The organism is Rhizobium sp. 05L429 (assembly GCF_056397645.1).
Map to the genome: position 1 here is coordinate 1 of NZ_JBFTNV010000048.1, position 47,781 is coordinate 47,781.

The window sequence follows — 47,781 nt, forward strand, 5'->3', positions numbered from 1 at the left end:
TTGGTTCGTCGGAAGCAGAGGAGCGATCACCGCCCACTGTCGGTCATCAAGCCAGAATTCTCCTGCCATGATTCAAACTCCCATTATTACCGAAGTGAATCATACAGAGATAATTTAATCAATAGTTTGATTGGGTTTTAACCCTAGTCCTTATTCGCGGAAACGAGGCTCTTGCGCTGATAGACATGGATATAATCGACCAGCAGATAGGACGGGTTCGGCGTTTCATCGATCGGCCAGCCTGACCCGAGCGCGAGATTGACCAGCGGATAGAAGGGCATCTCGAACTCCGGCGGCGTATCGAAGCTCCAGAGAGGGTTGCGATCCAGATAAAAGGTCGATCTCTGTGGGCCGATATCGACGCCAAAAGTATGGTAGTCGCTGCTGAGCGAGCCTTCGGGCACATTCGTGAGATGGCCGTCCGTCGTGTGCTGGTTGCTCGGCCGCCAGACATGATAGCCCATGCTGAACTCGCCGGGCGCACGGCCATAGTATTCGATCACGTCGACTTCCGAGGTGAATTTGGACCGGTCGAGGCCGATGAGCCAGAAAGCCGGCCAGACGCCCTTGCCGGGCGGTAGCTTCATGCGCGCTTCAAAATAGCCGAACTTCTGGGAGAAGCCTTCGCCCTTCGGATTGGTGGAGGCGAGCAGACCGGAGCGCCACTTACCATCCGCATCCTTCCGCGCCTCGATCCGCAAGATGCCGTTATCGACGCTGAAGGGGAAACCGTCCATGGGGTCGGTAAAACGGGCATCGCCGAAATCGCCGTTCCATGGCGTATGCGCAATCCAGCGTGATCCGTTCTCGCCCCAGGCCGAAACGTCGAGCGTGTTGAAGTCTTCGGCAAAGGTCATCTGGAAATCGTCGAGGTTTAGCGGCTCTTCCGCCTGGCTCACACGGGGGCCTGGCGGGCCGAAAAGGCCGATGATCATAAGAAGCGCAAATCTTCCGGCGAATTTCGTATAGCGCATTTTCTCCCTCCCGGAGATTCCAGATCTGTTATTGGGTTTTTGAAAGCCGATCATGAAACGACGGCTCCGTTTCGCCGGGGCATGATCTTCCTGACGACGATGGCTTCCAGCCCGTCGGGCCGCCCGACGACCTGCCACAGGAGCAGGGAGGAAACCCAGAAGATTGCAAGCGCGGCACTACTGCAGAGGCCGACGCCGACAACGAGTTCGATGCCGAGCGGCATGGCAATCAGAACGGGCTGGACCAAGAGCAGGAAACCGATCATCGGCAGGCTGGCCGCGAGCGGCCGGATGAATGCATAAAGCTGCGCGCCGATCGAGACGCCGATCAGCTTCCATGTGATGGCAAGGCAGACGATATAGGCAACAACGGCAGCGATGACGCGCGCCGCCAACGCACCGTCAAGCCCGAACATGACGACGCCGAGCACGGTAACTGGCGCCCTCACTGCAAATTCAGCGAACATCCGGAGCGCCACGTAGCGGGTCTTGTCGAGAACCATGACGAGCGGCGGCATAATGGTCGTCGGCAGGCCGATCAGGCTGGCGATGCAGAGCCACTGCAGGATCGACGCCGCAAAGGCCCACTTCTCGCCGACGACGATGCGCAGGATCGGTTCGGCCAGGAAAATGATGACGAGCAGGATGGGTGCCGCCACGACCATGATCGCATTGGTCGCCTTCAGATAGGCTGTGATCTGCTTGTCCCGGTCGCTGACATTGGAAAAGGCGGCCATCAGCGGGCGCATCAGCGGACCGACGAATGTCTGATAGGGAATGCCGGCGAGATTATCCGCGACGCTGAAGGCGCCATAAGTGGAAAGGCTTGTGAAGCGCGGCAGCAGCAGCCGGTCCATCTGCCAGTTGAGCGAGTTGAGGACCTGAGAAACCGTATTCCAGCCGATCATGTCCTGGAAATGCTTCCATTCCGAGAGGCTGAGTTTCAACCGCATCGGCGCAAAGATATAGGAGACGATGGTCGCTGCCGTCGGCCCGGCGACAGCACCGATCGCCAGCCCCCAGTAACTGTCTGTCGCAAGCGCAACGCCGACACCGAAGATCAAGGTTGATCCCTTGGCAATGAGATCGAGCGCGAATTCGCGGCGGAAGTCGAAACGCTGCATGAAAACCACCATGCGCGGGCTGATCACGCCCCTCATCGCGGGCGCGATCGAAACCACGGCCACGAGCGAAAAAAGCCGCGGATCGTCGTAGATGAGAGCCATCGGCCAGGCGATGATGATCATCAGCAGGCTGATCGACGTCCCTCTGATGAGGCTCAGCGTAAAGGCAGTGGCGAACATCCGCTCGGATGGCGATGCAACGCGCACCAGCGCCTGGGTGAGTGGCAGGTCGAGGATCGCCTCGACGATGACGAGAATCGAGGTGGCAATCGCGACGATCCCGAAATCGGCCGGGCTCAGAAGTCTCGCGAGGACGAGCAGGCTCACGAAATCGAGAAGCCGTGCCAGGAATTTTCCGCTGATTGTCCAGATACTTGCTGTCGCCGTTCTATGCGATACGCTTGACACGATCTATTCCTTGGCCATGTACAACGAACCTCTTCTGGGGAGCGCCGGGGTGCCCGCCGCTCCGGGGTTTTGCCKACCTTTCGGCCGGTTGGGCGTGTCAGCTTGCTTTCTTCCTGTTGGGATTTGCTGCCTGATGGCCATGCTTGGCGAGTTGCTCGTCGATGAGTGAACCGAGGCGGTCGCGGAAAACTGATGCGGAGAATTTCAAGGAGTGGTTATGGATCGCCACCGGATCAAGCGTGTCCTCGACCGCTTCGAAGGCAGTGATCGTTTCCATCAGCGCTTCCGTACTCTGCTCGGCAAAGCGGAAGCCGACATGCGGTGCGCAGACGGTCTCGCGCGCGCCACCCGCATCGAAAGCCAGAACCGGCCGGCCGGACGCCATCGCTTCCACCGGGAGAATGCCAAAGTCCTCGATGCCGGGAAACAGCAGCGCGCGGCAGCGCGACAGGTGATCGCGCAGAACCGGGAAGGATTGATGACCGAGGAACTGCACCGTCGGTCCGGCGATTGATCTCAGATAGGCTTCCTGCTCGCCCTCACCGATCACGACGAGATTGCGGCCCATTTCGGTGCAGGCCTTCACGGCAATATCCGGCYGCTTATAGGCGGTGAGTTGGCCCGCATAGAGATAGAATTCGCCCTTGCCTTGCCCGATGGTGAAATCGTCGGTCGCAACCGGCGGATAGATAACGACGGCGTCGCGGTCATAGAAGCGGCGGATACGGCCCGCGACATAGCTGGAATTCGCTACGAACGTGTCGACGCGTGAGGCGGTCGTCACGTCCCAGGCACGCAGCATCGGTGCCGTGAGTGACATCATTGCCTTGCCGATCCAGGAAACACCGCGCCGATAGAGGTGAAACTGATCCCAGATGTAGCGCATCGGCGAATGGCAGTAGCAGATGTGAAGTGCATCCGCCCGTGTGATGATACCCTTGGCGGGACCGGATTCGCTTGAAATGACAAGGTCATAGTCCTGAAGATCGAAGTGCTCCAGCGCGAAGGGCATGAGCGGCAGCATCTTCGTGTAATGGCGCGTCGAACGCGGAATCTTCTGCAGGAAGGACGTACGGATGTTGCGGCTGTTCAGGAAGTCGCTGGTGCGATCGGGATTATACACCAGCGTGAAGATGTCTGCCTGCGGGAACATGCGGCAGAGTTCTTCCACCACCTTTTCGCCACCGCGCATCGATACCAGCCAGTAGTGGACGATAGCGACACGAAGGGGCTTCGCATCGGCCCTACTGCCTGCTTCGACGGCTCGGCTTCTTGCCACGACGGGCGCATCGCCACGAAATGCCATTGCTTCGGGCAGAGAGCTTGCTGCTTTTACGGTCACCTGAACGCTCCTTGTACGATCGCCCCGCCCCTCGGCGCGGGCACCACATGTGTCGGAATCAGACTGCGGTATTGTGCGAGAAGGGCATCGCGCCATTCTTCATGTGTCGTTGCCAGATTGGGCGACAGCCGGAAGGCACGTTCGCTCATGAGGCGGACATCCTCTTTCGGCAGGCTGCGGAAGGCCGTCAGCGTTGCGGCGAAACCTTCCTCGTCCATCGTGTTGCAGGAGATCGCCATTCCGGCCCTCTCCATTTCCTCGGCAAGAAAGGCGCCCTTGGTCATGATCACAGGAAGGCCGCTGCGCGCCGCCTCGATCGCCACAAGGCCGAACGGCTCCGGATAGCGGGACGGCATGACAAGCGCACTTGCAGTGCGGATGATCCGGCCGATCTCCGCATGCGACTGCCAGCCCATGGCCCTGACATGATCACCGGCCGCCATGACCTTCGGCATCAGCGGCCCGTCGCCAACGACGCAAAGCCTTGCTCCGGCCCTGCGCACAGCGGCAAGCGCGTCTTCGATGCCTTTTTCCTCGTCCAACCGGCCGATGAAGACGAACTCGTCATTGTCCTCGGCCGTGATACGCTCGGCCGTCAGTGGTGCAACCGGATTGCGGATGGTGACGAGCCGTTCCGGCCGATAGCCGGATTGCACCAGGAACTCGGCCATTTTTTCATGGAGCAGGATGATCCTGCCGAAGGCTGGACGGCTCCTCAGCGCACGGAAGAGATTGGCGCCGCGAACCGTCCGCCACAGCTTTTGCGCATAGCTGCGCTTGTCGCAGGAGGTGGAAATGCAGCCTGTCCCGAGCGGACGCCGCTTGCAGATCTCCTGCGCCTGATAATCGAAAAAGGCCCCATTGGGACAACCGTTGAAGAAATCATGTGCGTGAACGACGCATCGATCGGCAACAGGTGTGAGCGCGTCGAAGACAGCCGGCGACAGTATCTGATGCCAGCCATGGACATGATAGGCTGTCCTGGGCGTATCGTTGGCGCGCACCCAGGCGGAAATCATGCTGCCGGCTGCGGGATTGTGAATGCCGGTCGCGAAAGCCTTGGCACGGCTGGAACTCAGGAGGTCACGGCTATTCAGCTTGACGATTGAAACGCCGAGGGATGCGAGCTCCTGGTTCGCTCCATCGTCGCCGCAGATATAGGTCACGGCAATGCCGAGTCCGCAGAAGAGCTTTGCCGACAGTACCGCAAGGGCGGTCGCCCCACCCCTCGCCGTCGAATAGTCATCGATGATGACCACACGGTCGAGCGCCGGGYACGCAGCGATGCCGTCCCTCCATAATTTTGCATAGCGACCTGAAGCCGGCCACCGTAACGTCGAAACGGGGGACCCACTCTCATCAGGACGCAGTTGGCCGATGTCGTTCATAGAAGCTCTCCGACGACAGACACAATGGATGCTTTGACGGCTAGGCCCCTACGCCGTCCATGAGGGGTGAAGTGGTCACGGACMGGCTGCGGATGGCAGCCGGATCGTGACGAAGGCGTTATTTTGCCGACGCTGCACCGTCGGCATAGGCTTCCAGTGCCTTGCGGTTGAGGATACGGATCTTGCCCTGGGCTCCGTCGATCACCTTGCATTCGCGCAGGCGCCGCAAGCACTGGTTGACTTTTTCACGGGAAGCCGGAAGCGTCGCCGCCAGATCGTTCTGGGAGATGACCAGCACGTCCCGGTTGGCCGGCGTGTCCTTTCCGTAAACTGAAGATAACCGCAGAAGCATTGCTGCCAGCCGCGACTGCAGGCTCGATCCGGCATTCGAAATGATGCGGCGCTCCAGCTCTGAAACACGCGCAAGCGTTCTCGAAAAGACCTTCTCCTGAAACTGCGGATCGGTTGCGTACCTTTCCCGCAGCAGACGGCCTTCGAAGAAGTATAGCTCGCAATCCGAACTGGCTCTATACTCCAGATTCAGAATTTGCTTGCGCAATACTTCAAGCTCGCCGATCAAACCGCCCCTCGGAATGATCTCGACGATGAACTCCCTGCCGTCCGGCAACATCGTGCTGGCGCTAACAAGTCCGCGCTGCACGCGGGCGAACATATCCACGAAGACTCCAGCACCTGCAATAAGTTCGCCGCGACGGAAGTTGCGTATAGTCGCGCGGCAGAACGGGAAGTCGTCGTCACTTGAGATGCGGTTGTTCAAAGATGTATCCGGAACAACGCTAATAGCCGCTTTGCCCATAGCGACCCGATAGTCTCGCGTTTGTGTAGCTCCGTCCATGCGCATAACTCCCCAACAAACAGATTGGTCGTAAGCTGATGCTGCACTGCATCATTTATATTGTCCTAACTTGAGAGTCAAATAACAATCGAATATGACAAGAGCATCTCAAATAATAGTGACAACACCAGCAGTTATAGAGATTATATTTTTCTAGCATCCGTCGAATTCGGGGGGCGTATTAAGCCGAATTGCCCATTTTTGGGGCGATCCAAATTAAAATTGTCTAAAAAATAGTTACAACGCCCGGCTTTATCTATTCAAGCCGTGCGCGTGGAACGTCATATAAGTTAAATTCTCGAATAAAATTAGGATGTAGAAATCCCCTGCCGCCGAATTCGTAGAGAACTCCATAGCATCGTAGTATTAGCATAAAGAATTTGCTAATCATTATGACCGCGGTCACAGACAAGCACATTGCGCTGCACCAGACTTCATTAGGTTCTAACCGGAAACTTTTGGAGTCGGTCGATGACTTGGGAAGCACAGAGTATTGAAGTTCGTGAACCCTGGCCGAACGTTGAGCAGTCCGGGCCGAATAACGATCGCCGCATAGTAACGCGGCCTCATGTGGTCGGCAGAGCATCCAAGCGGGCGGTTGATATCGTGATGGCAGGCACCGCTCTTGTCCTGCTTTCGCCTCTGATGCTGATCGTAGCACTCATCGTAAAGTTGAGCGGCCGGGGGCCGGTCTTCTATTCGCATACGCGCATTGGATATGGGGGGGCGGCCTTCGGCTGTCTGAAGTTCCGCACTATGAAGACCGATGCCGCCGCCCAGCTCGCCGACTTGCTGCGCGCCAGTCCGGCTGCGCGGGCCGAGTGGGAAACGACGCGGAAGCTGAAGAACGATCCGCGCATCACCGCTGTCGGCGAAATTCTGAGGAAGTCCAGCATCGATGAGCTTCCGCAACTCATCAATATCCTGCGTGGCGAAATGAGCGTTGTAGGCCCGCGGCCGGTGACGGCTGAAGAACTCGCCCGCTACGGCGAGCATGTCACGAGCTACATGGCCGCAAGACCAGGCCTGACCGGACAGTGGCAGACCAGCGGCCGAAACGATGTCAGCTACGAGTATCGTGTCGCGCTCGATGTCCAATATGTCCGCGACTGGTCGCTGACGCGCGATTTCATCATCATCGCCAAGACCGTTCCCGCCCTGTTTTCGCAGCGCGGCTGCTACTAGTCCAAAACGGCGTATGGCCCGCCTGGGCCAAACGCACCTGCTGGATCTCAACAAAGAAGACCCTCTCGCCCTTGGATCAGGACACTATGAACTCAAATCACGTCTTCAGCAGCGTCTCCCCGATATCTTTGCCGGCCACCGCCAGCGGCAATTCGTCGCTGACGCTGCGGGACATGTCCTTTTTCGTCAGGATGCGTTGGCCGTGGATCGTGTTTACCACACTGGTCTTCCTGGCACTGGCCGCCGGCTACCTCTTCATTGCCAAGCCGACCTACGTGGCCAGTACCCAGCTCATGGTCTTTCCACAGGTAAACGGCTCGGACGCTCAAAGAGCCTTCGCCGAAGATGCCTTCATCGATGCGCAGCTTGAAATAGCGAAGTCCAGCGACGTTCTTGGCGGCGCCACCAGTGCGCTCAACCTCGCCAACGATCCGGTCTTCTCCAATCAGACCATTTCCCTGCAGGACAAGGTCAAGGACTGGCTGACGGGCAACCTCGCCGGCACCACCCAGTCCGAGCCTGCACCGGGCGATGCAGCCTCGGGCGGTGCCCAGTCCGTTGCTGCAAGCCAAGAAGCACGGCGGACCGACCGTGCGATCGCGCGGCTGCGCAATATTGTCGCAATGCGCCGCATTGGCCAGTCGACGATCCTCGAGATCTCCGCATCCGCTCCCAACCCGCAGAAAGCGGTCGAGATCGCCGACGCAGTCGCCCAGCAGTACATCAGCAAGAACGTCCAGATGAAGGCAGCTGCTGCCCAGCAGTACAGCGAATGGCTGGAGCAGTTCGTCGATGAGCAGCAGCGCGGCCTTGCCGAAGCCGCCAGCGCCCTTGCCACCTTCAAGGCAAATCCGCGTGACCAGTTCAAGCTTGCAGAGTTGCAGAGCGCGACCGATGCCCGCCGCACGCTCTTTGAAAACACCCTCACGCAATACACCGAGGCCAAGCAGCGCATCTCCTATCCGGTTTCAGACGCCACCATCGTTTCGCGGGCCACCTCACCGCTCGCCAAGGCACAGCCGAACAATTCGCTGATCCTCGCCTTCGCGCTGGTGGTCGGCGCCGGTTCCGGCCTCGGCCTTGCCATGATCCGCCATGTCAGCGACCGGCGCATCATGCGCACGCAGCAGCTCTCGCAGGCGGCTGGCCTGTCTTTCGTCACGCCGCTGGGACGTGCAAAGAGGACCGGTCGCGCTGCGACGCTACCTGCTGCCACCGATAATGGCACCGTCGCCTATCCGCTGATCCCCGGAATGGCCGAACTTGGGGCGACTGTCACCGGCTTCCGCCGCAGACGGCGCGTGGTGATCGGTATCGTAGCCGTCAACCCTGGCGGCGGCGCATCCACCATCGCCTGTGAGCTYGCCGTTCTCTCGGCAATATCAGGCTCGCGCACCCTGTTGATCGATGCTGCGGCGACAAAATCTTCCCTGAGCAAGTCCATTGCGCCGAACAGCTCAGCGGGCCTGATCGACGTGCTTGACAATATCGAGGCGATCCGCACCGCCACCCTGTCGCTGACGCCGACGCTGAAGTTCCTGCCGCTCGGYAAAGTCCGCGCAGTGACCCCCGCCATCCGCCTGAGCTCGCGTCGCACCCAGCTCAACTTCAATGACCTGAAGAAGGAATACGACGCCGTTTTCGTCGATATCTCCGCCTTCACCTCGTCGCCGGACGCCAATGCGATCGCTCCGGAACTGGACGGCGTCCTCGTCGTAACCTCTTACGGTCGCACGTCGATTGACGAGACCGTTCGCGTCGTCGACAGCATGCGCAATGTCGGCGCAGAAATCCTCGGCGCGATCGTCAACAACACACCATCGAGTGCTCGGATATGATGGTTGCGATTTCACAGGCATCGAAGCTGAAGATCGCCGTCGGCATTGCCTCGGCGGGCCGGCCGGCAACGCTTCTGGAGACGGTAACCTATATCGATAGCCTCAAGCCTCATCCGGAGCGCATCATCGTCTGTGTCCCCAACCTGGATGACGCCGCCGGGCTCGCCAACCGAAAGGGCGTGGAATTGATGATCGGGGGCCGCGGCCTGACCTGCCAGCGCAACCGGATCATCGAGGCCGCAAGCGCGGACATGGACGTGCTGATCTTCCTCGACGACGACTTCATTCCCGCGCCAGGCTTCATTCCGCGCATGGCAACCGTCTTCGCCGACAATCCGGATGTGGTCATCGCGACCGGCGACGTGCTTGCCGACGGCATTCTCGGCAAGGGGCTGACCCAGTCTGAAGCCATACATGTCATCAAGACTGCAGGCGAAAGAGGCGAGCAGGTGACCGAAGTCTATAACGCCTACGGGTGCAACATGGCGGTTCGGCTGGCGCCAGTCGTCGACCACGGGCTCACCTTCGATGAGAACCTGCCGCTCTACGGCTGGCTCGAAGACGTCGATTTCAGCCGGTCCATCACCCGCTACGGACGGTCGGTGCATATTTCGGGCGCCTGCGGCGTCCATCTMGGCGTCAAGTCCGGACGGCAGCCCGGCAAGAGGCTCGGCTATTCACAAGTGGCAAATCCCGTGCATCTGATGCGCAAGGGCACCATGTCCTGGACCCGTGCGCTGGCGCAGATCGGCCGCAATATCCTGGCGAACGCCCGCGGCGCCCTCTTCAATGACCGCGCAGTCGACCGCCGTGGCCGGCTGAACGGCAATTTCCTGGCTTTGTCCGATCTTCTGATGGGACGTGCATCTCCCATGCGCATTCTCGAACTCAGCCAGTCCTCAAATCGCGAGATGTCTTCGCCATCCATCGCGGCAAAACGGAGGTAACAGGCGCTATGCAGCCCATGTCTTTCCTTGATCGTCTTCCATTCGTTGGCCTTGCCGCCGTCTTCACCTGCGCGCTGGGATGGAGCGCTGCCCATGCCGACAGCTATACGCTTGTCCCCGAGGACAGGATAAAGCTGCGGGTCGTTGAATGGCGTTCCGCCGATTCCAAATATGCGAGCTGGGAAGCTCTCGATGGAGCCTACAGCGTCGATGACGCAGGCAATCTCTCGATCCCGATCGCCGGTCAGATCAGGGCATCCGGCCAGACGACCGAGCAGCTTTCGGATGCCATTTCAGACGCACTGGCCGACAAGGCCGACCTTCCCGGAAGGCCTTTCATCGCTGTCGAAATTGACCAGCATGCGCCGATCTTCGTCAACGGCAGCATCGAGCGGCCGGGGCGCTATCCCTTCGAGGCCAATATGACCGTCATCAAAGCCGTCAGCATTGCAGGCGGTTACATGCGGTCGCGCGACGACAACAGCTACTTTCAGCGAGACCGCATCCAGTCGGCCGGCGACTACCGCTCGGCCCTCCTGAATCGCCGCGATCTCCTGATGCGTGCCGCGCGCCTGCGCGCCGAGATCGCCGGTCAGTCCGATTTCGACATTCCTGCCGAGATAGTCGGTGTGCCCGATATCGACAAGCTCAAGGCGGAGGAACTGAACCTGATGCGCCTGCGGGCTGTCGAATCCAATAGCCAGATCGAGGCAGCAGACGATCTGAGCCGGCTTTATACGCAGGAAATCCAGTCGCTCGAAGCCAAGATCGTCTCCCAGAAGCGGCAGATCGATCTCGCGCAGCAGGAACTGAACAACGTCAACAACCTCGTCAGCAAGGGCCTGACCAGCAATACCCGCCAATATTCGGTCGACCGCGGCTTGGCTGAAACACAGAGCGAACTGCTGGACCTCGAAATCGCGCTGACAAAATCCCGCCAGGGTCTGAACGAGAGCCAGCGCGAAAAGGCGACCATCATCAACAAGCGAAACGCCGAAAACCAGCAGGAGCTGAATACGCTCAGCCTCGCCATCAACAAGGCGGGCATCGACATGCAGGTGGCGCAACTCCTCGGCGATCAGGCCGGATACAGCGCCGAACTCGCCCGCATGGGTGCGGAATCAACGCTCCTCGGCACGACGAAGAAGAACTTCAAGATCGTTCGCCGCAACGAGGACGGCAGCTACAGCAATATCGTCGCAGACGAAAACACCGCCCTGTTGCCGCATGACATCATCGAGATCGGCGTTCAGGCAGCTGCCGATACGTCGGCTGCCGCATCGCAGACGCAGCAGCCGGCCGCCGCCCTCATTCCCAATGTCGCCCGAACCGATGCACCCCGTCCGAACTGGGTATCGCAGGCGGGATCGAACTAGAGCAATCGGCAAAAGTGTACGGCGATTTTGCGTCGGGCATTGTGTGAAAACAAAGAGATAGAGCATTTTCGCGACTCGGAGAAAATGGAAATGCTCCAGGAGACCACGGTAGGAATATGCCTGTTAGCGTCGGGGTTGAGTTCATGTCTGCATTTGCCGTCTTTTCGTGCCGCACCCAGGGCCTGCGTGGCGTAACCGCAGAGAATCTTCGATCCGGTTCGGAGGTTGCAGCATGACAATTGAACCGATCGGCTTCCTCGTCTTCCTGCTCGGCCTGGCGCTCGTCTATTATGGATCCCGCTTTGCGATCACTGCGCTCTGCATCTCCACGCTGCTCGGTGCAGCCGCAGCCTTCCAGCTCCCCGCACTCGGCGGCAGCAGCATTCAGCCGAGCCACCTCCTACTGCTCTTCGTCACGATCGGTGTGCTATTACGTCCGCGCCAAAAACAGGCGGCCCTGACGAGCATGGCTTATCCCGGCCCTGGCTTMTGGTTTGCGGCCTATGTTTTGTTTTCCGCCATATCGGCCTTTTTCCTGCCGCGCATTTTCGCCGGCGCGACGCTGGTTTACTCCTCCGCACGCAGCAGTTCTGGCTTGATGTCGATCATGGCATCGCCGCTGGCGCCGGGTTCCTCGAATCTCACGCAGTCCGTCTACCTRCTCGGCGACCTCGTCTGCTTCGCCATCGTCTGCGGCCTTGCCCGGTTGGGGCATGGACGCTTCATCGCCCGCCAACTCATCGTCACGGCGCTCGTCTGCCTGGGTTTTGCCCTGCTCGATATTGCAACGTTCACGATAGGCCAGCCCGACCTGCTCGATTTCATGCGCAACGCCAACTATACGATGCACACAGCGGAGGTGATCGGTGGATTCAAACGCATCGTCGGCTCCTTCCCGGAAGCAAGCGCCTATGGCGCCGCGGCTTTGGTGTTTTTCAGCTTCACGCTCATCCTCTGGCTTGAGCGCTTCCCGAGCCGCTTCACCGGCTTTGCAACGGTATCGATCGGTCTGACCCTGATCCTCTGCACCTCGACGACTGCTTATGTCGCCGGCCTCTTCATGATCTGCGTCGCGATCCTGTTCAGTCTCAAGCGTCTTTTGAGCGGCCAGGCGACACGTCCCTATGCGACCTTCCTCTTGATCACTCTGCTCATGGTGCCCTGCGTGATCATGGCTGTCGCCCTGATCCCAAGCGTCTGGGACGCCGTCGGCGATTTGGCGAACATCACCCTGGCCAACAAGCTCGAATCGCAATCCGGCGAGGAGCGCACCGCCTGGAACACACTGGCGCTCATCTCTTTCGTAGAGACGGCCACCTTCGGGGCGGGCCTCGGCACTGTTCGCGCATCGAGTTTCGCAGCCGCACTTTTGTCCAACGTCGGCATCACCGGCACAATTCTCTTCGTGCTCTTCCTCTACAGCCTCCTGACGGCTGCTGCGCGCAGCAAGCTGGTGAGCCGTGAAAACCGGGCGATTGGCATGGCCGCCGTTTTCGCCTCGGTCGCGCAGATCGCCTCGGCGACGATTTCCGGAAGCAGTACCGACCTCGGCCTGCTTTTCAGTATTACGGCCGGGCTTGCAAGCGGTTGCTTGACCGTGCCCTACGCGCAACCGAACCGCATGACCCGTCTCCAGAGGACACCGGCATCTCTGATGAGTACGCCGGTATTTTCATCGCGATGAAGTGTGGGGCAGAAAAGATGCCGGTGATGTCAGCTTTGCCGCTGCTTGCTCGGCACGGGMGCCGGATCGGCGATCGCACTATCCTTGGACGGCTTGCGACTGCGGCGCCAGAACCCGGCCACGAAGACGCCCGTCACGTAGCAGACTTGCATCAGCACGAGAACGCCGAGACCATAAAGTGCTGCTTCAAGCAGCGAGGCACTTCGATGGGCCACGATACCGAAACCAAGGGCTATGACGATCGCGAAAATGGCGAAGGCCCAGGCGCGAATGGCCGCTCCGGCCGCGAGCGAAATCAGTATCACAATGATCGTGCCATTCAGCATTGCGATGTCTTATCCCTTTCTATCGTCCCACATGCGCCCCGTGCCGATCTTCACATTACAGGGACAAATCCACAACACCTACGTTTTGGTAGTGGAGCGATAGTAATGGTTAATTTTCTCACAATCCGCCGCGATCAAAACGCCGGTGAGACGCCATTGGTTCCCCGCCGGATGCGCGATTTCCTGATCGCAACAAGTACAGGACAGCACCTCGACAAAGAAAAACTTGCAACAGAATCAATAAAGACACTTCCCGGCGAAGAACTACGAGAAGGATTGTACCATGAGTAATCAGTGCGTGGCCTACGTTACGGATGTCGAATATTCCTTTCCGACTATTCTTTCAGCGCTGCAGGCTCGAAAGTTTGCAAGTCCTGAGACCGATATCTGTGTCCTCATGTCGGAGCATCTCGACAATTTCGAGGAGTTGAAGAGCCTGCTGGCGCTGAGCGGCGTCAAGCTGATGGACGCAACGGAAGCGCTACACGAATCCCTCGGCGCGCTCGATGGTTCGCATTTCATGGGCCGCATCAGCGTCAGCACCATGGCCAAGCTCGTGCTCGCCCAGATCCTGCCTGACAATTATACCCAGATCATCTATCTGGATGGCGACACGCAGATCGTCAGCAGCCTTGCCGATCTTGAAAATGCATTCGCGCCCCCTGGAAAGTTCTTCGCAGCGCGCGATTACACCTCCATCCACGGCCTGCTGCAGAACGGCAAGGACAGCAGTTACTTCAATGCCGGCGTTCTGAAATTCCACCGCGACGGCTGGATCGGACCGGAAGCGCTGCAGCTCTTTGCCACGAACCCGGACGCTTGCGACGGCAAGCACGATCAGGGCGCGTTGAATTATGTCTGCGGCTCCTCGCTCATCCTGGTATCGAACCGCTGGAACTTCCCCAAGCAGTTCCTGCATCTGGTAGACATGTCCTCGCTCGCCATCGTCCACTATATGGCGCACCCCAAACCCTGGCACGGCACGTTCTTCCCGTGGAGCGATACTGAAAGCCAGGTCTACATCGATTTGCGCAGGACGCACCCTGCCTATGACGCGCTCTACCGGGGCATCAGCTTCGACCGCAAGGTGGTCTACAAGTATCGCTCGATGCGCGAGCGCATGAGACATGCCCTGCAGAACGAGACGCCCAATCCGCGTGTTCAGACCCTGCTCGCCGGCGACTATGTCGTCTGACGAAAAGTCGGTCCGATCCCTGCAGGCAGAGCCGGTCCTTAAGGCCGGCGCGAATGTTCAGGAGCAGAAATGAGCGCTTTGACGACCAGCATCTCGCACTATGCCAAGGCTCGGCTGCGCCGTTCGCTGAAGGCCGGCCAAGTCGGCTATGGCGGGCTGCGCGACAGCTTGAAGCAGGCCCGCCATGTCCTGGTCTGCGTGATCCGCGACGAAGGACACCGGATGGAGTTCTTCCTGCAATATTATCGCGATCTCGGCGTCGAGCACTTCATCTGCATCGACAACGGTTCGGGCGACGGGACCGTCGAACGCCTGTCCGGCATGGAGGATGTTTCGCTGCTCTCGGCCACCGGTTCCTACAAGGCGGCACGCTTTGGCAATGACTGGATCAACGCGGTCATGAACCGCCATTGCCAGGAAAAATGGGTCCTCTATGTCGATGCGGATGAGTTTCTCGTCTATCCGCATTGCGACACGCGCTCGATCAGCCAGCTGACCGCCTATATGGAATCCGTCGGCGCCCGCTCGCTGCGCTCTGTCATGATCGACATGTACAGCCGCGATCCCGTCAGCGAAAATATCTGCGAGCCCGGCCGCAACCCGCTCGACGTATGCAGCCTCTTCGACTGCTCAGGCTATGAATCGCATTTCGACAAGAACAGCCGCACCATCTGGATCAAGGGCGGCGTGCGCGGCCGTGTCTATTTCCGCGGCCGCACCTGGGATGGCCCAGCACTCAACAAGATCCCGTTGATCTACGTATCCGGCGAGCGCCTTTATCTCAAATCCTCGCATCAGGTCTGGCCGCTCTCCCTCAATCTCGGCGAAATGCGCGGTGCCGTGGGCATCACCAGTGCCCTCCTGCACTTCAAGTTTCTGTCGAGCTTCCTTCACAAGGTCGCCGATCCCGCCAACCGTTCGGAGCATACTGCCGAATACACGATGTACTCTTCTCCCGAAGATGCCCGCAACTTCGTCTACACCGGCACCGGCACCTATCGCCACTGGAAGGATCTCTCCGACAACGGCCTTATACAGGGCGAAGGCTGGCAACTCTGGCACAGCGCATCCGATGCCGAGGTACAGCAGAAGAGCTCGCCCGCTCCTGAGAAAGCGTCTTCTCCGGCGCAAAGAGGGGCCATCATCTCAGGCGAAGCAACACCTTCGCGCTGATGCTTCGGAGGACAACCAATAAACGTAAGCATACCGTAAACGCCTGTATTAACATCCGCGTTTACGGTAACTTACTTCCCCATACGATCATGCGGCCTATGGTACCATTCTGGTGAAACCAGGAAGCGATTATGCCGAGACGCATTCTCCTCGCAGGGCTCTGCGTACTTGCAGGCTGCGGCCATCCTACCGGGGTAATGACCCCTGTCGCTCTCACAGCCGGCACGCCGAAGACATCGCAGGTGGACATGCTGGTGGCCACCACACGCCAGCCGTCCGGCGACGCTGCGACGCTTTTCAATGGCGAGCGCAGTCCCAAGCCCTACCTGACGGACATTGCCATTTCCATTCCGCCGAAACGTGCGGCCGGCACCGTTCAATGGCCCGAACGGCTGCCACCGAACCCGGCGACCGATTTCGCTGTCACGCGGGTCGAGCAGCTCGAGACGCGGACGGAGGGACGCGCCTGGTTCAAGCAGCATCTCGTGGACGGTCACGCGCTCGTCTTCGTGCATGGCTTCAACAATACATACGAGGATTCCGTATTCCGGCTGGCTCAGATCGTCCACGACAGCGGCATGAAGGCCACGCCGGTCCTCTTCACCTGGCCTTCGCGTGCACAGCTGACAGCCTATGAATATGACAAGGAAAGCACGAACTATTCGCGCACCGCACTCGAACAGGCCCTGCGGATCCTCGCGCAGGATCCGAGCGTCAAGGATATCACCATCCTTGCCCATTCCATGGGAACCTGGCTTGCAATGGAATCCCTGCGCCAGATGGGCATTCGCGACGGACATGTGAATCCCAAGATCCGCGACGTCATTCTTGCCTCGCCCGACATCGACATCCAGGTCTTCGCCAAGCAGTTCGTGGAAATGGGCACGCCACATCCGAAATTCACGATCTTCGTGTCGCAGGATGATCGGGCTCTGGCGGTATCGAGCTTCATCACCGGCAAAGTTTCACGGCTCGGCGCAATCGACCCATCCAAGGAGCCCTATCGCAGCAGGCTGGAAGAGGCCGGCATTACCGCCATCGACCTGACAAAGGTCGATACCGGCGATAAGCTCAACCATGGCAAGTTTGCCGAAAGCCCCGAGATCGTCCAGCTGATCGGCCAACGGTTGATGACCGGTCAGCCGCTGACGGATTCCAATATCACCCTCGGCGAAGGCGTCGCCGCCGTTGTCGGCGGCACAGTTCAAACAGTGGGCAAGGTCGCCGGTACCGCCGTCGCCGCCCCGCTGGCAATCGCCCAACGTCCGCCGGTCGCTGCAAAGCCGGTGGAGGTMGAGGATACATTGCGCGGCGATCCGCAATCCAAACCGCTGACACAGTAACGGCGTGATTTACGCAGCCGTTACATCTCGCAACAGCGGCATTTACGGTAACGTACTTCCGCAAATAGCCTCAAAGTAGAAGTCTCTCCCGGTCGAATGGCGACGATCCAGTTGTGGCAGGCTCTGCCCTGCTCAACACCAGGGAGAGCGTAATGTTGAACGACCGTGCGAAGGGGAAGATGTGATGGCCACCAGCTTCTCCAGGAGACTTCTTTCGGCAACCGCGGCAGTCGCAATGAGCCTCGCCGCAGCTCCCCTCGTTTCGATGGCCTACGCACAAGAGGCAGCCCCTACCGCACCGGCAGCGCCAGCTTCTCCCGAAACACCCGACAAGCCGAACATCCTCGTCATCTTCGGCGACGACGTCGGCCAGACCAATATCAGCGCCTATTCCTTCGGCGTCACGGGTTACCGCACGCCCAACATCGACCGTATCGCCAAGGAAGGACTGATGTTCACGGATTATTATGCCGAGAACAGCTGCACGGCGGGCCGCTCCACCTTCATCACCGGCCAGGTCTGCCTGCGCACCGGGCTTTGCAAGGTCGGGATTCCCGGCGCGACAGTCGGCCTGCAGTCGCGAGACATTACCATTGCCCAGGCTCTTAAGCCGCTCGGTTATACGACAGGCCAGTTCGGCAAGAACCATCTCGGCGACCGCGACGAATTCCTGCCAATCAAGCACGGTTTCGACGAGTTCTACGGCAACCTCTATCACCTGAATGCCGAAGAAGAGCCAGAACGTCCCTATTATCCGAAGGACGATCAGGAATTCGTGCGCGCGAATTCGCCGCGCGGCGTTTTGAAAGCGACGGCAGACGGCAAGATCGAGGATACCGGCGCACTCAACACGAAACGCATGGAAACCATCGACGACGAGACGACCGCAGCGGCGATCGATTTCATGGACAGGCAGGCCAAGGCGGGCAAACCCTTCTTCACCTGGATGAATACCACCCGCATGCATGCCTTCACGCATGTGCGTGAATCGATGCAGGGCCAGAGCGGCATGCCCGGCAACGAATATGCGGATGGCATGATCGAGCACGACGGCGATGTCGGCAAGCTCTTGAAAGCCCTCGACGATCTCGGCATCGCCGACAACACGATCGTGGTATACACGACCGACAACGGCCCCAACCAATGGTCCTGGCCCGATGCCGCCACTACGGCGTTCCGCAGCGAGAAGGATACCAACTGGGAAGGTGCGTTCCGTGTCCCCGCCCTGGTTCGCTGGCCAGGACACATCAAGCCCGGCGAAGTTTCCAACCAGATGATGTCCGGCCTGGACTGGTTCCCGACGCTGCTTGCGGCGGCCGGCAACCCCGACATCAAGGACAAGCTCGCGAAAGGCACGACGATCGGCGGCAACCAGTTCAAGGTCCATCTCGACGGCTATAACCAGTTGCCATATCTGACGGGTCAGGAACAGAAATCGGACCGCCACGATTTCTACTACTTCAACGATGAAGGACAACTCGTCGCCTATCGCTACAACGACTGGAAAATCGTCTTCTGCGAACAGCGGGAGCCAGGCGGCTTCGTAGTATGGGCCAACCCCTTCGTTTGCCTGCGCGCACCAAAGGTCTTCAATCTCAGGATGGATCCGTACGAGCGCGCGGATGTCGTCTCCGACCAGTATTACGACTGGCTGGCCAAGAACGCCTACCTCATTCAGTACGGTGTCTGGCGGGTAGCGCCGTTCCTCCAGACTTTTCGCGAATTCCCCCCGAGCCAGCGCTCAGCAAGCTTCAGCGTCGACCAGATGGTCGAGGCGCTGATGCGATCGCTCGAGCAAAGCCCAAGTGGCGCCCAATAGCGCCACCTGTCGAAAGATCACAGGCGCGGCGAATCCTATCGCGCCTGCAATTCGAACTCCGCGGAGCGCACATGACGGCACGTGACGATATTCTCGATCTCGGCAAGCGCATCGGCCAATCGATCATCGGTCAGGAGACGATGGTCGAGCGTTTGCTGCTCGGGCTCCTTGCCAATGGCCATCTGCTGGTCGAGGGCCTGCCGGGCCTCGCCAAGACGCGCGCAATCAAGAGCCTGGCGAAAAACCTCGATTCAGAGCTTTCTCGCGTCCAGTTCACCCCGGACCTGCTACCTGCCGATATCACGGGGTCGGAGGTTTACTTCTCCGAAGGCGGCAAGGGCGAGTTCAAGTTCCAGCAGGGACCGATCTTCGCCAATCTCATCCTCGCCGACGAGATCAACCGCGCGCCCGCCAAGGTGCAATCGGCCCTGCTGGAGGCAATGGAGGAACGGCAGGTCACGGTCGGCGGCAAAAGCTATCCGCTGCCTGATCTCTTCATGGTCATGGCGACGCAAAACCCGATCGAGCAGGAAGGCACTTATCCCCTGCCGGAAGCGCAGCTCGATCGTTTCCTCATGCATGTCGAGGTCGGCTATCCCGATGAGCAATCGGAAGCCGCGATCATGCGGCTCAACCGAGACGAGGAGAACGCCGCCCACAACAAGGGCTCCGCGCCAGCCATCGAGCGCCTGAACCCGCAGGCCGTCTTCGACGCCCGCACGGAAATCGGCGCGGTGACGGTCTCCGAACCGGTCGAGAAATATATCGTCGCTCTCGTCTTCGCGACGCGTTATCCGGATCGTTACGACAAGGATCTGGCGAAGCTCCTGCAGGTCGGCGTCAGCCCGCGTGGCGTCATCGGCCTCGACAAGGTCTCGCGCGCCTATGCATGGCTGAAGGGCCGCGATTATGTGACCCCTGACGACGTGAAGGCCATCGTCAACGATGTCTTCCGCCACCGCCTCATCCTCTCCTACGAGGCGCATGCGGCCGATACGAGCGCCAATCAGGTGATCGACCGCATCACCGAACTGGTTGCGGTTTCATGAGTGCGGCGGCCAAAAGCAGCGATGGTGTTCATGTCACGACGGAACAGCTCGTCGCTCTCGAGGGCCGCGCCCGCAACCTGACCTTTATCCAGAAGGCGAAAAGCCACCAGCAGCTTGCCGGCCGCATGCAATCGGCGCTGCGCGGCCGCGGGCTGATCTTCGAGGAATTGCGGGAATATCTGCCGGGTGACGATATCCGCTCCATCGATTGGCGCGTGACGGCCCGCACGAACAAACCGGTCGTGCGCATTTATGGCGAGGAGAAGGAGCGGCCGGCGATCCTCGTGGTCGACCAGCGGATCAACATGTTCTTCGGCAGCCGTCGCGCCATGAAATCCGTCACCGCCGCCGAGGCCGCCATGCTCTGCGCCTGGCGCATTCTCGGCTCGGGCGATCGGGTCGGCGGCTTCATCTTTGGCGATGGCGACATCGAAGAGGTCAAGCCATATCGCAGCCGCAACGCCGTCATCGCGCTTGCCGACAGGATCGCCTCCAAGAACCAGACCCTGAATTCGCGGTTCACCGACATACCCTCCCCCGCCTCTCTGGACACGGTACTGCAGCGCGTGGCCGCAATCGCCCATCACGATCACCTTGTCGTCGTCATCAGCGATTTTGATGGGCATGGGGAAACGACGCGCAATCTGATGCTGGCGCTCTCGACCCGCAACGACGTGATCTGCCTGCTGATCTACGACCCTTTCCTTCTGGAGCTTCCCAAAGCCGCCAATATCGTCGTCAGCGGCGGCGGATTGCAGGCGGAACTGTCCCTGAGCGAGGCAGGCGTCCGCAAATCCATCGATACTTTTGCCCGCAACCGCGGCCGCGAATTGATGGCCTGGCAGCGCGAACTCGGCCTTCCGATGCTGCCTGTCTCTACGGCAGAGGAGACTGCTCCACAGCTTCGCCGCCTGCTCGAACAATCCACCTGGCGGCAACGGAGGCGATGATGGAGCCGAAAATTCAGCTCGATCCCATCACCGAGACGGCGCTCCGCTCTTTGCATGACATCGCGGTTCCGCCGCCAGTGTCCTGGCTGCCGCAGACCTGGGGCTGGGTCGCGCTCGCCGCCTTGCTCGGCATCCTGTTGCTCTCAGCTTTCCTTGTCTGGCTGAGACGATATCGCCGCAATGCCTACCGGCGGGAAGCGCTGCGATTGCTTGACGGCATCGCGGCAGACATCCGCAACCCGATCTATCGCGAAAAGGGCGTCCACGAACTGACAGAACTGCTGAAGCGTACTGCGCTCGCGGCATCACCAAGGAGCGATGTCGCATCCCTTACCGGTCAGGCATGGGCACGGCGTCTGAACAGCCGCGGAGCGGATAATGCATTTAGCCGCCTCCTCGATGATCTCGAATATCGCGATGACGCCGCCATTGCGGCACTTCCTGATGATGTTGCCGACCAGCTCGTCCTCAAATCGAGACGGTGGATCAGGGGGCACCATGTACCAGCTTGAGCATGCATGGCTGCTTCTACTGCTTCCGCTTCCCCTGCTGGTCTGGTGGCTGCTGCCGGCGCACAGGGAAACGTCGGCATCGATCCGCCTGCCCTTTTTCGATCAAGTGGCTCATGCGGCAGGGGTTCAGCCGACGGAAGGTTCCGTAGTGCCAAAACGGACATGGCATCAGAGCCTTGCCGAAGGTCTTGCCTGGTGCTTCGTCGTTCTCGCGCTTGCCCGGCCGCAATTCGTCGAGCCGCCGCTCGAAAAGGTGGAACCGCAACGTGATATCCTGCTGGCCCTCGACCTGTCGCAATCCATGGAAACGCGTGATTTTCCATTGCCTGACGGCAGTCTGGGAGCGCGCGTCGACGCCGTGCGAACCGTGGTCGCCGATTTCGTGACGAAACGACCCAGTGACCGGCTTGGCCTGATCGCCTTCGGCGATGCGCCCTACCCGCTGGCACCTTTCACCATGGATCACGACCTCGTCCGACTGATGATCAACGGACTGCTGCCCGGCATCGCAGGTCCGCGAACATCGCTCGGAGATTCGATCGGCCTGGCGCTCAGAATGTTCGAAAAGACAACCGCCCCCGAAAAGGTGCTGATCCTGCTCACCGACGGCAACGATACGGCCAGCAAGATGCCGCCGTTGAAGGCGGCAGAGATCGCCGGAAAGAATGACATCGTCATCCATGCAATCGGCATCGGTGACCCGGCCGCCATGGGCGAGGACAAGCTGGATACAAGGACACTCCAGAAGATCGCCGCCGATACCGGCGGCCGCTATTTCTTCGGCGGTGACCAGAGCCAGCTCGCGACCATATACGACGTTCTCGACCAGATCACGCCGGAAGACCAGAAAGTGCTGTCCTGGCGTCCGCGTATCGAACTGTTCCATTGGCCGCTCGGCGCGGCGATTGTCATTCTCGCTCTCTATTATTTCCTCGCGGGCTCTCTCGGTCTGATCCGCCGGAGGGCAGCGGCATGATCACCGACCTGCACTTTCTGCGGCCATGGTGGTTACTCGCCCTGCTCGTTCCGCTCGTTATTCTCTGGTTCGCGGCCCGCTCGGACGATATTCGCGACCGCTGGAAGGGCATGATCGCGCCGCATCTGCTCGACAAGCTGATCGTCGAGGCAAACCGTCACGGCCGGATCAATCCATCATGGCTGCTCGCCGGCCTGCTGGCTTTGGGCACTATTGCCGCAGCAGGCCCGGCATGGCAGCACGAGGCACCCCCCTTTGTCGAGGATACAGCGCCCCTTGTCATCGCCATCGATCTTTCGCCGACCATGGATGCGATCGATATCAGCCCCAGCCGCATCGAACGCGCAAAACTCAAGATCCAGGATATTCTCGCTGCGCGGCCCGGAGCAAAAACCGCAATCGTCGCCTATGCCGGCACCGCCCATCTCGTCGTGCCGCTGACAGAAGATGCATCCCTTATAGAAAGCTATTCGGATGCGCTGGCGACGCGCATCATGCCAGAGCCCGGCAAGAACACGTCAGGCGCGCTTGCACTTTCGAACAGCCTCTTCAAGACGGAGGGGATGGCCGGCACGATCCTTTTCCTGACGGATGGTATCGAACCGGCCGGGCTCGACGCACTGAAGGCCACGAATGCCAACGGGGTGGTTATTCTCGGTATCGGCACCGCCGAGGGTGGGCCAGTCAAGACGGCCGACGGCAATTTCCTGACCAATGCCGGCGGCGGGCGCCTCCTGCCTAAACTCGATGTCGAGGCCCTGAAGCAGGTGAAGTCGGCAACCGGGGCCGATGTCGCCACGATCACCAATGACGATACCGACGTCCGCTGGATCATCCAGCGCATCAGCACGAATTTTGCGGATGCACAGACCTCAGAAGGCAATCGTTGGCGCGATGCCGGCTGGTGGCTGGTCGCTCCGGTCGCCTTGCTGCTTGCTCTCTCCTTCCGGCGCGGCTGGGTGGTCAAGGTCGGCGCCATGCTTCTCGCCATCCGGCTGCTGACGCCGTCCCCGGCCGAGGCGGCTGACTTCATGGATCTATGGCTGACGCCGGATCAGCAGGGGCGACTGGCTTTTGAACGGGCCGACTTCGAGGGGGCCGCCGGCCATTTCCAGGATCCTATGTGGAAGGGTGTAGCGCTTTACAGGACCGGGCATTTTGAGGATGCGCTTGATGCCTTCGCTGCCGTCGATACGGCTGAAAGCTGGTACAATCAGGGAAACACCCTCCTGCATCTCGGCAAGTTCGAGGAAGCTGTCGCGGCCTATCGGAAAGCAATCGAAAAACGGAAGGACTGGCCGGAGGCTCAAGCCGATCTCGTGATCGCCGAAAGGCTTTTGAAGAAGCAGCAGGAGAAGGAACAGGAGCAACCGCAGGAGCCGAATGAAAAGCCCGACAGCGTCCAGTTCGACGACAAGGGAAAGCAAGGCAAGGAAGGACAGATCAGCATCGCCGAGCAGACCTCGGAAATGTGGATGAAGAATATCCAGGTGAGCCCGGCCGACCTGATGGCGCGTAAATTCGCGATGGAAGCGAAAGGGGGCAAACCATGATCCGGTCAGCCCTGTTGCTTTGGCTGTTCATCTTGGGAAACGCATTGGCTGCCGAACCATTCGCCCGCGCGGCAATCGAGGGGAACGGTGACGTCGTGCCGGGGCAACAGCTGCGCCTGACGGTCGATGTCTTCGTGCCGGACTTCTTCACCTCGCCGCCGCAGTTTCCCTTATTCGCCGTTCCGAATGCCATGGTCACCCTGCCGGACGAGCGCGGCTTCAATCTGACCCAGACCATCGACGGCGTACAATATTCCGGCATCCGCCGCAGCTATGCGGTCGTGCCGGAAGCGTCTGGCCCCTATACCCTGCCGGATATCCCGATCGAACTCGGCTATTCGGTGGGAGGAAAGCCGACAAAGGCAACCGTCACCATCCCAGGCATTTCGTTCAAAGTTGGCGGCAGCTCCCTTCCCGACCAGCCAGTATTTGCCGCCGATGGCTTGACGATCGAACAATCCTTCGATCGTGACCCGTCCAAGCTGAAGGCAGGCGATGCGCTTTCCCGCATCATCGCCATCACGGCCCTGGACACACAGGCGATGATGATCCCGCCGGTTGAGCTCGGCCACACATCCGGACTGCAGCAATATGTGAAGCCGCCGAAGATCGAGGACGGCATAGACATCAACAGGGAAACGGCCAGCCGGCGCACCGAAACCATCGTCTATACCGCCGCCGCTGCCGGGACATTCGACATACCGGCGGTTTCCTATCCCTGGTTCGATGTGGACAGCAAAGCGGAAAAAACAGCAGCACTTCCTGACGTGAAAGTTTCGGTCAGTCCCGCATCCGTCAAAGAGGCAATCGCACCGCAGCTCTCGGAAGAAGCGGGCAGCTCATCGCGCCAGGGCAGCATCTGGCTCATCGCCGCAATCGCCATGGCACTTGCGATTGCCGTTTTCATTGTCCGCTGGCTCGCACCCCGGTTTGCAGCGTGGCGCTCGAAACGCCGGGATCTCTGGCACAATTCCCGTTCCTACCGGCTTCGCCAAATAACGCAGACCATCGAGGCCGGAAACGAAACCGCCGTCTATGCGGCTCTACAGGCTTGGGCATCAGAGTTCGGATACCGAACCATCGCTGATTGGCTGGCAAAGGAGGGTTCCCCCGTCCTCAAACAGCAGGCCGATCTTTTGGAACGCAAGCTCTTTGCAGCGCAGGTCGGGCTGAAAATAGATCGGGCGGCAATCGCAACAGCCCTTGCCCGACATGGCCCTGTGATCGACGAGAAAAAGCGATCAAGCCTGCCGCCCCTCAATCCGGTCGCGGCTGACGGAACAGAACCCGCCTGACAGCGCTACACCCGGCCTCTATTTCGGAAACAGGAATGTCATGCCCGCGCGAAAGGCCCAACCTTCGGCACCGTTATCGGGCGCATCGGCCCAGTAGCGAACGCCAGCGGAAAGGCTGACCGGCTGCTGTCCAAATTTCAGGAGTTTCGAAGCCTGCAGATTGATCGGCACGGACCACTGGTTGGCTTCCCAGTCATAGGTGCTTTCCGTGTTGAGCGTGAAGGTCCAGGCATCCTTCGTGGTATAGGAAAGGAACGGCTGCAGGAAGGTCGAGCTTACATCCGCTCTGTCGCTCTGGCCCGCAAAGGACCAGATGTGATTGGCAAGGATGCCATAGGTCCAGGGACCCTCCTGCTTGAGCAGCACGGCCGTCGGCCCTGCACCCCATTTGCCGCTGCCCAGCAATTCGTCCGTCGCCGTTGGAAGAAGAAGAGCCGGGCCGACACCCCAGATGAGTCCACCAGGTCCCGGCTGCTTGGGAGAGAAGAAGAAGCTCTGCGTGATATCGCCGATGCCGAACTGATGGCCGGAGGAGCCGGCGATATCATCCTGCCAGATCACCGGAAGAATCGTGCGTGATATGACGTTCCAGTCTTCATTGATCGAAAACGGAATGACGGGCTGGATATTGAGCGTCTCACGATTGCCGTCCTCGGGGCCGAAGCCACGGTCGTAGTTGAACTGGAAGGGGACGCTGATCAGCGAAGCGACCGGATTGCTGAGCTTCTTGGCAAGATCACTTTCGGAGTCCTGCGCGGTGGCATCGGCCGCGCCAAAAAGTCCCGGCAAAAGCGCCAGCAGGCAAGACGCGAACCTGAACCGGCTCATCATATCCCTCCGATACCCGTGAGACACGAGAAGACAGAGGCTCGACCTGGCAAACAAGTACGTTACGGTAAATTTACGCCCACCGTTACGCAGCACTCGAATGCGTTTACCGTAACGTACTTCCGTCTCCTTCGCTTACGCGCGAAGCTCCCAGCCGACACTCCGGAGACGACGATGGCACTGGCATTCGAAGACGCACATGCCTCGAACGCGGCCCCTGAAGGCATGATCTGGATTCCTGGCCGGACCTTTACGATGGGATCGAACGATCACTATCCGGAGGAGGCGCCTGCCCATCCCGTGAAGGTCGATGGCTTCTGGATCGATGAGACCCCGGTCACGAACCGCAGGTTCACGGAATTCGTCAAGGCGACCGGCTATGTCACCTTCGCTGAAAAGACGCCAGATCCCAAGGATTACCCCGGCGCCAAACCCGAGATGTTGCGTGCGGGATCGCTGCTCTTCTTCCAGCCGAAGACCGTCAGCGGGCCTGATATCACGCAGTGGTGGACCTTCAAATTCGGTGCGAACTGGCGCCGGCCGCTCGGCGGATTGAGCGATCTGCGCGGCAAGCTCGACCATCCCGTCGTGCACGTGTCCTGGTGCGATGCCAAGGCCTATGCGGATTGGGCGGGCCTTGAGCTGCCGACCGAAGCGGAATGGGAGCTTGCGGCCTGCGGTGGCCTCGACGATGCGGAATTTGCCTGGGGTAACGAACTGATGCCCGGCGGCGCTCCCATGGCTAACACCTGGCAGGGTACCTTCCCGGTGAAGTCCACGAAACCGAAAGGCCACGAACGGACCTCTCCCGTACGCAGCTTCCCGCCGAACGGCTACGGCCTCTACGACATGATCGGCAACGTCTGGGAATGGACCACGGACTACTGGTCCGATCGCCATCCGGAACCAGCCGCAAAAGCCTGCTGCATTCCTGATAATCCGCGCGGCGGCGGCGTGGAGGCGAGCTACGACCCGCGCCAACCCAGCATCCGCATTCCGCGCCGCGTGCTGAAGGGCGGCTCCCACCTCTGCGCACCGAATTACTGCCGGCGCTATCGCCCAGCCGCCCGGCATGCCGAACCGGAGGATACCTCGACGAGCCATCTCGGTTTGCGCTGCATCAGGAGAGCACCAGCGTTCCAAGAGCCGGCGTCCCAGGAGCCCACGTCGCAGGAGAATGTTCATGAGACGATCCACTCAAGCCATTGATGCCTGCCTCGCCTCCCTCGCCGTCGCACTCATTCTTCTGATCGCGGCCGTATGGAGCCCGGCCCTCGCGCAGGAACCCCTGCCCTCATGGAACGATACGACTGCCAAAACCCGCATCATGGATTTCGTCAAGGCAACCGTCACCGAAGGCGGAGAGGGCTATGTCGCGCCGGCCGACCGCATCGCCGTTTTCGACAATGACGGCACGCTCTGGTCCGAGCAGCCCTTCTATACCCAGCTCGGCTTTATCCTCGATCGGGTCAAGACGCTCGCGCCGCAGCATCCCGAATGGAAGACCAGGGAACCCTTCAAGAGMGTTCTCGATGGCGACCTGAAAGGCATCGCCAAGGGCGGCGAGAAGGGCATGGTGGAACTCATGATGGCAACGCATGCCGGCATGACCACCGACGAATTCAGCAAGATCGTCACCGACTGGTTCGCCTCATCAAAACATCCGAAGACCGGCAAGCCCTATACCGAGATGACCTACCTGCCGATGCGCGAACTGCTGGACTATCTGCGCGCCAACGGCTTCCGGACCTATATCGTCTCGGGCGGCGGCGTAGAGTTTATGCGTCCGGCGACGGAACAGATCTACGGCATCCCGCCCGAACAGGTCGTCGGCAGCACGATTGCAACGGAATACGATCTTGTCGGCGACGTTCCGGTTCTCAGACGGCTGCCGAAAATCGATTTCATCGACGACGGCCCCGGCAAGCCCGTCGGCATCAACAAGTTCATCGGCCTCAGGCCGATCTTCGTCGCCGGCAATTCGGATGGCGACTACGAAATGATGCGCTGGACGACAGCGGCCAAAGGTCCAGGCTTCGCGATGCTGGTCCATCATACGGATGCCGAGCGCGAATATGCCTATGATCGGGATTCGGCCTTCGGAAAGCTGGACAAGGCGCTCAACGAGGCCGAGCGCCGCAATTGGCTGGTGGTCGACATGAAAAACGACTGGAAAAAGATCTTCGCCTTCGAACAGTGAAGAAGCACTCGCGCGATTGCCGCGAGCGCCCTCACACAATCTCAGAAATGAAAGACGACGCCCAGGATCGGGCCATGCTCGACGATATCGTTGGTCAAGGTATCGTTACTATAGTTCACGCCGAGAGCACGATAGCCGGCAACGGCGGAAATGGCGTCGTTCCATTTGTAGCCGATAGCCGCCATGACATCCCAGTCGAGATCGGCACCGCCGGCGCCGATCAGACCCCACCCGGTCAGATAGACCGAAGGCGTAATAGAATACATCCCTCTGACACCGGCCATGGCATCGACCCAGGTGGCATCGTCAGTGCCCGACACGCCGCCCAGCGGGCCGCCGGAAAAGGAGATCGTCGTTTCGGTATACCAGATCTTCACGCCGCCGATCACATCGAGGCGACCCTGGGGCTCGTCGATCACCGAGTAACCCGCACCGATCATCGCCGTGAAGGTTTCCGTTTTGAGGTCGACCTCGTCGGCGAATACGCCGCGCGGCGTCGCCGAGTCCGTCGTTATGCGGGCATAGATAATATCGGTCACGATGCTGAAACGGTCATAACGGGCATCGCCCGCTGCCATGAAGCCGAAATCGATATCCGAGAGAATATCGCCGAAACTCTCGTCGACATGAACCTCCGGAAGGCCGAAAACGCCGGTGTCGCCCGTGATCCCGGCGGCCCAGAAATAGGGCGATATCGAAAAGGTCCATTTATCGGGATCTGCAGGCCTCGGCTGCGGAGCGAGAACGGGAGCAATATCCGCAGCCTGCACGACTGCGGGAGCGGCCAGAACGACCGCGGAAAGCAATAGCATGGTGGTTCGCATCCAATATCTCTCTGATGACCCACAAAGTTAAATTGCCCCTGTAACGATAGGATACATCTCCGGCTTTAGACGGAAGTACGTTACGGTAAACCGCACCGTAAATGATGCCGTAAACGGGCCCATCGTTTTCGGAATTTGCGCCGCCTTTGCCATGGAAGCCGAGAGGAGAGGCGCTTCGAATTTTCTCATCCCACCAGCCGACCGGCTTATTGACGAACTCTGCAGACAGCAGGAGCAAGCATCTAGTCCCATCTATGGGCTCACGGCTCCGGTCACGTCGTTGAATGCGAACACGGCCCCAGCCTTGGTAAGGCCATCCTGGATCTCTGCGGACAGCACCGGCTGCAAGCGTCTTGCCTCCAGCTTGCGCCTCAAGGTGCGCTCGAAATCCGGATCCCGGCCCCGCACATCGGCAAGCCGCTGTTTTGCCTGATCGGACCCAAGCTGACCGAGTGCTGCCGCCCGCAAGGCACGCACGACGAAGTCGGTGCAATTGACCTGTTCGGCAAGCAGAGAAGCCTCCGACCACTCGCCGCGACGATAGGCATCCAGGGCAAGAACAAGCATGGCGTCGCGCGGCACGATATCCACGGCCCGTCCCGCATCCTGCGCCATGGCGACGCCGGCGTCGAAGTAACCGGCTGAAAACAGCACCGAGGCAAGCTTTGCCGCCGCATCTGGATTGCTCGGATTGAGCGAGATCGCCCGATTTCCGGCCTGGAGGGCCGCATCGATGCGCCCGTCGGCGAATTGCGTCATCATCAGCGCCACATAGGCACGATCGGACATGGGGGCGATCGAAACCGCGCGATTCGCCAGCTCGAGAGCGCGGGCACGCACCACGGCATCTCCGGCCCCTGTTTCCCCCGCGATAAGGACACGCGCAAGCAGCGCTTTGGCGTCGGAATTATTCGGATCGACGACGAGCGTCCGCTCGAGGCAGGAACGCACTGCGGTCATATTATCCGATCCGCCATCATCGACCTGATATTCGGCGCGMAGCACGCAGGCGTTTCCGAGCGACTCGGTACTGCTGGCATGCGTTTCAATATTGTTGATCGCCCCACGCGCAGCGCCAAAGCGGCGAGCAAGAACATCGACGATCTCCTGGCGGATCGCTGCCGGACTCTTTCCGTCGATGGCGATCGTTTCGAGCCCCGATTTCAGGACGTCGCTGGACTGGCTGTCGACGATCTGCCACCAGACGCTCCTGATATCGCCGTCGCCGTAGTATTTCATGTCGATTTCATAGGCCCGCCCTGCAACTTTCTGGGTTCGCACGCCGGCGTAACCAGCCTTCGCCACCGTCAGCGTCTGGAACTGGGTCAGCGCCGTCAGCAGCATGTCGCGCGTCTGGCTGGCCTCTCCTTGCATCCTGGTGTCAACCGCGTCCATGGAAAGAGCGACCGAAGGGCGTACTGTCAGGGACGGCTTTGAAGCGTAGAAAACGACACCGGCAGCGATCGCCGCGCAGAGCAGCAGCGCCATTCCCGTATGGATCATCAGGAGCCAGGCAGAAGCGGAAGCGGCAGCGGGGCCCTCCGCAGCCGGGGAAACAGGAAGATCATCAGGCGTCTCGGGCAGATCGCTTTCCAGCGCCACCTCTTCCTCGTCATCCTCGTAGGGCACGTGCGAGCGAGGGAAAAGCGTCACATAAGTACCTTTGGGGATGTGGATCGTCACATCCCGCTCGGCACCGAAGGCTTCATAATAGTTCTCGACCGACGAACGCAGCCGGCTCACCTCGATGCGCACGATCGGATCGTTCGACGCATCGAAATTGCTCGCTCGCCCGAGAACATCAAGTGCGATGGAATAGGCTTTGACCCCCTCCTCACAGCCGGCGAAACGCCTTTCCGCAAGATATCTGAGAATGGCCCGTTGCCGTTCCGTGGCGTGGAATCTCGGATCGGACAGAATTCGTTCGAGTTCCGCCCTGGCCTCCGGCAACGATACTTCGCATGCCCTGGTCTCGACTACTTCAGCACCCATGATCGCCCCGTACGCGCTGATTAGGCTAAAGTATAACAGAGATGTTTATCGCCGAGACAGCAACAGGTTGCAACTGAAAATGCTAACAAAACCAGCGGACGATCGATTTTAACGTGAGTCTGCGCCTCCATCCGGCAAGCTCGGGCGGTGTTCCAGGACATATTGGATGATGTCGGATTCGATTTCGGCACAGATGGTCTCGTACTCGACGACCATCGCACAATGCTCGTCCCCGGGCTGCCGCATGAGGCGTTCCAGGGCAAGGCACGCTTCCTCATAAGCCTCGAAGAGATCGTTAAGCGAGCGGGATTTCGATGCGAGAAGCTGCAGTCTGCCGCGCATTGCAGGCAATTTCAGCATGAGCCGCCACAGCCCGTGCTGTGCGGTTTCGGTAGCGTTGCTGTTAATGCCTCCTTTCCCACCCATGGAATTTCGGCCTCCTGCTCATCCAGCCGACTATGAAGTGACAGGTGGAAGATGGAAGTACGTTACCGTAAATGCGCCGTCGTTTACGTCTCTTCCCCGGCCTTTACGCCAGAGTTTACCGTAACGTACTCCCGCAGAGGCTCCTGCTGTGCTCATCCTTGTACCGTGGAGGAAGCGGCGCATGGACAGATCGGTGACGACGTCTCCTGCGGCCGGCTATTCTGCCGGGAGACATAGCGAATGATCAGGCTGGCAGTATTTCTTCTGGCTTTCCTCGTCGTGACCTCGGCGGCGGCGCAAACCGCGCCACCACCGCCCCAGCAGAAGATTGACCAGCTGATAGGCCTGCTGCAGGATCCCGAGATCCAAACCTGGCTGGAAAGTCGGAAGAAGGAGCAGGACGCAACAGCCGCAGCAGCCCAGCCATCGGGCTTTGCGACTTGGGAAGCGCGGCTGCGCTCGCGCATCGATGGTATTCTTGCTGCAGTTCCGCGTATCCCCTCCGAAATGTCCCAAGGGGCCGCACGTGCTCGCCAGGATGCTGTCTCACACGGATATGCACCGATTTTCCTGATTTTTGCGGGCTTGGTCGCGGTAGGTGCGGCCGCCGAATGGCTCTTCAGGCGCGCCCGGTCCCCGTCGATCGGCCCGGTCGCCCGCCTTCTTCCGGTCGCGGTTTTCACCGTGGTCGTCGCAATCATATTCTTCGCCGTTGAATGGCCGCCACTCGCCCGGCTGGTTCTCCTCGCCTATCTGGTTGCCTTCATCGCCTACCGCGTCGCCGCTGTCTTGATTAACCTCGTGGAAAGCAACCGCCCCTCGCTCGCCATCCGCGCMCAGCTTTTTGTCGGCATTGCATTGTTTGCCGCGGCAACCGCGACGCTCGGCGCACCGCTAGGCGTCGATCGGGCCGTCACGGAGGCCATCTCCTACTGCTTCTCGGTTCTTCTGTTGGCGCTCGCGATCGAAACAGTCTGGTCGGCATTGGCCCAATCCATTTTCATAAAGGCAGGCCTCACCGGCTTCCTCGCCCTGTTGTGGATCCTCTGGTGCCTTGATCTGCAAGGCCTTTTCTGGCTCGGCGTCTATGCCCTTGTCCTGCCGGGTCTGTTGCGTGCCACGGGCACGGCAGCGGCAACGCTCACGACGGCGCCGTCAGAAAGCCCCAGGAGCATATTGCTCGTCCGCGGCAGCCGGGCAATCATCATTGCGCTCGCCGTCGGCTGGCTGGCTCTCGTCTGGCGCCTTAGTCCCGATTCGCTCGCAAATCAGAATGCGACGTTGGCTGCCGTCCTCTATGGATTGCTGAAAGGCGTTATCGTGCTGCTGATTGCCGATCTCCTCTGGCAGCTTGCCAAGGGCTGGATCGACCGCAGCATTGCGACCTCGGCAGACGCGACCGGTCTCGCCCCTGCCGAAGTGGCGAAACGCGCGCGATTCCGGACATTGCTGCCGATTTTCCGGAATGCACTCGCCGTCATGGTGGCGGTGATGGCCGGCCTGATCGTGCTGGCGCAGCTCGGAGTCGAAATCGGGCCGCTGATCGCCGGCGCGGGCATCTTCGGCGTGGCCATCGGCTTCGGCTCGCAGACCCTCGTCAAGGACGTCATCAGCGGCGTTTTCTACATGCTCGATGATGCCTTCCGTGTCGGCGAATATATTCAGGCGAAAAACTACAAGGGAACGGTGGAAGGCTTCAGCCTGCGCTCGGTGCGGTTGCGCCACCATCGCGGCCCCGTCTTCACCGTTCCGTTCGGGGAGCTTGGCGCTGTGGAAAACATGAGCCGCGACTGGGTGATCGACAAGTTCCGCATCTCGGTCGCCTACAACACCGACATCAACAAGGCCCGCAAGATCACCAAGACGATCGGCGCGGAGTTGAAAGAAGATGCCGAGGTCGGCCCGCTTTTCATCGAACCGCTCAAGATGAAGGGTGTCGAGGAATTCGGCGACTACGGTATCGTCCTGAGCTTCGCCATGACGACGGTGCCCGGCATGCAGACCTATATCCGCCGCAAGGCCTATGCCATGATCCGCGAAGCCTTCCAGAACAACGGCATCGAATTCGCCCAGCCGATGGTGCAGGTCGGCGGCGATGACAAGAACGGTGCCGCAGCTGCCGCAACCACGCTACGCACCGCCCAGCAGGCGAAGGCCGCCGGTAGCGCGGAGGGCTGAGAAGCGCCCGGGCGCCGAAAAGGACACCCGTATCCACATTGTGCACGGCGACCCAGGCAACGCATTTGTCTCTACGCCCGGCTCGGCCCGATCACAAAACCGCTGCGGTTTTTGTGACAGCAGCGCGCAATTCTAATCCGCCTCGAGAAGATACCGCGTCAGTTCAGCTGCAGACATTTCGCGCGCGAGGCTTGCCGCCTGGCCGGCCCACATATTGCTGAAATCAGATCTGCTTTCCTTCTCGGTCACCGCCCTCAGCGGCGCAAGCGCCCCGCCTGCGGTCGGGAATGCCGGCGCAGCTTTGGCCAGCGGCCCGATCTCCCGCATGATGCGGTTGACGATTCCCCGTGCCGGGCGACCGGTGAAGATGTTGGTGACGGCCGTATTGTCATCCCGCGCCGACTTCAACGCTTCACGATGAAACGCGGTAACCTTGGCTTCCGGCGTAAACAGATAGGCAGTGCCTACCTGAACGGCGGATGCACCGAGCACGAAGGCGGCACGAACCCCGCGCCGATCGCTGATACCACCCGCAGCAATGACCGGCACCGAAACGGCATCGACAATCTGCGGCACAAGGGCCATCGTGCCGACCTGTGTCGCCATGTCGTCGCTTAGGAAATTGCCGCGGTGCCCGCCGGCTTCCAGCCCCATGGCGATGATGGCATCGACGCCACGTTCGGCAAGCCAGCGTGCCTCTGCGACCGTCGTTGCCGAAGCTGTGATCTTTGCACCGGTCTGTCGCACGCGCTCCAGCAGTTCCGGCCCCGGCAGGCCGAAATGGAAGCTGACGACTTCCGGCCGATAGCTTTCGACGAGGCCACAATAATTGTCGTCGAAGGGTGCCCTTCCTGCCGCCGGAACTGGTGCTGCAGGATCGAGCCCAAGCTCGACATAATAGGGCGCAAGAGCGGTGCGCCACGCCATCTGGGCAACGGGATCTGCCGCTGGATTGGCGTGTGCGAAGAAATTCATGTTGATCGGCTTCGAAGTCGCCGAGCGGATCTGATCGAGCGACGCTTTCGTCTGTTCGATCGTCAGCAGCGCGGCGGGAAGCGAACCGAGGCCGCCAGCTTCACTGGCCGCGATTACCATTTCAGGCGTAGTCGCACCCGCCATCGGTGCCTGAATAATAGGAAGCTCGATCCCGAAGAGGTCGACGATACGATTGTCCTKCCAGTTGCCCATCACACGATACTCCATGCGTTCCGCTTGATCATAAAGCGAGTGGCGGCCCTTGTCGCACCCGGAGCCGTGCCTTCACGCGTCACTTTGATATTCACATAAGGCATTGTCGTTCTCCTTGAGGACGGGCGCTATCGAGCGCCCCGCCCATTGCCTCCTGTTGCAGCAATTACCAACGGCCGGCGTGCTGGCCGCCATCGACATTCAACGTCTCGCCGGTGACAAAGCCGGCACGCTCCAGATAGAGCACGGCATCGACGACTTCGCTCACCTCGCCCAACCGGCCGACCGGATGCAGGGCGCTGAGGAAAGCGTGCGTTTCCGGCGCATGCATCGGCGTCCTGATGATGCCGGGCGCCACCGCATTTACGCGAATGCCGCCCTTGGCATATTCGATGGCAAGCCCGCGGGTGACGGCGTCGAGACCGCCCTTGGTCAGCGTCGCCAGACCCGAGGGAACATCGGCGATGGGCTGATCCACAAGGGCCGTCGTGATCTGAACGATGTGACCATGGCCCTGCTTCAGCATCTGGGCAATGGCAAATTGCGTGATGTGGAAGAAGCCGGCAACGTTGACATTGATGACGTTGTTGAAGTCTTCGACTGTGTAGTCGGTGAACGGCTTGCCGATGAAGATACCGGCATTGTTGATCAGCGTATCGACGCGACCGAAACGCTCGATGGCCGTCTTAACGACCTGTTCGGCCACGCCACGCTCGCCAATGCTGCCGGGTACTGCGACAATGCCGGCATCGGACGAAGGCTGAATGTTGCGGGAGTTGGCAACGACAACATAGCCTTCCTTGCGATAGGCTTCGACGATCCCTGCGCCGATGCCCTGCGAGGCACCGGTAACGATTGCGACTTTCTGTTCATTGCTCATGATATGTCTCCTTGGAAGATGGCGCTTTGCGCCGTGTTTGAGAGGTGATCAGGCCGTGAGGTCGACGGCGAGCGGTTTGCCTTTTTCGAAGAGCTTCAGGCGCTCCTCGAGGTTGAAGACCGAGAAGGTATGTGCGAGCTGGTCCTGCGTTTCGCGGAAATGCACCCAGCCTTCGTTATGCGCGGATACGAGGAGCGCGTTCRGGAAGGCATGCGCCGCCTCCAGAGCATCCTCGCTGCCCATCGTCACATGGAAGCGCCCACGGGGCTCGGCAGCGCCCGTAAACAGCAGCACGACTTTGGGAGAAAAGAGCCGGGCGACCTCGGCCGTGCCCTCGTACCAGACCGTGTCACCGGTCACGTACAGCAGGTCGCCCGGCTTTTCACGGCCGAGGGCAAAGCCGACGACATCGCCGGAAATCGGCTCGATACCGACGGGGCCGTGGCGGGCGGGCGTTGCAGTGACCAGCAACTTCTCACCGTCGGCGCCTTCCAGCGTGACGGTTTCGAAGGGAGCAAGGCCAAGGGCATTGCCGCCCAGGCGCTCTGCTCCAGCCCTCGTCGTGAAGGTGGTGCCAACGGCAGGAAGCATCGCCCGGCCTGCACTGTCGAGATTGTCGAAGTGCTGGTCGTGGCTCAAAAGAACCGCGTCCAGCCGGCCGATGTCTTCGACCGACAAGGCAGGACCGGAAGTCTTTTCGAAGCGGACGGGCGTTTCCTTGTAGAGGCCCGGCGGGTCGAAGGTCGGATCGGTGAGAAGCCGGAGCGTGCCATATTCGATAAGCACGGTCGGCCCGCCGATAAGCGTGAGATTAAGATGGGAAGAGGTCATGTCGGCAACCTTTCTGTTTCGAGGTCGCCTTCTGTTTAGTTCCGTTCCTTTCTGCGAAAAATTCGCTATTCTTTGCCAATGGCTGATAAAAAACGCACAGAGCCAGACTGGCAGGATATCAGGGTCTTCCTCGCACTAGGACGGCACGGCAGCCTGTCAGCCGCGGCCCGCACATTGCGCGTCAACCATGCAACGATCGCTCGACGGCTTCATTCACTGGAGGAAACGCTCGGCGAAAAACTGGTCGAGCGTCGCCCGGACGGCTATGTGCTGACCCCCGCCGGAACCCGTGCGCTCACCGCGGCAAGCGACATGGAAGCCTCAGTCCAGACGCTCGGGCGTGGCTGGAAGGATGACACGCCGAAAGGCCTGGTACGCGTCAACGCGTCGCCCGCGCTCTCGCAAGGCTTCCTGATCCCCCGTCTGGCGGAAATCACCAAACAATATCCGGGCCTCGATATCGACCTTGCGACCGACCTGCGCACCATAAGCCTCGAACGCCACGAGGCCGACATCGCCATACGCCTGACAAAGCCGCAGGACGGCGATCTCATTGCCAAACAGCTTGCGACGATCGGATACGGATTTTACGGAACGCAGGAGGTCTGCCGGCAGGTCGAAATCGGAGCGGAACCCGTCTTTGTCGGATTTGACGAGGTGAACGGGTATGTGCCCGAGGCAATCTGGCTGGCACGCCAGTTCCCGCAGGCCCGCGTGTCTTTCCGTGCCAACAATCAGGTTTCCCAAGCGATGGCTGCCAAGTCAGGCGCCGGTCTGGCGCTGCTACCAAATTATATCGGCCGCACGGAAAGAGGCCTCTACCCTTGCCCGCTCGAGCCCGTCCCGCCACCGCGGGAAGTCTGGCTTCTCACCCGACGCCAGCACCGCAAGGATCTGCCGATCCGGACCGTTGCTGAATACCTGACGAAGATATTCGCGACGGAACGTGCCTTGTTCGAGGCATAAAACCCCAAGTTTACATCCGGAACAGGCTTTCTCAGAAGGACAGGTCGAGAACGCGACCCTCGAACAGACGGTCCCGTGAGCCCTCGAGATGCGCCCGCATCAGGTCACGAGCATGCTCTGCCTTGCCCTCGGCGATCGCTTTATAGATTTCGTTATGCTCCTGGAACACCTGCTCCAGGCCCGGCCGTGGACCAAGCAGCGAAAGCCCGTGCAGATGCATGCCGACGGCGATATGTGCTTTCAGCGCATCCATGGAGGCCGTGTAATAGTGATTGTTGGCCGCCTCGGTGACGGCGCGGTGGAAGACGAAATCGGCATCCACCCGGTGCAATTGATGGCTGGTTGCTTCGCGCAGATCCGCAAGGGCTGCGGCGATCTTCTGGATCGCAGCATCGTCGCGGCGCTTGGCGGCAAAATAGGCGGCAGCCGGCTCGATCGTCAGGCGAAATTCGTAGCAGCGCTGGATATCGGCAATCGTCTTGACCGGCGAATAGGCAAGCTGCGCTGTCGGCGAGCCATGCGCGCTGACGAAAGTACCGGCCCCCTGCCTTGCATAGACAATCCCCTGCTCTCTGAGACGCGCCAACGCATCGCGCACGATGGGCCGCGAAACGCCGAGCAGAGAGGCAAGTTCATGTTCACCCGGAAGCCGTGAATCCGGCGGATAATTGCCGGCGCGGATGCGCTCCATCAACTGATCGAAGACACGGTCGACCAGCTTCACAGCCTTGCCGCGCTCCGGCCGGGCTGCAGGCGTCGCCTCCGGATTCACCGATCCGCCATTCGCTTCATCCACTCTCATTCTCCCTGCTGGCATACGTTACGCCGCCTGATTCCGAACGATCAGTCTTAGCAAACTATCGGAATTGCCGAAGCCCCCCGACTTGACGGCGCACCGGAATTGCCGCCCGTTGATATCCTTAACGTCGAACCAGGGAACGCCGGCCTCGATTTCACCCTTCGGCAACAAAACTGTGACACCCAGTTCCCGGAAAACGGCAAGTGCAGTATCACCGCCACCAACCATGATCATGTCAGGTTTCGTATCATCTATGACCGATTTGACGCCCTTCGCGAAGCGAGAGGCGACAAGCGCGGCATCATTCTTCATCTCGCCCGTGCAGCGCAGCATCGCTGGCAGTGCCAGCCCCTCGCCGCTCTCGACCGCGCCCATTGGCGCATCAACGACGATGCGAAGCGCATGGGAAGCTTCGAGACGATCCATTTGCACGACCGTGATCGGATCGCGAGAGCCGAAGGCAAAGAGCGTCTTCCGCGTCGCGAGAAACTCCGGCGTGAGCCGTGCGGCCTCGCCGAGCCGGCGCGCCAGTGCGGAACCCAGACCGCGAGCGCCGACGGCAAGCGTCGAAAGCCAGTCATTCTCGGCAACCACTAAGTCGAGATCGGCATCGTCCTCGGCATCGGCGACCGATACTTCGCGGGCAAATCCGGCAAAGAGGTCGGCGATCGGTAACGGATGCTCAACGCCGCGCCCGACCACGCAACCGCGATAGGTGATGCGCTCCTGATCAGGAATGGCAGGCGCCACGAGGATAGTCTTGAGACCCAGCACGCCGGCGAGCGCAATGCTTTCGSCCGCAACATTGCCCTTCAGCCGGGAGTCGATTTTCTTCATGAAAATGGCGGACCCGGCAGCGCGCAGGGTCTCGGCGACAGCCCGCACGCGCGCGGCCGCTTCCTCCTCCGGCAGGCCGCGCGAGGCGGTATTGACCACCACGACTTCGGCACCGGTTTCAAGCGCCTTGCCGGCCGCTTCGACATCGATCGCCACAGCGACTGACAGCCCTGCCTCTACAAAGGGCGTACCCGTATCGAGAGAGCCGGTCAGATCGTCGGCAATGATGGCGACTTTCAATGTCATGAGGCCTGCCCCGGATTGACGGCATGGCAGGCGACGAGATGGCCGGGTTTTGCTTCCTTCCATTCGGGAATGACCTTGCCGCAAACCTCCATGGCGATCGGGCAGCGCGTATGGAAACGGCAGCCCGTCGGCGGGTTTAGCGGACTCGGCACATCGCCTTGCAGGATCTGGCGCTTTCGGGTGCGCTCTAGCTCCGGATCGGTCTCGGGAACAGCCGAAAGCAGCGCTTGCGTATAGGGATGCAACGGGTTGTCGAAGAGTTCTTCGCGCGTTGCCAACTCGGCCAGACGGCCGAGATACATGACGCCGACGCGGGTGCTGATATGGCGAACGACCGCCAGGTCATGGGCGATGAACAGGTAGGTCAGGCCATATTTTTCCTGTAGGTCGAGCAACAGGTTGATGATCTGCGCCTGGATCGACACGTCGAGTGCCGAGATCGCCTCGTCGCAAACGATGAATTTCGGCTGGCAGGCAAGCGCACGGGCAATGACGACACGCTGCCGCTGGCCGCCCGAGAGCTCGTGAGGGTAGCGCTGGKCAAAACGCGTCGGCAGGCCGACATCGGTCAACAAAGCTGCGACCTTGTCCTTGAGCTGAGCCTTGGTGGCAAGCTTGTGGAAGAGGATCGGCTCGCCAATCGCCTCGCCCACCGTCATGCGCGGGTTCAGTGTCGAATAGGGATCCTGAAAGACGATCTGCAGGTCGCGGCGGAAGGGCCGCATCTGCTTTTCGTCCAGCGTCGCAAGGTCCTGGCCCTTATAGACCACCTTGCCGCTCGTCGCCTTGTAGAGATTGAGAATGGTGAAACCGGTCGTCGACTTGCCGCAGCCGGATTCGCCGACGAGGCTCAGCGTCTCGCCTTCCATGATCTCGAGATTGACGTTGTCGAGTGCATAGACGGTCGCCGAGCGTTCGCCGAAGGCACCGAGCTTGACGTGGAAATGCTTGACGAGGTTTTCGACCTTCAAGAGCGGTTGAGCACCCATCACGCGGCCTCCTGCATTCTCTGGACGACGAAACAAGCTGCACGATGGGCGCTGTTGCCGGAAATCGGCTCCAGCCGCGGCACGCGCTCATGACAGACGGCTTCGGCCAGCGGGCAGCGCGGCGCAAAGGGGCAAMCCTTCGGACGGCGGCCGGGCTCCGGCGGCGTGCCGCCGATCGAGGACAACCGGCTCGTCGGCGCATCCGAAAGCTTCGGGATCGAGGAGAGCAGACCGCGTGTATAGGGATGGCTCGGACGCGCATAAAGCTCGTCCACCGGCGCATCTTCCACGACCGTGCCGGCATAGAGCACGGCGACGCGATCGACGAGACCGGCGATCAGCGCGAGGTCATGGGTGATCCAGACGACGGACATGCCGAGCTTGGAACGCAGATCCTTCACGAGGTCGACGATCTGCGCCTGGATCGTCACGTCGAGCGCGGTGGTCGGCTCATCGGCGATCAAAAGCTTCGGATTGCAGGCAAGGCCGATCGCGATCATCACGCGCTGGCGCATGCCGCCCGACAGCTCGTGCGGATAGGCCATCAGCCGCTCTTCCGGCCCCGGAATGCCCACGAGACGCAAAAGCTCGACGGCGCGAACCCGTGCCTCTTTCCTGGACATGTTGCGGTGATAGATCAGTGGCTCGCAGATCTGGTCGCCAATCCGCATGACCGGATTGAGCGAGGTCATCGGATCCTGGAAGACGAAGCCGACATCGCCTCCGCGCACCTTGCGCAGTTCGCTATTCGACATCTTCTGCAGGTCGCGGCCGTCGAATTTGGCCGTGCCCTTCGTCACCTTGATCTTGTTTGGCAAGAGCCGCATCAGGCTCAACATCGTCAGGCTCTTGCCACAGCCGGATTCACCGACGACGCCGAGCGTTTCGCCCTTGTTGACGTAGAGGTCGATGCCATCGACGACGACGGCGGGGCCGCGGCGCGTGTCGATCTCGATGGTGAGATCCTTTACGTCCAGCAGGCGTTCACTGGTGGTTGCGTTCATCATTTGCTGCCCCGCGGATTGAGTGCGTCGTTGAGGCCATCGCCTAGGAAGCTGAAGGCCACCGAGGCAAGACCGAGCACGGCCGCCGGAGCGGCGAGGAGATGCGGATAATGCTGCCAGACGCGCAGGCCGTCCGAGATCATGTTGCCCCAACTCGGCGTGGGCGGATTGACGCCGACGCCGAGAAAGCTGAAGGCGCTTTCCAGCACCATCGTCGTACCAAGGCCGGCGCTGACGGAAACGATCAGCGGTCCGAGTGCATTCGGCACGATATAGCGCATGATAACGATCCAGTTGGAAAGACCGAGCGCCTGCGCCGCCATGACATAGGGACGATTGCGGATCGACAGCACCTGGGCGCGAACGAGGCGCGCATAAGGCGGCCAGGAGATCAATGCCATCGAGCCGAAGACCAGGAGGAAGTCCACCCAGACCGTCTGTCGGTAAAAGGGATTGAGGGTTGCGAGATACTGCGCCTCCATCCATTTGGTGATCGGCGTCTTCAGCGATGCATTGATGACGACGACGAGCAGCAGGTTCGGCACCGACATCGTCACATCGGTCAACCACATGATGGCCCGGTCGTACGGATTGCCGAAGAAGCCGGCGACCGCGCCGAGCAGAAGCCCGATCGTAACAGCGATGACGGTGACGATAACGGAAACGAGGAAGGCCGTGCGCGTCCCGAATACGATACGGCTGAAGACGTCGCGACCGAGATCATCGGTACCGAAGAAATGCGCCAACGACGGCGGCGCATTGCGCGAGGCGAGATCCTGGCTGAGATAGTCATACGGCGTCAGAGCGGGGCCGAAGATTGCCGTGAAGGCAAGGATCACGATCACGATCAGACCGAAGATCGCAAGCTTGTTGCGCTTCAGGCGATGCCAAGCGTCGCGCCACAGATTGACGGGCGGTTCCTCGGCCGTGTCGATCGTCGAGAGAGGAATAGCGGACACGATCAGCGGCTCCTTCTTGAATCATTGGCTCGCGGATCGAGCAGCGGATAGAGCACATCGACCAGCAGGTTCGATGCCATGACCAGGAAGGATCCGATCAGGGTGATCGCCAGAATGACGGGATAATCGGAATTGATGAGCGCCTGCACGGTCAATCGGCCAWGACCCGGCAGGCCGAAGACGAGCTCGACGAAGATGGCGCCGTTGACGATCGTGATCATGATGAGGCCGAGCTGCGTGACGACAGGCGTCAGCACCGGGCGCAGGATATGCTTCAGGGCGACCACGATCTCCGGCACGCCCTTGGCACGCGCGGTGCGGACGAAATCTTCAGACAGCACCTCGATGACGGCGGCGCGCGTCTGGCGCACGATCAGTGCGATCGGCTGGAAAGACAGGACGATGAGCGGCAGGATGATGCGCATGTCGAAGACGCCGCCCCATCCATATGGCACCTTGATCATCGGCAGAAGCACGATCAGCGCCACCATCAGCAGGGGGCCCGCGACATAGGCCGGGATCGCCCAGAGGAAAAGGGCCGTACCAAGGATCGTGTAGTCCACGCGATTGTTCTGGTTGAGGGCCGCGATCATCCCGAGCGGAATCGCGACGACAGCCGTCAGGATGATGGAACAGAGCGCAAGCTGAAAGGAAACCGGCGCGGCCGCCGAAACCATCGCCCAGACGGAGCGGCCCGATGTCAGCGAATTGCCGAACTGCCCATGCAGCAGGTTCCAGACGTAGAGGCCGAACTGCTCGATAAAGGGCTTGTTGAGACCCGCACTTTCACGGATCGCTTCGATACGCTGCGGATTATAGGCGACGTCACCAGGCGCGCGAAGGAAGATCAGCTTGATCGGATCGCCGGCACCATAGAAAGCCATCGCGTAGACGGCCATCATCACGACCAGGACCGACGGAATCCAGATGGCGAACCGCGTGAGCACATAGCGTAGCAAGGCCACCTCCCATTCTTTCCCGGCGCATTCCCGCGGGAGGCCGCAGCCGCCGGTTCTTCTTGAAATAGTGTGCGAAGGCCTTTCGGCCTTCGCACCGCTGCTTTAGCCGCATCATGCGGCCCTGCTGTCGGCGTTAGCCGATGGAAACATCCCAAGGAGCCACAACCTGCCAGTCGAGGTTCTTTTCCATGGCCTTGACGTCCTTGGTGGCCCAGCGCGACATCGCCTGAGAATACCACGGAAGGAAGGCCCAGTCGTCGCGGAAGGCCTTCTGGGCTTCCTGCGCGAGCTTCACGCGATCCGGATCATCGACAGCCTTGGTCGCGGCTTCCGCAAGCAGGCTGTCCACCTTGTCGTTCTTGTATCCGCCAAGCTTGTTCTGGGCGTTCGACGAAGTGGAGGCGATGGAGCCGGCGAGATAGGAGACCGCATCGGGAACACGCGTGCCGACGTCATCGCGGAAGATCTGCACCGCGTTCTGGTCCGGACCGGCATAGGCGTCCTGCTGCGGCTTCATATCGACGGCGGTGATGCCGAGGTTCTGGCGCCACTGCTCGGCGATGAACTGGGCAGCCGCCTGGATCGCCGGGCCAGAAATGCCGACGAACAGCAGCTTTGGAAGACGCTCGGGACCGCCATAGCTCGATTCAGCCAGCAGCTTCTTGGCCGCTGCGGGATCATACGGATAGGGTTCGAAGCCGGAATTATCTGCACCCGGAACAGAGTTCAGGATCTGGTCAGCCTTCTTGTGAGGACCATCCGGATAGGAAGCCTTGAACAAACCGTCGCGATCGACCGCCATGATCAGCGCCTGACGAACCTTCGGGTCATCCATCGGTGCGCGCGACGTGTTGAACCAGAAATGCTGGCTGGTCGGGATCAGCGGACCGGCAGAAAATTCCGGGCCGAGGTCCTGGATGATCGTCGAGGTGACGAGCTCGGTGTGAGCATTGTACTCACCGGACTTGATCAGCGAGGTCGCAGTCACGTTGTCTTCGATCGAGCTGATCTCGATGCGAGCGAGCTTCGGCTTCGGTCCGAAAAACTTCTCGTTCGGCTCGAAGGTCAGCGTGCCGGCGTCGATATCGAGGGCCGTCAGCTTGAAGGGGCCGGAATAGACGGCGTTGCTGTCAGGCTTGTACCAATCGGCCACTTCCTCACCATCGCTGCCGCGCGACTGGGCGGCTTTGGTGATCGGTACGATGTGGTTGGCAAGGCGCATGAAGAAGATCGGATCTGCTTCCGCCAGCGTGCAGACAACCGTCGATTCATCAGGCGTTGTTACGCCGGTCAGCTCGTTCGCCGAGCCGGCAGAGATTTCCTTGTAGCCCTGCACCTTGCTCAGCAACTGGTCGACGCGCTGGTTCTTCGTATTGGGCATGGAAGAAACTTCCCAGGAGCCCTTGATATCGGCCGCGGTGATCTTGCTGCCATCGGAGAAGACTGCCTTCGGATCGATCTTGAACGTCCAGACCTTCTTGTCCGGCGAATCCCAGCTCGTGAAGACGTAAGGCTGGATCTTGCCGTCGGCGTCGAAATACATCGGCGACGCCCACCAGAATGAATTCCAGCGGAAGGTTCGACCGCCGCCGCGTAGCGGCKACCAGTCCTGGTCGAAGGCGGGATTGATGGCCTTGAGGACCTGGCCATCCTGCGCCAGGACGATGCGTGCGCTCGCGCCGAAGAGCGAGAAGCCGACGCCGGCCGCGAGCCCCAGCTTCAGGGCGCTGCGGCGGGAAATCTGCGAAGAGTTTTGGTCGTTGCGAATTGTCATTTGCTCCTCCGTGGCAAATAGCGCGCCTTTCGAAAGACCTCCCCGAACCTGCGCGATATGCCGCCGACATTTGCGCGATAATGTAAATCTGTCAATGGAAAATAACGGGAGAAGCATCAAAGCGGAAAGGGGAAATTATTTAATACATAAAATCAATATGTTAAAAAACGACGCCTCGGRTTTTCAAATTTGTAAGATTGACAACTGCGATGCGTTGCGATGAATACGACAGTGTAGGAACGTGCCGGGAAGGCCCGGTCTGACGAGGAGGATACCTTGAGCAATCACAAGATTACAGGCGTCTACAGCGCCGCAACCACCCCTCTCAATACCGACGGCAGCCCCGATCTCGGCCTCTTCACAGAACATTGCCAGAGGCTGATCGAAGAAGGCTGTCACGGCGTTGCGCTGCTTGGAACGACGGGCGAAGCCAACTCCTTCTCCTCCACCGAACGCCGTATGATCCTCGAAGCCGCATTGAAAGCCGGTATTCCGGCCGACAAATTGCTGCCTGGCACCGGTGTCGTCGCTATTCCCGAGACGGTCGAACTGACGAAGCATGCGCTCTCGCTCGGCGTCACCAAGGTGGTCATGCTGCCGCCCTTCTATTACAAGGGGGTGTCCGATGAGGGCCTGTTCGCAGCCTACGCACAGGTTCTGGAGAAGATCGGCGACAGCAGCCTGCAGGTGATCCTCTATCACATCCCGCAGGTTTCGGGCGTTCCGCTCTCCATTCCGTTGATCAGTCGGCTGGTCGAAGCCTTCCCCGAAGCCGTGGTCGGCATCAAGGAATCTGCCGGCGATTTCAATAATATGCAGGCGATCATCGCAGCCTGCCCGGGCTTCTCGGTGCTTTGCGGCGCCGACCCGTTGCTGCTGCCCCTCCTGAAAGCCGGCGGCGCCGGCTGCATCACCGCCACCTCGAACCTCGTCGCAAATTCACTGCGCACGGTTTACGACCATGTCCATGACGAGACGAAGAGCACCGAAGTCGACGCTGCACAGGTCCGCATCAATGCCTTCCGCACGCTGTCGAATTCCTATGTCCAGATCCCGACGATCAAGGCGATGGTCGGCCTGAAGACCGGCAACGCCGGCTGGCGGCGCACGCGCGCGCCGTTGGTGCCGCTCCATGATGCTGAATATGCAGCACTCGCCGAAGGCTACGCAAAGCTGCCGTAACGGAGGAAACCATGCAATCGACAGGTTTGAAACCCGAGGAAGTTCCCGCACTGATGGACGGCATGCTCAGGGCAAACACTGCCCAGACTGGCCGCTTTGACGCCTATCTGCCCTCCCCCTGCATCCAGAACCATGCTGCCAATCTCGCGTTTCTGGCGGACGGCACGCTCACCTGCGTCTGGTTCGGCGGCACGATGGAAGGCATGGGCGACATCTCCGTTTACATGTCGCGGCTGACACCCGGAGCGGACCGCTGGTCCGAACCGGAAAAAATGTCGGACGATCCGGCGAAATCCGAACAAAACCCGTTAGTTTTCAACGCACCGGACGGCCGCGTCTGGCTGCTCTACACCTCGCAGACATCAGGTGATCAAGACGGTGCAGTTGTCAAATGTCGGATTTCCGAAGATGGCGGCAAGAGCTTTGCGGCGCCTACCATCCTCTGCGATCTGCCCGGCACTTTCGTGCGCCAGCCCGTTATCGTCAACGGCAAAGGTGACTGGCTGCTTCCGGTCTTCCGCTGCATCAGCCTGCCTGGCCAGCGCTGGAGCGGCGATGCCGACACGGCAGGCGTATTGATCTCTCGTGATGCCGGGAGAAGCTGGCAAATGAGGGAGATAGAAGGCAGCCTCGGCGCCGTGCACATGAATATCGTGCCCCTCGATGACGACAGGATGATCGCCTTCTTTCGGGATCGTTTCTCGGAGAATATCCGTGCCTCACTATCCGCCGATCAGGGTGAGAGTTGGAGCGTGCCGGAGCAGACCAATCTACCCAACAACAATTCCTCAATCCAGGCCATAGGCTTGAAAGATCGAAGAATTGCAATGGTTTACAATCATAGCAGTGCTGCTACATCGGATGCGCGGCGTCAGTCGCTCTATGACGAGATCGACAGCGACAAGGCGCCCGTCGCTGAAACGCCCGACACGACGGCGAGAAAAGCCGTCTGGGGTGTCCCGCGCGCGCCACTCAGCCTCGCCATTTCCGTTGATGAAAACGGCAGTTTTGAGCGCAAAATCGATCTCGACACCGGCGACGGCTACTGCCTGAGCAACAATTCGAAGGATATGATCAACCGTGAGTTCTCCTATCCCTCGATAATAGAGGGACCGGACGGCGCCCTTCACGTGGCCTACACTTACTATCGGCGCGCCATCAAATATGTGCGCCTTCCACTGGAATCAATTGTTTAGCGGCCAGCACGATAGCGGCAGCGCAAGGAACGGCCGAATGCGCAAAATCAGTCGGCCGTTCCTTGCGCTCATATTTTACAAATGTGCGATAGTTGATTGACAAGTTCAGTCGCCCGGACAGATGGATTGCGCAAATGAAATTTATTTATTTTATTCAATAAGATATGAGTTTTTTTGATCGCCAAGGATTAATGCAGAATTCCCCTAACG

General features: G+C 60.1%; 42 protein-coding genes. 22 read left to right on the forward strand and 20 right to left on the reverse strand.

Annotated elements, in window-relative coordinates; all coding sequences use genetic code 11:
* Nucleotides 1-143 precede the first annotated feature (143 nt).
* The 5 genes from AC1DNW_RS33010 to AC1DNW_RS33030 all read right to left on the reverse strand — a co-directional run bounded on the left by AC1DNW_RS33010 (nucleotide 144) and on the right by AC1DNW_RS33030 (nucleotide 6,092).
* Nucleotides 144-974 (reverse strand): glycoside hydrolase family 16 protein, encoded by an 831-nt coding sequence (locus AC1DNW_RS33010; RefSeq protein WP_113311934.1) that lies wholly within the window; start codon nucleotides 972-974, stop codon nucleotides 144-146.
* A 50-nt stretch (nucleotides 975-1,024) separates the two neighbouring features.
* A complete protein-coding gene (locus AC1DNW_RS33015) occupies nucleotides 1,025-2,506 on the reverse strand; it encodes a lipopolysaccharide biosynthesis protein (protein ID WP_113311933.1) in 1,482 nt (493 codons plus the stop codon).
* Nucleotides 2,507-2,603: 97 nt separating this feature from the next.
* Nucleotides 2,604-3,848 carry a glycosyltransferase gene (locus AC1DNW_RS33020; protein ID WP_477855510.1) on the reverse strand — a complete coding sequence of 415 codons (1,245 nt, stop codon included), beginning with the start codon at nucleotides 3,846-3,848 and terminating at the stop codon, nucleotides 2,604-2,606.
* Complete coding sequence (locus AC1DNW_RS33025) at nucleotides 3,845-5,236, reverse strand: glycosyltransferase family 4 protein (RefSeq protein WP_477855511.1); 1,392 nt, start codon at nucleotides 5,234-5,236, stop codon at nucleotides 3,845-3,847. The genes AC1DNW_RS33020 and AC1DNW_RS33025 overlap by 4 nt, the downstream gene beginning before the upstream one ends.
* A gap of 118 nt (nucleotides 5,237-5,354) precedes the next feature.
* Nucleotides 5,355-6,092, reverse strand: a complete 738-nt coding sequence (locus AC1DNW_RS33030) for a Crp/Fnr family transcriptional regulator (RefSeq protein ID WP_113299902.1) — start codon at nucleotides 6,090-6,092, stop codon at nucleotides 5,355-5,357.
* Between the two features lie 471 nt (nucleotides 6,093-6,563).
* Here AC1DNW_RS33030 and AC1DNW_RS33035 point away from each other — a divergent pair, with 471 nt between their 5' ends.
* The 5 genes from AC1DNW_RS33035 to AC1DNW_RS33055 all read left to right on the forward strand — a co-directional run bounded on the left by AC1DNW_RS33035 (nucleotide 6,564) and on the right by AC1DNW_RS33055 (nucleotide 13,122).
* The gene (locus AC1DNW_RS33035) at nucleotides 6,564-7,277 is read left to right on the forward strand and encodes a sugar transferase (RefSeq protein ID WP_113299903.1); all 714 of its coding nucleotides are present in this window, start codon (nucleotides 6,564-6,566) and stop codon (nucleotides 7,275-7,277) included.
* Nucleotides 7,278-7,363: 86 nt separating this feature from the next.
* Nucleotides 7,364-9,115, forward strand: a complete 1,752-nt coding sequence (locus AC1DNW_RS33040) for a Wzz/FepE/Etk N-terminal domain-containing protein (RefSeq protein WP_113311930.1) — start codon at nucleotides 7,364-7,366, stop codon at nucleotides 9,113-9,115.
* Nucleotides 9,112-10,062, forward strand: a complete 951-nt coding sequence (locus AC1DNW_RS33045; protein ID WP_113311929.1) for a glycosyltransferase — start codon at nucleotides 9,112-9,114, stop codon at nucleotides 10,060-10,062. Before AC1DNW_RS33040 ends, AC1DNW_RS33045 begins: the two co-directional genes overlap by 4 nt.
* Before the next feature lie 8 nt (nucleotides 10,063-10,070).
* Nucleotides 10,071-11,438 (forward strand): polysaccharide biosynthesis/export family protein, encoded by a 1,368-nt coding sequence (locus tag AC1DNW_RS33050; RefSeq protein WP_113311928.1) that lies wholly within the window; start codon nucleotides 10,071-10,073, stop codon nucleotides 11,436-11,438.
* Between the two features lie 232 nt (nucleotides 11,439-11,670).
* The gene (locus tag AC1DNW_RS33055) at nucleotides 11,671-13,122 is read left to right on the forward strand and encodes a hypothetical protein (RefSeq protein WP_477855512.1); all 1,452 of its coding nucleotides are present in this window, start codon (nucleotides 11,671-11,673) and stop codon (nucleotides 13,120-13,122) included.
* Nucleotides 13,123-13,151: 29 nt separating this feature from the next.
* Here AC1DNW_RS33055 and AC1DNW_RS33060 read toward each other — a convergent pair whose 3' ends face one another.
* Nucleotides 13,152-13,448 carry a hypothetical protein gene (locus AC1DNW_RS33060; protein WP_113299908.1) on the reverse strand — a complete coding sequence of 99 codons (297 nt, stop codon included), beginning with the start codon at nucleotides 13,446-13,448 and terminating at the stop codon, nucleotides 13,152-13,154.
* A 105-nt stretch (nucleotides 13,449-13,553) separates the two neighbouring features.
* Here AC1DNW_RS33060 and AC1DNW_RS33065 point away from each other — a divergent pair, with 105 nt between their 5' ends.
* The 11 genes from AC1DNW_RS33065 to AC1DNW_RS33115 all read left to right on the forward strand — a co-directional run bounded on the left by AC1DNW_RS33065 (nucleotide 13,554) and on the right by AC1DNW_RS33115 (nucleotide 25,313).
* Nucleotides 13,554-13,739 (forward strand): hypothetical protein, encoded by a 186-nt coding sequence (locus AC1DNW_RS33065; RefSeq protein WP_162747205.1) that lies wholly within the window; start codon nucleotides 13,554-13,556, stop codon nucleotides 13,737-13,739.
* Nucleotides 13,732-14,643: a glycosyltransferase gene (locus tag AC1DNW_RS33070; RefSeq protein ID WP_113311927.1), complete on the forward strand. Its 912-nt coding sequence runs from the start codon at nucleotides 13,732-13,734 to the stop codon at nucleotides 14,641-14,643. The genes AC1DNW_RS33065 and AC1DNW_RS33070 overlap by 8 nt, the downstream gene beginning before the upstream one ends.
* 69 nt (nucleotides 14,644-14,712) lie before the next feature.
* Nucleotides 14,713-15,816, forward strand: coding sequence for a glycosyltransferase family 2 protein (locus AC1DNW_RS33075; RefSeq protein WP_113299910.1), 1,104 nt, complete (start codon nucleotides 14,713-14,715; stop codon nucleotides 15,814-15,816).
* A gap of 131 nt (nucleotides 15,817-15,947) precedes the next feature.
* Nucleotides 15,948-17,159, forward strand: coding sequence for an alpha/beta hydrolase (locus tag AC1DNW_RS33080; RefSeq protein WP_113311925.1), 1,212 nt, complete (start codon nucleotides 15,948-15,950; stop codon nucleotides 17,157-17,159).
* Nucleotides 17,160-17,343: 184 nt separating this feature from the next.
* Nucleotides 17,344-18,978, forward strand: a complete 1,635-nt coding sequence (locus AC1DNW_RS33085) for an arylsulfatase (protein ID WP_113311924.1) — start codon at nucleotides 17,344-17,346, stop codon at nucleotides 18,976-18,978.
* A gap of 71 nt (nucleotides 18,979-19,049) precedes the next feature.
* Nucleotides 19,050-20,027, forward strand: coding sequence for an AAA family ATPase (locus AC1DNW_RS33090; RefSeq protein WP_113311923.1), 978 nt, complete (start codon nucleotides 19,050-19,052; stop codon nucleotides 20,025-20,027).
* Nucleotides 20,024-20,977: a DUF58 domain-containing protein gene (locus AC1DNW_RS33095; RefSeq protein WP_113311922.1), complete on the forward strand. Its 954-nt coding sequence runs from the start codon at nucleotides 20,024-20,026 to the stop codon at nucleotides 20,975-20,977. Before AC1DNW_RS33090 ends, AC1DNW_RS33095 begins: the two co-directional genes overlap by 4 nt.
* Nucleotides 20,977-21,489 carry a DUF4381 domain-containing protein gene (locus tag AC1DNW_RS33100; protein WP_113311921.1) on the forward strand — a complete coding sequence of 171 codons (513 nt, stop codon included), beginning with the start codon at nucleotides 20,977-20,979 and terminating at the stop codon, nucleotides 21,487-21,489. The genes AC1DNW_RS33095 and AC1DNW_RS33100 overlap by 1 nt, the downstream gene beginning before the upstream one ends.
* Nucleotides 21,476-22,465 (forward strand): VWA domain-containing protein, encoded by a 990-nt coding sequence (locus AC1DNW_RS33105; protein WP_113311920.1) that lies wholly within the window; start codon nucleotides 21,476-21,478, stop codon nucleotides 22,463-22,465. The genes AC1DNW_RS33100 and AC1DNW_RS33105 overlap by 14 nt, the downstream gene beginning before the upstream one ends.
* On the forward strand, nucleotides 22,462-24,018 hold the full coding sequence (locus AC1DNW_RS33110) for a VWA domain-containing protein (RefSeq protein WP_113311919.1): 1,557 nt from the start codon (nucleotides 22,462-22,464) through the stop codon (nucleotides 24,016-24,018). The genes AC1DNW_RS33105 and AC1DNW_RS33110 overlap by 4 nt, the downstream gene beginning before the upstream one ends.
* Complete coding sequence (locus tag AC1DNW_RS33115) at nucleotides 24,015-25,313, forward strand: BatD family protein (protein ID WP_113311918.1); 1,299 nt, start codon at nucleotides 24,015-24,017, stop codon at nucleotides 25,311-25,313. The genes AC1DNW_RS33110 and AC1DNW_RS33115 overlap by 4 nt, the downstream gene beginning before the upstream one ends.
* An 18-nt stretch (nucleotides 25,314-25,331) precedes the next feature.
* Here AC1DNW_RS33115 and AC1DNW_RS33120 read toward each other — a convergent pair whose 3' ends face one another.
* Nucleotides 25,332-26,141 carry a transporter gene (locus tag AC1DNW_RS33120; protein ID WP_477855513.1) on the reverse strand — a complete coding sequence of 270 codons (810 nt, stop codon included), beginning with the start codon at nucleotides 26,139-26,141 and terminating at the stop codon, nucleotides 25,332-25,334.
* 174 nt (nucleotides 26,142-26,315) lie between these two features.
* Here AC1DNW_RS33120 and AC1DNW_RS33125 point away from each other — a divergent pair, with 174 nt between their 5' ends.
* Both AC1DNW_RS33125 and AC1DNW_RS33130 read left to right on the forward strand, forming a co-directional pair.
* Nucleotides 26,316-27,350 carry a formylglycine-generating enzyme family protein gene (locus AC1DNW_RS33125; RefSeq protein ID WP_113311917.1) on the forward strand — a complete coding sequence of 345 codons (1,035 nt, stop codon included), beginning with the start codon at nucleotides 26,316-26,318 and terminating at the stop codon, nucleotides 27,348-27,350.
* The gene (locus tag AC1DNW_RS33130) at nucleotides 27,325-28,341 is read left to right on the forward strand and encodes an HAD family hydrolase (RefSeq protein ID WP_477855514.1); all 1,017 of its coding nucleotides are present in this window, start codon (nucleotides 27,325-27,327) and stop codon (nucleotides 28,339-28,341) included. The genes AC1DNW_RS33125 and AC1DNW_RS33130 overlap by 26 nt, the downstream gene beginning before the upstream one ends.
* A gap of 41 nt (nucleotides 28,342-28,382) precedes the next feature.
* Here AC1DNW_RS33130 and AC1DNW_RS33135 read toward each other — a convergent pair whose 3' ends face one another.
* From AC1DNW_RS33135 to AC1DNW_RS33145, 3 genes are all read right to left on the reverse strand, one after another.
* Nucleotides 28,383-29,165: a DUF481 domain-containing protein gene (locus AC1DNW_RS33135; RefSeq protein WP_113311916.1), complete on the reverse strand. Its 783-nt coding sequence runs from the start codon at nucleotides 29,163-29,165 to the stop codon at nucleotides 28,383-28,385.
* A gap of 252 nt (nucleotides 29,166-29,417) precedes the next feature.
* On the reverse strand, nucleotides 29,418-31,157 hold the full coding sequence (locus AC1DNW_RS33140; RefSeq protein ID WP_477855515.1) for a hypothetical protein: 1,740 nt from the start codon (nucleotides 31,155-31,157) through the stop codon (nucleotides 29,418-29,420).
* A 108-nt stretch (nucleotides 31,158-31,265) separates the two neighbouring features.
* Nucleotides 31,266-31,583: a hypothetical protein gene (locus AC1DNW_RS33145; RefSeq protein WP_477855516.1), complete on the reverse strand. Its 318-nt coding sequence runs from the start codon at nucleotides 31,581-31,583 to the stop codon at nucleotides 31,266-31,268.
* 240 nt (nucleotides 31,584-31,823) lie between these two features.
* On the opposite strand from AC1DNW_RS33145, the gene AC1DNW_RS33150 reads away from it, so the two are divergent.
* Nucleotides 31,824-33,761: a mechanosensitive ion channel family protein gene (locus AC1DNW_RS33150; RefSeq protein ID WP_113311913.1), complete on the forward strand. Its 1,938-nt coding sequence runs from the start codon at nucleotides 31,824-31,826 to the stop codon at nucleotides 33,759-33,761.
* A gap of 132 nt (nucleotides 33,762-33,893) precedes the next feature.
* On the opposite strand, the gene AC1DNW_RS33155 is transcribed toward AC1DNW_RS33150, so the two are convergent.
* The 3 genes from AC1DNW_RS33155 to AC1DNW_RS33165 all read right to left on the reverse strand — a co-directional run bounded on the left by AC1DNW_RS33155 (nucleotide 33,894) and on the right by AC1DNW_RS33165 (nucleotide 36,660).
* Entirely contained in the window at nucleotides 33,894-34,949 is a 1,056-nt protein-coding gene (locus tag AC1DNW_RS33155; protein ID WP_477855517.1) for an NAD(P)H-dependent flavin oxidoreductase, read from the reverse strand.
* A 166-nt stretch (nucleotides 34,950-35,115) separates the two neighbouring features.
* Complete coding sequence (locus tag AC1DNW_RS33160) at nucleotides 35,116-35,829, reverse strand: SDR family oxidoreductase (protein WP_113311910.1); 714 nt, start codon at nucleotides 35,827-35,829, stop codon at nucleotides 35,116-35,118.
* Between the two features lie 48 nt (nucleotides 35,830-35,877).
* The gene (locus AC1DNW_RS33165; RefSeq protein WP_477855518.1) at nucleotides 35,878-36,660 is read right to left on the reverse strand and encodes an MBL fold metallo-hydrolase; all 783 of its coding nucleotides are present in this window, start codon (nucleotides 36,658-36,660) and stop codon (nucleotides 35,878-35,880) included.
* 78 nt (nucleotides 36,661-36,738) lie between these two features.
* Here AC1DNW_RS33165 and AC1DNW_RS33170 point away from each other — a divergent pair, with 78 nt between their 5' ends.
* Nucleotides 36,739-37,626, forward strand: a complete 888-nt coding sequence (locus AC1DNW_RS33170; protein WP_113311909.1) for a LysR family transcriptional regulator — start codon at nucleotides 36,739-36,741, stop codon at nucleotides 37,624-37,626.
* A 31-nt stretch (nucleotides 37,627-37,657) separates the two neighbouring features.
* Here AC1DNW_RS33170 and AC1DNW_RS33175 read toward each other — a convergent pair whose 3' ends face one another.
* The 7 genes from AC1DNW_RS33175 to AC1DNW_RS33205 all read right to left on the reverse strand — a co-directional run bounded on the left by AC1DNW_RS33175 (nucleotide 37,658) and on the right by AC1DNW_RS33205 (nucleotide 45,193).
* Nucleotides 37,658-38,422: a FadR/GntR family transcriptional regulator gene (locus AC1DNW_RS33175; RefSeq protein ID WP_477836957.1), complete on the reverse strand. Its 765-nt coding sequence runs from the start codon at nucleotides 38,420-38,422 to the stop codon at nucleotides 37,658-37,660.
* Nucleotides 38,423-38,446: 24 nt separating this feature from the next.
* The gene (locus tag AC1DNW_RS33180; protein WP_477855519.1) at nucleotides 38,447-39,508 is read right to left on the reverse strand and encodes a four-carbon acid sugar kinase family protein; all 1,062 of its coding nucleotides are present in this window, start codon (nucleotides 39,506-39,508) and stop codon (nucleotides 38,447-38,449) included.
* Nucleotides 39,505-40,497: an ABC transporter ATP-binding protein gene (locus AC1DNW_RS33185; RefSeq protein ID WP_477855520.1), complete on the reverse strand. Its 993-nt coding sequence runs from the start codon at nucleotides 40,495-40,497 to the stop codon at nucleotides 39,505-39,507. Before AC1DNW_RS33185 ends, AC1DNW_RS33180 begins: the two co-directional genes overlap by 4 nt.
* Nucleotides 40,497-41,501 (reverse strand): ABC transporter ATP-binding protein, encoded by a 1,005-nt coding sequence (locus AC1DNW_RS33190; protein ID WP_477855523.1) that lies wholly within the window; start codon nucleotides 41,499-41,501, stop codon nucleotides 40,497-40,499. Before AC1DNW_RS33190 ends, AC1DNW_RS33185 begins: the two co-directional genes overlap by 1 nt.
* A complete protein-coding gene (locus AC1DNW_RS33195; protein ID WP_113311906.1) occupies nucleotides 41,501-42,460 on the reverse strand; it encodes an ABC transporter permease in 960 nt (319 codons plus the stop codon). The genes AC1DNW_RS33190 and AC1DNW_RS33195 overlap by 1 nt, the downstream gene beginning before the upstream one ends.
* 2 nt (nucleotides 42,461-42,462) lie before the next feature.
* Entirely contained in the window at nucleotides 42,463-43,419 is a 957-nt protein-coding gene (locus tag AC1DNW_RS33200) for an ABC transporter permease (RefSeq protein WP_477855521.1), read from the reverse strand.
* Between the two features lie 133 nt (nucleotides 43,420-43,552).
* The gene (locus AC1DNW_RS33205; protein ID WP_477855522.1) at nucleotides 43,553-45,193 is read right to left on the reverse strand and encodes an ABC transporter substrate-binding protein; all 1,641 of its coding nucleotides are present in this window, start codon (nucleotides 45,191-45,193) and stop codon (nucleotides 43,553-43,555) included.
* Nucleotides 45,194-45,469: 276 nt separating this feature from the next.
* Here AC1DNW_RS33205 and AC1DNW_RS33210 point away from each other — a divergent pair, with 276 nt between their 5' ends.
* Together AC1DNW_RS33210 and AC1DNW_RS33215 are read left to right on the forward strand one after the other, a co-directional pair.
* Complete coding sequence (locus AC1DNW_RS33210) at nucleotides 45,470-46,375, forward strand: dihydrodipicolinate synthase family protein (RefSeq protein WP_113311904.1); 906 nt, start codon at nucleotides 45,470-45,472, stop codon at nucleotides 46,373-46,375.
* Nucleotides 46,376-46,386: 11 nt separating this feature from the next.
* Nucleotides 46,387-47,571, forward strand: coding sequence for an exo-alpha-sialidase (locus AC1DNW_RS33215; protein WP_113311903.1), 1,185 nt, complete (start codon nucleotides 46,387-46,389; stop codon nucleotides 47,569-47,571).
* Nucleotides 47,572-47,781 lie beyond the last annotated feature (210 nt).

What these genes read in the sequence shown, in the direction of transcription:
- AC1DNW_RS33090 (WP_113311923.1), top strand. Translation starts at nt 19,050, where the DNA reads ATGACGGCACGTGACGATATTCTCGATCTCGGCAAGCGCATCGGCCAA.
- AC1DNW_RS33095 (WP_113311922.1), top strand. Translation starts at nt 20,024, where the DNA reads ATGAGTGCGGCGGCCAAAAGCAGCGATGGTGTTCATGTCACGACGGAA.
- AC1DNW_RS33100 (WP_113311921.1), top strand. Translation starts at nt 20,977, where the DNA reads ATGGAGCCGAAAATTCAGCTCGATCCCATCACCGAGACGGCGCTCCGC.
- AC1DNW_RS33135 (WP_113311916.1), bottom strand. Translation starts at nt 29,165, where the DNA reads ATGCGAACCACCATGCTATTGCTTTCCGCGGTCGTTCTGGCCGCTCCC.
- AC1DNW_RS33070 (WP_113311927.1), top strand. Translation starts at nt 13,732, where the DNA reads ATGAGTAATCAGTGCGTGGCCTACGTTACGGATGTCGAATATTCCTTT.
- AC1DNW_RS33065 (WP_162747205.1), top strand. Translation starts at nt 13,554, where the DNA reads ATGGTTAATTTTCTCACAATCCGCCGCGATCAAAACGCCGGTGAGACG.
- AC1DNW_RS33170 (WP_113311909.1), top strand. Translation starts at nt 36,739, where the DNA reads ATGGCTGATAAAAAACGCACAGAGCCAGACTGGCAGGATATCAGGGTC.
- AC1DNW_RS33105 (WP_113311920.1), top strand. Translation starts at nt 21,476, where the DNA reads ATGTACCAGCTTGAGCATGCATGGCTGCTTCTACTGCTTCCGCTTCCC.
- AC1DNW_RS33075 (WP_113299910.1), top strand. Translation starts at nt 14,713, where the DNA reads ATGAGCGCTTTGACGACCAGCATCTCGCACTATGCCAAGGCTCGGCTG.
- AC1DNW_RS33050 (WP_113311928.1), top strand. Translation starts at nt 10,071, where the DNA reads ATGCAGCCCATGTCTTTCCTTGATCGTCTTCCATTCGTTGGCCTTGCC.
- AC1DNW_RS33120 (WP_477855513.1), bottom strand. Translation starts at nt 26,141, where the DNA reads ATGAGCCGGTTCAGGTTCGCGTCTTGCCTGCTGGCGCTTTTGCCGGGA.
- AC1DNW_RS33110 (WP_113311919.1), top strand. Translation starts at nt 22,462, where the DNA reads ATGATCACCGACCTGCACTTTCTGCGGCCATGGTGGTTACTCGCCCTG.
- AC1DNW_RS33010 (WP_113311934.1), bottom strand. Translation starts at nt 974, where the DNA reads ATGCGCTATACGAAATTCGCCGGAAGATTTGCGCTTCTTATGATCATC.
- AC1DNW_RS33030 (WP_113299902.1), bottom strand. Translation starts at nt 6,092, where the DNA reads ATGGACGGAGCTACACAAACGCGAGACTATCGGGTCGCTATGGGCAAA.
- AC1DNW_RS33085 (WP_113311924.1), top strand. Translation starts at nt 17,344, where the DNA reads ATGGCCACCAGCTTCTCCAGGAGACTTCTTTCGGCAACCGCGGCAGTC.
- AC1DNW_RS33145 (WP_477855516.1), bottom strand. Translation starts at nt 31,583, where the DNA reads ATGGGTGGGAAAGGAGGCATTAACAGCAACGCTACCGAAACCGCACAG.
- AC1DNW_RS33215 (WP_113311903.1), top strand. Translation starts at nt 46,387, where the DNA reads ATGCAATCGACAGGTTTGAAACCCGAGGAAGTTCCCGCACTGATGGAC.
- AC1DNW_RS33115 (WP_113311918.1), top strand. Translation starts at nt 24,015, where the DNA reads ATGATCCGGTCAGCCCTGTTGCTTTGGCTGTTCATCTTGGGAAACGCA.
- AC1DNW_RS33160 (WP_113311910.1), bottom strand. Translation starts at nt 35,829, where the DNA reads ATGAGCAATGAACAGAAAGTCGCAATCGTTACCGGTGCCTCGCAGGGC.
- AC1DNW_RS33035 (WP_113299903.1), top strand. Translation starts at nt 6,564, where the DNA reads ATGACTTGGGAAGCACAGAGTATTGAAGTTCGTGAACCCTGGCCGAAC.
- AC1DNW_RS33125 (WP_113311917.1), top strand. Translation starts at nt 26,316, where the DNA reads ATGGCACTGGCATTCGAAGACGCACATGCCTCGAACGCGGCCCCTGAA.